Source organism: Klebsiella sp. RCJ4 (assembly GCF_009025755.1).
GTDB classification, from domain to species: domain Bacteria; phylum Pseudomonadota; class Gammaproteobacteria; order Enterobacterales; family Enterobacteriaceae; genus Klebsiella; species Klebsiella michiganensis.
In genome coordinates this window covers 57,093-114,246 of sequence record NZ_WCIN01000004.1, presented here as the reverse complement: position 1 = coordinate 114,246, position 57,154 = coordinate 57,093, and the positions used below count along the sequence as shown (strand labels likewise).

Annotated in this window: 56 protein-coding genes and 1 other annotated feature (2 of these 57 only partly in view); of the genes, 29 read left to right on the top strand and 27 right to left on the bottom strand. The window is 51.0% G+C overall.

The window, feature by feature from the left end; genetic code table 11:
• The 17 genes from F8562_RS01580 to ugd form a co-directional block, all read left to right on the top strand.
• On the top strand, positions 1 to 383 hold the final stretch of the coding sequence (locus F8562_RS01580; protein WP_014838955.1) for a polysaccharide biosynthesis tyrosine autokinase. It extends 1,783 nt beyond the left edge of the window; only the last 383 of its 2,166 coding nucleotides appear in the window; its start codon lies off the left edge, out of view; its stop codon occupies positions 381 to 383.
• A gap of 110 nt (positions 384 to 493) precedes the next feature.
• Positions 494 to 1,921, top strand: a complete 1,428-nt coding sequence (gene wbaP / locus F8562_RS01575) for an undecaprenyl-phosphate galactose phosphotransferase WbaP (RefSeq protein WP_094909408.1) — start codon at positions 494 to 496, stop codon at positions 1,919 to 1,921.
• Between the two features lie 26 nt (positions 1,922 to 1,947).
• Complete coding sequence (locus tag F8562_RS01570) at positions 1,948 to 2,865, top strand: glycosyltransferase family 2 protein (protein WP_014838953.1); 918 nt, start codon at positions 1,948 to 1,950, stop codon at positions 2,863 to 2,865.
• Positions 2,866 to 2,991: 126 nt separating this feature from the next.
• Entirely contained in the window at positions 2,992 to 3,825 is an 834-nt protein-coding gene (locus F8562_RS01565) for a glycosyltransferase family 2 protein (protein WP_042934128.1), read from the top strand.
• Positions 3,822 to 4,700 (top strand): glycosyltransferase family 2 protein, encoded by an 879-nt coding sequence (locus tag F8562_RS01560; protein ID WP_042934127.1) that lies wholly within the window; start codon positions 3,822 to 3,824, stop codon positions 4,698 to 4,700. The genes F8562_RS01565 and F8562_RS01560 overlap by 4 nt, the downstream gene beginning before the upstream one ends.
• Positions 4,697 to 5,839, top strand: a complete 1,143-nt coding sequence (locus tag F8562_RS01555) for a glycosyltransferase (RefSeq protein WP_089046379.1) — start codon at positions 4,697 to 4,699, stop codon at positions 5,837 to 5,839. Before F8562_RS01560 ends, F8562_RS01555 begins: the two co-directional genes overlap by 4 nt.
• 25 nt (positions 5,840 to 5,864) lie before the next feature.
• The gene (locus F8562_RS01550; RefSeq protein WP_094909409.1) at positions 5,865 to 7,025 is read left to right on the top strand and encodes an EpsG family protein; all 1,161 of its coding nucleotides are present in this window, start codon (positions 5,865 to 5,867) and stop codon (positions 7,023 to 7,025) included.
• Positions 7,026 to 7,045: 20 nt separating this feature from the next.
• Positions 7,046 to 8,167, top strand: coding sequence for a glycosyltransferase (locus tag F8562_RS01545; RefSeq protein ID WP_014838950.1), 1,122 nt, complete (start codon positions 7,046 to 7,048; stop codon positions 8,165 to 8,167).
• Positions 8,168 to 8,198: 31 nt separating this feature from the next.
• Positions 8,199 to 9,134, top strand: a complete 936-nt coding sequence (locus F8562_RS01540; protein WP_089046378.1) for a hypothetical protein — start codon at positions 8,199 to 8,201, stop codon at positions 9,132 to 9,134.
• Between the two features lie 14 nt (positions 9,135 to 9,148).
• A complete protein-coding gene (locus tag F8562_RS01535) occupies positions 9,149 to 9,967 on the top strand; it encodes a glycosyl transferase family 2 (protein ID WP_094909410.1) in 819 nt (272 codons plus the stop codon).
• A 21-nt stretch (positions 9,968 to 9,988) separates the two neighbouring features.
• Positions 9,989 to 11,437, top strand: a complete 1,449-nt coding sequence (locus F8562_RS01530; protein ID WP_014838946.1) for an MOP flippase family protein — start codon at positions 9,989 to 9,991, stop codon at positions 11,435 to 11,437.
• Between the two features lie 134 nt (positions 11,438 to 11,571).
• On the top strand, positions 11,572 to 12,978 hold the full coding sequence (gene gndA, locus F8562_RS01525; protein ID WP_014838945.1) for an NADP-dependent phosphogluconate dehydrogenase: 1,407 nt from the start codon (positions 11,572 to 11,574) through the stop codon (positions 12,976 to 12,978).
• 212 nt (positions 12,979 to 13,190) lie between these two features.
• A complete protein-coding gene (gene rfbB / locus F8562_RS01520; protein WP_014838944.1) occupies positions 13,191 to 14,255 on the top strand; it encodes a dTDP-glucose 4,6-dehydratase in 1,065 nt (354 codons plus the stop codon).
• A 13-nt stretch (positions 14,256 to 14,268) separates the two neighbouring features.
• Entirely contained in the window at positions 14,269 to 15,138 is an 870-nt protein-coding gene (rfbA, locus tag F8562_RS01515; protein WP_004122480.1) for a glucose-1-phosphate thymidylyltransferase RfbA, read from the top strand.
• Positions 15,139 to 15,169: 31 nt separating this feature from the next.
• Positions 15,170 to 16,060 (top strand): dTDP-4-dehydrorhamnose reductase, encoded by an 891-nt coding sequence (gene rfbD / locus F8562_RS01510; protein ID WP_014230058.1) that lies wholly within the window; start codon positions 15,170 to 15,172, stop codon positions 16,058 to 16,060.
• Positions 16,061 to 16,075: 15 nt separating this feature from the next.
• The gene (gene rfbC / locus F8562_RS01505; RefSeq protein ID WP_014230057.1) at positions 16,076 to 16,630 is read left to right on the top strand and encodes a dTDP-4-dehydrorhamnose 3,5-epimerase; all 555 of its coding nucleotides are present in this window, start codon (positions 16,076 to 16,078) and stop codon (positions 16,628 to 16,630) included.
• A 173-nt stretch (positions 16,631 to 16,803) separates the two neighbouring features.
• Positions 16,804 to 17,970 (top strand): UDP-glucose 6-dehydrogenase, encoded by a 1,167-nt coding sequence (gene ugd, locus F8562_RS01500; RefSeq protein ID WP_014838943.1) that lies wholly within the window; start codon positions 16,804 to 16,806, stop codon positions 17,968 to 17,970.
• A 580-nt stretch (positions 17,971 to 18,550) separates the two neighbouring features.
• Here the strand turns inward: ugd and F8562_RS01495 are convergent.
• On the bottom strand, positions 18,551 to 18,673 hold the full coding sequence (locus tag F8562_RS01495) for a small membrane protein (RefSeq protein WP_004138729.1): 123 nt from the start codon (positions 18,671 to 18,673) through the stop codon (positions 18,551 to 18,553).
• Between the two features lie 472 nt (positions 18,674 to 19,145).
• Positions 19,146 to 20,150, bottom strand: coding sequence for an NAD-dependent epimerase (locus tag F8562_RS01490; protein ID WP_151891883.1), 1,005 nt, complete (start codon positions 20,148 to 20,150; stop codon positions 19,146 to 19,148).
• 1,305 nt (positions 20,151 to 21,455) lie between these two features.
• Between F8562_RS01490 and F8562_RS01485 the strand changes: the two genes are divergently transcribed.
• The 7 genes from F8562_RS01485 to F8562_RS01455 all read left to right on the top strand — a co-directional run bounded on the left by F8562_RS01485 (position 21,456) and on the right by F8562_RS01455 (position 29,529).
• The gene (locus tag F8562_RS01485) at positions 21,456 to 22,223 is read left to right on the top strand and encodes an ABC transporter permease (RefSeq protein ID WP_004138730.1); all 768 of its coding nucleotides are present in this window, start codon (positions 21,456 to 21,458) and stop codon (positions 22,221 to 22,223) included.
• The gene (locus F8562_RS01480) at positions 22,223 to 22,963 is read left to right on the top strand and encodes an ABC transporter ATP-binding protein (RefSeq protein WP_004852439.1); all 741 of its coding nucleotides are present in this window, start codon (positions 22,223 to 22,225) and stop codon (positions 22,961 to 22,963) included. Before F8562_RS01485 ends, F8562_RS01480 begins: the two co-directional genes overlap by 1 nt.
• Before the next feature lie 13 nt (positions 22,964 to 22,976).
• Positions 22,977 to 24,869: a DUF4422 domain-containing protein gene (locus F8562_RS01475; protein WP_094909411.1), complete on the top strand. Its 1,893-nt coding sequence runs from the start codon at positions 22,977 to 22,979 to the stop codon at positions 24,867 to 24,869.
• 18 nt (positions 24,870 to 24,887) lie between these two features.
• Positions 24,888 to 26,042 (top strand): UDP-galactopyranose mutase, encoded by a 1,155-nt coding sequence (glf, locus tag F8562_RS01470; protein ID WP_004852435.1) that lies wholly within the window; start codon positions 24,888 to 24,890, stop codon positions 26,040 to 26,042.
• Positions 26,039 to 26,932 (top strand): glycosyltransferase, encoded by an 894-nt coding sequence (locus F8562_RS01465; RefSeq protein WP_014838937.1) that lies wholly within the window; start codon positions 26,039 to 26,041, stop codon positions 26,930 to 26,932. Before glf ends, F8562_RS01465 begins: the two co-directional genes overlap by 4 nt.
• Positions 26,933 to 28,078: a glycosyltransferase family 4 protein gene (locus F8562_RS01460; RefSeq protein WP_192938529.1), complete on the top strand. Its 1,146-nt coding sequence runs from the start codon at positions 26,933 to 26,935 to the stop codon at positions 28,076 to 28,078. It abuts the gene before it with no gap.
• Between the two features lie 131 nt (positions 28,079 to 28,209).
• On the top strand, positions 28,210 to 29,529 hold the full coding sequence (locus F8562_RS01455) for a glycosyltransferase (RefSeq protein ID WP_014838935.1): 1,320 nt from the start codon (positions 28,210 to 28,212) through the stop codon (positions 29,527 to 29,529).
• A gap of 83 nt (positions 29,530 to 29,612) precedes the next feature.
• Here the strand turns inward: F8562_RS01455 and hisIE are convergent, their stop codons facing one another.
• From hisIE to hisL, 9 genes are all read right to left on the bottom strand, one after another.
• Entirely contained in the window at positions 29,613 to 30,212 is a 600-nt protein-coding gene (gene hisIE / locus F8562_RS01450) for a bifunctional phosphoribosyl-AMP cyclohydrolase/phosphoribosyl-ATP diphosphatase HisIE (protein ID WP_004122447.1), read from the bottom strand.
• Complete coding sequence (gene hisF / locus F8562_RS01445; protein ID WP_014230048.1) at positions 30,206 to 30,982, bottom strand: imidazole glycerol phosphate synthase subunit HisF; 777 nt, start codon at positions 30,980 to 30,982, stop codon at positions 30,206 to 30,208. The genes hisIE and hisF overlap by 7 nt, the downstream gene beginning before the upstream one ends.
• On the bottom strand, positions 30,964 to 31,701 hold the full coding sequence (hisA, locus tag F8562_RS01440) for a 1-(5-phosphoribosyl)-5-[(5-phosphoribosylamino)methylideneamino]imidazole-4-carboxamide isomerase (protein ID WP_014230047.1): 738 nt from the start codon (positions 31,699 to 31,701) through the stop codon (positions 30,964 to 30,966). The genes hisF and hisA overlap by 19 nt, the downstream gene beginning before the upstream one ends.
• Positions 31,701 to 32,291: an imidazole glycerol phosphate synthase subunit HisH gene (gene hisH, locus F8562_RS01435; RefSeq protein ID WP_014230046.1), complete on the bottom strand. Its 591-nt coding sequence runs from the start codon at positions 32,289 to 32,291 to the stop codon at positions 31,701 to 31,703. Before hisH ends, hisA begins: the two co-directional genes overlap by 1 nt.
• On the bottom strand, positions 32,291 to 33,358 hold the full coding sequence (hisB, locus tag F8562_RS01430; RefSeq protein WP_014838934.1) for a bifunctional histidinol-phosphatase/imidazoleglycerol-phosphate dehydratase HisB: 1,068 nt from the start codon (positions 33,356 to 33,358) through the stop codon (positions 32,291 to 32,293). The genes hisH and hisB overlap by 1 nt, the downstream gene beginning before the upstream one ends.
• Positions 33,355 to 34,416 carry a histidinol-phosphate transaminase gene (gene hisC, locus F8562_RS01425; protein WP_014838933.1) on the bottom strand — a complete coding sequence of 354 codons (1,062 nt, stop codon included), beginning with the start codon at positions 34,414 to 34,416 and terminating at the stop codon, positions 33,355 to 33,357. The genes hisB and hisC overlap by 4 nt, the downstream gene beginning before the upstream one ends.
• A complete protein-coding gene (hisD, locus tag F8562_RS01420) occupies positions 34,413 to 35,717 on the bottom strand; it encodes a histidinol dehydrogenase (RefSeq protein WP_014838932.1) in 1,305 nt (434 codons plus the stop codon). Before hisD ends, hisC begins: the two co-directional genes overlap by 4 nt.
• A gap of 39 nt (positions 35,718 to 35,756) precedes the next feature.
• Positions 35,757 to 36,656 (bottom strand): ATP phosphoribosyltransferase, encoded by a 900-nt coding sequence (hisG, locus tag F8562_RS01415; RefSeq protein WP_014838931.1) that lies wholly within the window; start codon positions 36,654 to 36,656, stop codon positions 35,757 to 35,759.
• 47 nt (positions 36,657 to 36,703) lie between these two features.
• Positions 36,704 to 36,826 (bottom strand) — a sequence feature (His leader region).
• Positions 36,802 to 36,852 (bottom strand): his operon leader peptide, encoded by a 51-nt coding sequence (hisL, locus tag F8562_RS01410; protein ID WP_009654477.1) that lies wholly within the window; start codon positions 36,850 to 36,852, stop codon positions 36,802 to 36,804. It overlaps the preceding feature by 25 nt.
• Positions 36,853 to 37,027: 175 nt before the next feature.
• Here hisL and F8562_RS01405 point away from each other — a divergent pair, with 175 nt between their 5' ends.
• From F8562_RS01405 to F8562_RS01390, 4 genes are all read left to right on the top strand, one after another.
• Positions 37,028 to 37,852, top strand: a complete 825-nt coding sequence (locus F8562_RS01405; protein ID WP_004852412.1) for an SDR family oxidoreductase — start codon at positions 37,028 to 37,030, stop codon at positions 37,850 to 37,852.
• A 38-nt stretch (positions 37,853 to 37,890) separates the two neighbouring features.
• Positions 37,891 to 38,781, top strand: coding sequence for a LysR family transcriptional regulator (locus tag F8562_RS01400; protein ID WP_094909412.1), 891 nt, complete (start codon positions 37,891 to 37,893; stop codon positions 38,779 to 38,781).
• A 235-nt stretch (positions 38,782 to 39,016) separates the two neighbouring features.
• Positions 39,017 to 39,079: a membrane protein YoeI gene (yoeI, locus tag F8562_RS29735; protein ID WP_096335043.1), complete on the top strand. Its 63-nt coding sequence runs from the start codon at positions 39,017 to 39,019 to the stop codon at positions 39,077 to 39,079.
• The gene (locus F8562_RS01390; RefSeq protein ID WP_014838930.1) at positions 39,069 to 40,427 is read left to right on the top strand and encodes an APC family permease; all 1,359 of its coding nucleotides are present in this window, start codon (positions 39,069 to 39,071) and stop codon (positions 40,425 to 40,427) included. Before yoeI ends, F8562_RS01390 begins: the two co-directional genes overlap by 11 nt.
• Positions 40,428 to 40,516: 89 nt before the next feature.
• Here the strand turns inward: F8562_RS01390 and F8562_RS01385 are convergent, their stop codons facing one another.
• The 4 genes from F8562_RS01385 to nifL all read right to left on the bottom strand — a co-directional run bounded on the left by F8562_RS01385 (position 40,517) and on the right by nifL (position 45,649).
• Complete coding sequence (locus F8562_RS01385) at positions 40,517 to 41,020, bottom strand: nitrogen fixation protein NifQ (protein WP_014230039.1); 504 nt, start codon at positions 41,018 to 41,020, stop codon at positions 40,517 to 40,519.
• Positions 41,020 to 42,426 (bottom strand): nitrogenase cofactor biosynthesis protein NifB, encoded by a 1,407-nt coding sequence (nifB, locus tag F8562_RS01380; protein ID WP_014838929.1) that lies wholly within the window; start codon positions 42,424 to 42,426, stop codon positions 41,020 to 41,022. The genes F8562_RS01385 and nifB overlap by 1 nt, the downstream gene beginning before the upstream one ends.
• Positions 42,427 to 42,590: 164 nt before the next feature.
• Positions 42,591 to 44,165, bottom strand: coding sequence for a nif-specific transcriptional activator NifA (nifA, locus tag F8562_RS01375; RefSeq protein ID WP_014838928.1), 1,575 nt, complete (start codon positions 44,163 to 44,165; stop codon positions 42,591 to 42,593).
• Positions 44,162 to 45,649: a nitrogen fixation negative regulator NifL gene (nifL, locus tag F8562_RS01370; protein WP_151891881.1), complete on the bottom strand. Its 1,488-nt coding sequence runs from the start codon at positions 45,647 to 45,649 to the stop codon at positions 44,162 to 44,164. Before nifL ends, nifA begins: the two co-directional genes overlap by 4 nt.
• Positions 45,650 to 45,969: 320 nt before the next feature.
• Here nifL and F8562_RS01365 point away from each other — a divergent pair, with 320 nt between their 5' ends.
• A complete protein-coding gene (locus tag F8562_RS01365; protein WP_014838926.1) occupies positions 45,970 to 46,500 on the top strand; it encodes a flavodoxin in 531 nt (176 codons plus the stop codon).
• A 22-nt stretch (positions 46,501 to 46,522) separates the two neighbouring features.
• On the opposite strand, the gene nifM is transcribed toward F8562_RS01365, so the two are convergent.
• From nifM to nifK, 12 genes are all read right to left on the bottom strand, one after another.
• On the bottom strand, positions 46,523 to 47,323 hold the full coding sequence (nifM, locus tag F8562_RS01360) for a nitrogen fixation protein NifM (protein ID WP_014838925.1): 801 nt from the start codon (positions 47,321 to 47,323) through the stop codon (positions 46,523 to 46,525).
• A complete protein-coding gene (locus F8562_RS01355) occupies positions 47,320 to 47,766 on the bottom strand; it encodes a nitrogen fixation protein NifZ (RefSeq protein ID WP_014838924.1) in 447 nt (148 codons plus the stop codon). The genes nifM and F8562_RS01355 overlap by 4 nt, the downstream gene beginning before the upstream one ends.
• Positions 47,763 to 48,023 (bottom strand): nitrogenase-stabilizing/protective protein NifW, encoded by a 261-nt coding sequence (locus F8562_RS01350; protein ID WP_014838923.1) that lies wholly within the window; start codon positions 48,021 to 48,023, stop codon positions 47,763 to 47,765. Before F8562_RS01350 ends, F8562_RS01355 begins: the two co-directional genes overlap by 4 nt.
• On the bottom strand, positions 48,023 to 49,165 hold the full coding sequence (gene nifV, locus F8562_RS01345; protein WP_032693846.1) for a homocitrate synthase: 1,143 nt from the start codon (positions 49,163 to 49,165) through the stop codon (positions 48,023 to 48,025). Before nifV ends, F8562_RS01350 begins: the two co-directional genes overlap by 1 nt.
• Positions 49,166 to 49,179: 14 nt before the next feature.
• Entirely contained in the window at positions 49,180 to 50,382 is a 1,203-nt protein-coding gene (gene nifS / locus F8562_RS01340; RefSeq protein WP_014838920.1) for a cysteine desulfurase NifS, read from the bottom strand.
• A 30-nt stretch (positions 50,383 to 50,412) separates the two neighbouring features.
• Positions 50,413 to 51,237, bottom strand: coding sequence for a Fe-S cluster assembly protein NifU (gene nifU, locus F8562_RS01335; RefSeq protein ID WP_014838919.1), 825 nt, complete (start codon positions 51,235 to 51,237; stop codon positions 50,413 to 50,415).
• A 194-nt stretch (positions 51,238 to 51,431) separates the two neighbouring features.
• Positions 51,432 to 51,902 carry a NifB/NifX family molybdenum-iron cluster-binding protein gene (locus F8562_RS01330; protein WP_014230028.1) on the bottom strand — a complete coding sequence of 157 codons (471 nt, stop codon included), beginning with the start codon at positions 51,900 to 51,902 and terminating at the stop codon, positions 51,432 to 51,434.
• A complete protein-coding gene (nifN, locus tag F8562_RS01325; RefSeq protein WP_014838918.1) occupies positions 51,889 to 53,274 on the bottom strand; it encodes a nitrogenase iron-molybdenum cofactor biosynthesis protein NifN in 1,386 nt (461 codons plus the stop codon). Before nifN ends, F8562_RS01330 begins: the two co-directional genes overlap by 14 nt.
• Positions 53,275 to 53,284: 10 nt before the next feature.
• On the bottom strand, positions 53,285 to 54,658 hold the full coding sequence (nifE, locus tag F8562_RS01320; protein WP_014838917.1) for a nitrogenase iron-molybdenum cofactor biosynthesis protein NifE: 1,374 nt from the start codon (positions 54,656 to 54,658) through the stop codon (positions 53,285 to 53,287).
• Positions 54,659 to 54,995: 337 nt separating this feature from the next.
• Complete coding sequence (locus F8562_RS01315; protein WP_014838916.1) at positions 54,996 to 55,658, bottom strand: NifB/NifX family molybdenum-iron cluster-binding protein; 663 nt, start codon at positions 55,656 to 55,658, stop codon at positions 54,996 to 54,998.
• A gap of 10 nt (positions 55,659 to 55,668) precedes the next feature.
• Positions 55,669 to 55,887, bottom strand: coding sequence for a putative nitrogen fixation protein NifT (gene nifT, locus F8562_RS01310; protein ID WP_014230024.1), 219 nt, complete (start codon positions 55,885 to 55,887; stop codon positions 55,669 to 55,671).
• A 39-nt stretch (positions 55,888 to 55,926) separates the two neighbouring features.
• Positions 55,927 to 57,154 carry the 3' portion of a nitrogenase molybdenum-iron protein subunit beta gene (nifK, locus tag F8562_RS01305; protein WP_014838915.1) on the bottom strand. It continues 335 nt past the right edge of the window, so 1,228 of the gene's 1,563 nt are visible here — the last part of the coding sequence; the start codon falls outside the window, past its right edge; its stop codon occupies positions 55,927 to 55,929.

Below are 57,154 nucleotides of genomic sequence, written 5' to 3'. Positions count from 1 at the left end.
CAATAAAATCTGTTCCGATAGCGGGCTTTGATTATATATCTCGAGGAATAGTTCCACCTAATCCAGCTGAGTTATTGATGCATCGCCGATTGGGTGAACTGATTACTTGGGCAAGTCAGAATTATGATATTGTTATACTTGATACACCACCGATATTGGCTGTAACAGACGCTGCTATTATTGGCCATTATGCTGGAACGACATTACTGATTGCTAGATTTGAGCAGAACACAACTAAGGAAATTGAAGTTGGCTTCAAACGTTTTGAACAAAGTGGTGTCATGGTAAAAGGTTGTATCTTAAATGGTGTAGTGAAAAAAGCCAGTAGTTATTATGGTTATGGCTATAGCCACTATGGATACTCTTATACAGACGATAAATAAAAATATAAGCCGGATTGTTGGTGATCCGGCTTGATTTTTTTACTATTAAGCTTCTAGCCTTTGTTTGAATTTTACTGCTTATAGAAGATTACATATATTGAGAGGGAATCATGACACTCCTCGGCAGGAATTTTTTAGTTAGTACAACGCTAGCCTTATCTGATTTTATCAGTTTCATTATCCCTATCTATTTAGCCATGGCCATGATACCAATTACAGCCAACCAGTATGAATATACGGCTAATATTGTTCAAAGCGAAGGTTGGATTGCCTTGCATTGGTTATTAGCATTCTGCTGTGTAGGTTGGTATGCAATGCGGTTGCGTCATTACTTCTATCGCAAAACTTTCTGGTTTGAATTAAAAGAAATCCTAAGAACTTTAGTAATATTTGCAGTTATTGAAATAGCCGTTATTGCATTTACAACATGGACATATTCCCGATCTCTTTGGATGCTAACATGGGTATTTGTTATGATCCTTGTTCCTGTTTCGCGTATGGTGACTAAGCGTATTTTGAATACGCTTGGTTACTGGCAACGCGACACGTGGATTATCGGTAGTGGAGAAAATGCACATGAAGCTTATAAAGCGATAAGCAGTGAGCGGAATCTTGGCTTAAATATTGTGGGGTTTATTGCCAGTGAAGGAGGAAGAACTGCTGGTGAGAACATTGATGGTATTAATGTACTACCCAATCATATAAACTGGTTAGCAACGATTGATAAAAAAACACAATTTATTGTTGCTGTTGAATCAAATCAAAGCGAGATGCGTAATACTTGGTTACGTAATTTTATGATTAAAGGCTTTCGTTATGTCTCCGTTATTCCAACATTACGAGGAATGCCGTTAGATAGTACCGATATGTCATTTATATTTAGTCATGAAGTTATGATTTTTCGTGTCCAACAAAATCTTGCAAAGTGGTCTTCACGAATTTTAAAGCGAATATTTGATTTAGCAGGTTCTATCACAATTATTATTGCTTTGTCTCCTATATTACTTTATATCAGTCGAAAAGTTAAAAAAGATGGTGGTCCAGCCATTTACGGGCATGAACGGATCGGTAAAGATGGAAAGCCGTTTAAATGTCTTAAGTTCCGATCAATGGTTATTAATTCAAAAGAAGTCCTTGAAAATTTATTAGCCAACGATGCTGCAGCAAAAAAAGAATGGGATGCTACATTTAAACTGAAGAATGATCCTCGAATAACTAAAATTGGAGGGTTTTTACGTAGGACTAGTTTGGATGAGTTACCTCAACTATTTAATGTATTAAAGGGCGAAATGAGCCTTGTAGGTCCCCGGCCAATTATTACCGCAGAGCTAGAGCGCTATAATGATGAAGTTGATTACTATTTGTTAAGCAAACCAGGTATGACTGGCTTATGGCAAGTTAGCGGTAGGAGTGATGTAGATTACGAAACTCGTGTTTATCTTGATGCATGGTATGTAAAAAATTGGTCTATGTGGAATGATATTGCCATTTTATTTAAAACTGTAGCGGTTGTATTAAAAAAAGATGGTGCATACTAAGGTCTACTTAAAAGAAGATTCAAAACATGAAATTCTATATTGCAATCCCAACATATAATGGCGGGGATATTTGGCGTGAATCGGCTAATAATATAAAAAAGTTTTCTTCAGAAAATACGTTTGTTCAAATAATTGATTCTGGTAGTACTGATGATACAGTGGAAATTGCTAGGGAATCAAATTTTAACGTAATGTGTATTGATAAAAGAGAATTCAATCATGGAGGAACGAGAAATTTAGCTGTTAAAGATAATATTGATAAATATGACATTGTTATATTTCTCACGCAAGATGCTATACCTGAAGAGGGATTTCTCGATAAAATTCTATCGATATTTGAAGATACTTCTGTTGCTTGTGCGTATGGAAGACAGTTACCACATAAAGATGCTAACCCGTTGGCACAGCATGCGAGATATTTTAATTATTCAGAAAAAAGCTACTCTTGCAGTAAAGAAGATATTAATAGGATGGGATTAAAAAGTGTTTTTATGTCTAATTCTTTCTCTGCATATAGATTGTCTATATTTGAAAAATTAGAAGGATTTCCATCAAATACTATACTTTGCGAAGATATGTTTTACACAGCGAAAGCTATTCTTTCAGGGTACAAAGTGGCGTATGTTGCTGATGCTATTGTTAGGCATTCACATAATTATACCCCTCTAGATGAGTTTAAGCGATATTTTGATATTGGCGTTTTTCACAGTGATGAAAAATGGATTCGGGATCAAATAGGAAGTGCAAAGGGAGAAGGGAAAAAGTTTATAATATCTGAACTAAATTTTTTAATGAAAAACTCACCACTATGGATTCCATATGCATTTCTTAATAATTTTATGAAGATTTTCGGTTTTAAATTAGGATTGAATTATAAAAAAATCCCAATAAAAATAATTAAGAAGCTGAGCATGCATAAACGCTTCTGGGATTCCTATAAATAAATGGATAATAGATAATACTCTATCTTAGAGGCTGATATTATTCTAAGTGAAAAAATGACTTTTTTAATATCGAAAGGGCATATATTTTATGAGTACCAGCCTAGCTGCGTGTAGAAGGTATAAAATATGAAAGTTGGTGTGGTTCTTGTAACTTACAATCCAAATATAGATTTGGTAAGCCGCTTCGTAAAACATATTGATAAATATGTTGATCATATTATTGTTGTCGATAATTCAAAAATTAACTACGATTTGGAAAATTTATTAAGTGGGAAAAAAAATACAATAATACTAAATAGAAGTAATAGAGGGATAGCAGAAGCTCAAAACCAAGGCATTAAATATGCCATTGAAATAGGTATGGATAATGTATTTATTTTCGATCAGGATACTAAAATTAACGATGCCTTCGTATCAAAAATGATTCATGCTTTCAATTCAATGAATTTTAAAGAGCGAATTGCATGTGTGGGTCCAAATTATGAAGATATGAATAATAACACGATAGATGCCATTGAAAAGGACTTTATAATAGCATCAGGGTCACTTTATAACGTAAGTATATTTGATAAAGTTGGTTATTTTAAGTCTGAGTGGTTTATAGATTTAATCGATGTTGAATGGTGTCATAGAGCAAAAAAACATGGATATAAAAGTTATCAAATTCAAAATATAAAGATGGAGCATAATATTGATGATAATGATTACCCAACACTATTTGGCAAACAAGTACGAATTGGATCACCGGTGAGACAATACTACCTTATTAGGAACTGGATACTAAGTCTTAAAAGCAATAGTTTTAGTCTAAAATTTAAAATTAAGACAATGTACTACCTATGCCATAAGCCAATAATTTTCTTATTGTGCTCACCTAGGAAAACTAGATTTAAATATATCATTCGGGGTTTTAAAGATGGTTTGTGCAATATTACTGGAGAGTTTAAGGAGCGAGAGTGAATAATGATACTTTAGTTGATATTGTTCTCGCTTCATACAATGGTGAATTGTATATTAAGGAACAAATTAACTCTATATTAGAACAAACCCATAAAAATATTAGGTTGATAGTTTCTGATGATGGTTCTTCTGATAATACTCAGAAGGTTGTAAAAAAAATAATGGAAAAAGATTCAAGGGTTGAATTTTATAAGTCAAATCATCCTGCAGGGGTTATTAATAATTTCAATCACGGTTTAGAGAAAACAACTGCTGACTATATTCTATTTTCTGATCAGGATGATGTATGGTTGAATGATAAAGTGGAGTTACTTTTAAATAAGATACAAAAGGCAGAAAGTAATTGCAACGAGCCGACACCGTGTTTAGTTTTTTCTAATTTGTGCGTTGTTGATGAAAAGTTGAATGTTATTGGGAGTGATTTTTATGTACTAAATAGTTTAAATCCTCTAAATAACCTAGATGAGCGATATTTGATTTGGCGTTCTACGATCTATGGATGCACTACTATCTTCAATAGAGCTTTGTTGTCTAAAGCAGGCTTGGCACCATGCAATATTACTATGCATGACCATTGGTTTGCTTATAATGCTCTTAAGTTCGGTATGTTAATTTATGATGAAAGAAAACATGTCCTATATCGACAGCATTCAGGTAACTTGGTAGGCTCGCATAAAAGAAATATTTTTAGTAAACTTAGCCGATTACGGAAAACAATGTCAGGAATTAATAAAAATATAGCTACTGTTCGCTTTTTGGAACACGATAAAAAAATGGCAGAACATAAATTTACCTTATTTAATAATGTCATTCCATTTATTAGAGAAAGAACATTATATACTGTGCTGTTTATTATACTTTGGAGTATAAAATGAAAAAAATTGTTCTTTCAGGTGTTAACATGACCGAAGGTGGCATTTTAACAATTTATAAAAATGTCATTTCGATCCTGCGCACAGATTGTAAAATCCAAGTCTATTGCTTGGTCCATGATAAAAAATTGTTTGAAGAATTTATTGGTTTAGAAAATTTCCATTTTCTAGAATTTCCATCAATAAAGTCTAGTTGGTTTAAACGAATTTGGTTTGAATTTGTAACTTCAGAAACTATTAGAAAGGAAATTCAACCGGATGTTTGGTTTTGTCTACATGACATAACTGCAAGAGTAAAAGCAACTAAGCAATATGTATATTGTCATAATCCCTCGCCCTTTTATCAGGCGAAGTTAAGTGATTTTTTTATAGACAAAAAATTCTTTTTGTTTACTAAATTTTACAGGTTTTTGTATGCCATCAATATAAAGAAAAATAATGCTGTTGTGGTGCAGCAAAGCTGGATTGCTGATTCGTTTCATTCCTTTTATAAAATTAATAATATAATTGTTTCACGCCCAGTTCATAAAGCACATGAAAAAAACGATTGTCCCGATGATAACGACAAAAAAAATAAGGGTTTTACGCTTATATATCCTGCCATTCCACGTGTCTTTAAGAATATGGAGGTGCTTATAGATGCAATGGATATTTTGAAAAAAGAACATCCCGATATATATAAATCATGCAAGATATTGCTTACCTTTAGTAAGGGGCATAACAAATATGGAGATTATATAATTGACATATGCCAGCGTAAGAGCATTGAAAATATTTCATTCATAGGTTTTAAGTCTCATTCTGAGATAAAAAAAATATTGTCAAATGAATGCGATGGAGTAATCTTTCCTTCAAAACTAGAGACTTGGGGATTGCCACTGACCGAGGCTATGGATGCAGAGCAAAATCTTTTAGCTGCAGATCTACCTTATGCTAAAGAAACTATTGGTACTTATAAGAAAGTTGCTTATTTTTCGCCAGATGATAGCCATGAATTAATGACATTGTTACTTAATTTTGCTTTGGGTATAGCACATTTTAATGGAGCGTCAAAAGAGCAAAACGTTAGTAATACTTCGAATAATAAATGGAAAGTTCTACAAGACTGGAATGAGTTGAAAGAATTGATATTAATGGACTGAACACACATGTCTTGGAGATTGTTAAATGCCTTTATTTTTTCTTGACTCATGGTCACTCCTTGTTTTTCTTATTCAGATTTTGTTTTTATTTGGAGCGAATGTAGCATATTTAAGTAAGAATAAAAGATTGGATTTTGTTTTGTTTTTGATGTTATCTTTTTTTCTATGTTATTTTTACTCTATCAGAAATGCTTCACTACCTGATACACAGATGTACATAAGCGTATTTCGAAATTTGCAATATACAAATGTGTTTCCCTGGGGGGAAGGATTTCATTTGTTAATGAAATCTATAAGTTTATTTTCTTCAAGTGAGTCTGGTTACCTTATAGGGTCATCGATTTTTTTCGTTGCTCTATTATCTCTGAATATTTTTCTTTATTGTAAAAAAGAATATAAAACATTTATTTTATTGTTTTGTTTTTCAAGTATAAGTATACTTGACTTGTCTATTAATGTGTATAGGCAAGGTGTGGCTGTTTTAGTATTAATGATCGGTATACATATTTATATAAAAAATAGCAAACTGCTAGGTCTCTTAGTAATGACTTTATCGCTATTTTTCCACTGGGGAGCGATGCTTATTGTATTGATTTTTTTATTTTCTCAGTTTTTGGCAAGCAAACCAAAACTCATTTACGCATTATCAATCATCACTACCTCATTACTTCTTGTTTCTTATTTTATCAATTTCGATTTTATCAACATGCTCATTGGTAAAATGAGCTTCATTTCATCTCTTGGCGGTGGTATTGGCAATGTTGATATAAATAGTAAATTTGGCGCATACCTTGGTGGCGATGTGGAAGGTGCTTTATTTTACGATGGTAATATTTTTAGGCGTATCTACTCTTCGTTAGAGTTAATATTTTTTTCAGTGATATCGTTCTTTTTTATGTGGGTTTTTCGGAAAAAGAATATAGTACCTTCAGTATCTTTTTACCAGTTATATACTCTACAACTAGGCATCGTACTTTATTCTACTTTGCTAATTTCCATGGTGTGGTTTATTAGGAATTTTTATTGGTGTGCTCTTTTAAATCCAATTGTTTTATATGAAGCAATAGCGAGTTATGATTCCACCGTAAAAAGAAGATACATAGTATCGCTTTTCTACTCTATATTTATATTACTATATTTATCTCTTTGGTTTTGGCGGCATCCCTTGGTTATCGGTTCTTATTAATACTATCTGAAGAATTTAAAATGAAGAAAAAATTATTGTTTGTTACGGCCATTGAAAAAGACGAGTCAGATGGAGTATGGAAGAAAGTATTAGCGATGGCGAATGCCTTCGCTAGACTCAATTATGATGTCGATTTGGTATATAGGGAAAAAGGATATGGCGTTGTTCAAAATATTAATACATGCACTCTAGGTAATATTAGGGAAAAGATAACATTCTTATATTCAAAAATATCTTACTATAATGAGCTTGCAAAGTTAATTAATGGTAAGTATGAGCTCCTGTATATAAGGAAACCTCTTGGTGGAATTTCATCGTTATTATTGGGTAGGGTTGTTAATAAAGTTATTAAAAAGAATGGGAATAGTAAAATATGCATGGAGATACCAACTTTCCCTTACCGGAAAGAAGTTCGTGGATTTCAAGGGTTTGTTTCTGAGATTTGTTTCCATCTTGGATTCTTTTTTTATCGAAGGGAAATTTCCTTAATTCCTTATATGGGTTGTGATGTATCACATATATGGGGAATCCCTGCATGTAAGATTTCAAATGGAATCGATCTTTCCAGCTTAAAGCTTTTGAGATCTTGTAAACCAAAATTTCGCGATACAATTAACTTTGTTGCGGTAGCGAGGTTATCTTTCTGGCATGGACTTGATCGTCTCATACATTCAATTGCAAATTATGAAGGTGATTATGAGGTACAGCTTAAAATTGTTGGTGCAGGGGAACCAGAGTTAAGTCGGCTTCAAAATATTGTTGCAGAATTAAAGTTGGATAACTTAATTTCTTTCACTGGGCCACTTCATGGAGATAAACTTATTCAAATCTATGAAGAAAGTGATATTGCCGTTGACTCATTAGGTCGCCATAGAACAGGAACAAATCAAAATAGTTCTCTTAAATCAAAAGAATATACAGCGTTGGGTTTGCCATTTATTAAAAGTCACGATGATGTCGTTTTCGATAATCAGTTTTTTTCATTAACTGTATCTCCGGATGAAAACGATATTAATATTGAAAATGTTATCAAATGGTATGTTGAATTACCAGTTAATACACCTTTTTTAATGCGTGAGTTTGCTGTGGGAGAATTATCTTGGGAAAAACAATTGTCTTACCTTCTGTCTTTTCTTAAATAACTATATGTTATGTCGTTTTGTTGAGGTGATAATGGTAAAAAAAATTCTTCTTTTATTTATTATTTTATGCATGAATAATGTTTCATTTGCCTCAGTTAAAATCTGGTTTTGTCCAAATGATTCTGGGTTTATTACTGATAAACAACTGGAAAAAAAATGGGCTCATTCAAGAGGAGATATCGATGTTTACAAGTTTTATTATCAGCTGATTTTAAATGATAGTTATGAGGGATTAAAAAAGAAAATTAGCTTTTTACAATCCAATAATATTCAAATTGCTGTCGAATTACCTCCCCTAGTCTGGGAAGAGAATGGCCGTGGATTCAAAATAGAGTCTTTTCAACGCAAAGGGCTTATTGAGTCTGTCATGAAGAAATTAAAGGCCGTAAATGCGAAGCTTGATTATGTTGCACTTGATGAGCCTCTTTATTTTGCTCATTATATGAATGGACCTGCTGCAGTTAATTATAACTTAGATGTATTGGCTTCGAAAATATCGGATTCTTTAAAGATTGTTTATGCTTACTATCCAAACGTAATTGTCGGAGAGATCGAGCCAATAGGTGCATTTAAGCATCTAACAATGACTGAAAAATATAATTTATTTAATAATTGGTTTGTGGCTTTTAATAATAAAAATGACAAGCCTCTAAAATTTCTTCACGACGATGTATCATGGCGCGATGATTGGGAAAATGAAATAACATTGCTACATCAGTTGACGAAAAAAAACAACCTTGAAAATGGTATAATTTTTAATTCAGCATATCAGTGGTACAACTCTGAACTATGGATGAAGAGTGCAAGACTTAATATTGATAAAGTTCTCTCGATAGGTTCCCTCATTCCAAATGTTGCAGTACTACAAAGTTGGAATAAAAGTCCGGAAATAATTGCTGATGACAATAATATTTCAGCACATAGCAGTTTGGTATTATATTTTATTAATAAAAGAGATGCTAATTAAGGTTAAGGGTTTTTATGGTTATTGTGAATTTAACGACAACATCTGAGCGTTTAGAGCTTTGTTCCGCTACCGTTTGGTCCTTGATCCATCAAAGTTGTCTGCCTGATAAAATTTTTTTATGGATATCTAGAGATGCTTATATGGCAGACAAAGGCATATTTGCTATCCCGAGCTGGGTTGATGAGATAAATAGTCTGTATGATATTCTTAATATAAAATACACTGATAATACCGGGCCTTATCGAAAAATATTTCCTATGTTAAAGGAGGCTTCTGATAAAGATGTTCTGGTCTATGCTGATGATGATGTTATTTATTCTTCCAATTGGCTGGAGCTTTTGTTGACTTCTTTTTATGCCTCTGAAGAAAAATATGCAGTAGCATCTAGAATAAGGCTTATGAACAGAAATCTCTTTGGTTACTATCAAAGCTACAATAGATATCCTTTAGCTAATATTTGTAGTGTTTATAGTGATGATTTCATTATTACTGGTGTCGGGGGGTGTGTAATTAAAAAGAAAATGATAAATGATAAGTTTATTAACGATATTTCTTATCTTGAGGTTGCCCCCAAAACAGATGATCTATGGATAAGTAAGATTTTGAGATTGTCGGGTACTGCTGTTAAGAGTTGTCCTCAAGCACTGTGTTGTGTTCAAGAAATCCAGCACTCAAGTTACTCGCTAAATCATGAAAATACGAGTAAATTTTCAGGTGGCATTTTTTTACGTTTAATGTACAAATTCAAGTTGGCTGTTTTTGGATATGTTGGGATTAGTCTTTCGAATAATGATAAGACACAAAAAAACATTGATCGCTATTTTAAAATATAATGATCTTAGCATTGATCTTTAATGGTTGGAAATATCCCAATGAGCTTACTTTATAATGTTAAATGGGTTTCTCTCTCTCAGGTTATACGTGTTTTATGCCAAGTATTAGCAATGGTCTTTTTTTCTCGATATCTTACTCCTATTGAAATTGGCATCATGGCAATGACTGTTATTGTTGTTAATTTTGTTAATGTGTTACGAGATATGGGATCTTCCGCTGCGATTATACAGAAAGATAACGTTACAGATGAGCTAATATGTAGCGTTTTTTATCTGAATTTATTAATGGGGGCTGGTTTATTTTTCTTGGTTTATTTTTGTTCAGGTTTGATTGCTGCTTTCTTCAAGGAGCCTCTTGTTAGCTCAACCTTAAGTCTGGTAGCTATAGCCTTCCCTATAAATAGTGTGACTAGTGTTCATTTGGCATTGCTGGAGAGAGATTCGAAATTTAATAAAATTGCAGCCGTAGAAATCTTTTCATCTCTTCTGTCGTTATCAATAGCTGTGTTATATGCAATGAATGGTGGTGGGGTCTATAGCCTTGTTTTGCAGACACTTTTATATTCGGTATTAAGTTCACTTGGCTTTTGGTTTTATTCAAAATGGTTGCCTAAATTCAAGTTTAGTCTTATTGATATAAAATCAATTTTTTCATTTAGCTCTAATCTAATAGGGTTTAATATAATAAATTATTTTTCTAGGAATAGTGATCAAATTATAATTGGACGTTTTTTCTCTGCTGATCTCTTAGGTCAGTACTCTCTAGCTTATCGCATAATGTTGTTTCCAGTTCAAAATATTACATTTGTTCTGACACGTTCTCTTTATCCTTTACTTAGCAGATTGCAAAATGATCCTAAAGAAGCATATAAGATATATTTAAAAACACTCCGGGCTATTTCATTTATAATACCGCCGTTAATGTTGGGGGTTTGTGCTGTTAGCGATGAGTTTGTTTTATTTGTTTTTGGTAATAAGTGGGTTCAGATTCCAGGTATATTAGTATGGCTTGCTCCTGTTGCGATCATGCAGTCGTTAGTTAGTACAACAGGCGCTGTCTTTATGTCTCATGCAAAAACAAATGTTTTGTTAAGAATTTCAATATATAACGCATTTTTGCAAATTAGCGCTTTCTTGATAGGTGCTTTTTATAGTCTGAAAGTACTTGTTATATTGTATTGTGCTGCAAATGTTTTAATGTTTGTGCCTAATATGTATTTGGCTTTTTCGGTAATAGGTGGACGCTTTGTTGAGTTATTCCAAACTATCTGGAAGCCACTTTTTTCAGCATTTGTAATGTATTCTGTCTTGCGTTATTTTTCTGAGGATTTTGTTTCTCATAATGTTTTGGTTTTATCATTGATAATGAAAATTATAATGGGCATATTGGTTTATTTCTTTTGCGTTTTAGTCCTTGAGCATAAAATGTTATTGAAATTTCTATCGAGACAAAAAAGGCTTTCAAATTAACATCTAGCTTTCTTCATAATATTTATGAGCTAAGAATGATATCGATAGCTATGTGATAGCAGAAAAATAAGTTAAAGTATATGTGATTTTAGCTGCGAGCTTGTCGCAGTGACCACACCTGACAGGAGTATGTAATGTCCAAGCAACAGATCGGGGTTGTCGGTATGGCAGTGATGGGGCGTAACCTTGCGCTCAACATCGAAAGCCGCGGTTATACCGTCTCCGTTTTCAACCGCTCCCGTGAAAAGACCGAAGAAGTGATTGCCGAGAATCCGGGCAAGAAACTGGTCCCACATTATACAGTGCAAGAGTTTGTTGAGTCGCTCGAAACTCCACGCCGTATCCTGTTAATGGTGAAGGCGGGCGCAGGCACTGATAGTGCCATCGACTCTCTGAAGCCTTACCTGGACAAGGGTGACATCATCATCGATGGTGGTAATACCTTCTTCCAGGATACGATTCGTCGTAATCGTGAGCTTTCTGCTGAAGGTTTTAACTTTATCGGAACCGGCGTGTCCGGCGGTGAAGAAGGGGCTCTTAAAGGTCCTTCGATTATGCCTGGCGGGCAGAAAGAAGCTTATGAACTGGTTGCTCCAATTCTCAAGCAGATTGCTGCTGTCGCTGAAGACGGTGAGCCGTGCGTAACCTATATCGGTGCCGATGGCGCTGGTCATTATGTCAAAATGGTTCACAACGGTATTGAATACGGTGATATGCAGCTTATTGCAGAAGCCTACGCTTTACTGAAAGGCGGGCTGGCGCTCTCTAATGAAGAGCTGGCGCAAACCTTTACCGAATGGAATGAAGGTGAGCTTAGCAGCTATCTCATTGACATCACTAAAGACATCTTCACCAAAAAAGATGAAGAGGGTAAATACCTGGTCGACGTGATCCTCGATGAGGCGGCAAACAAAGGTACCGGCAAATGGACCAGCCAGAGCTCTCTTGACCTCGGTGAACCGCTGTCACTTATCACTGAATCTGTATTCGCTCGCTACATCTCTTCTCTGAAAGATCAGCGTGTGGCTGCTTCGAAAGTTCTTACCGGACCCCAGGCGAAGAGTGCAGGCGATAAAGCGGAGTTCGTTGAGAAAGTTCGCCGCGCTCTGTATCTGGGCAAAATCGTCTCTTACGCTCAAGGTTTCTCGCAGCTGCGCGCGGCTTCTGATGAATACCACTGGGATCTGAACTACGGTGAGATCGCGAAAATCTTCCGCGCCGGCTGTATTATTCGTGCTCAGTTCCTGCAAAAGATTACTGATGCCTATGAGCAGAATGCCGGTATTGCCAACCTGCTGCTGGCTCCATACTTTAAGCAGATCGCCGATGATTATCAGCAAGCCCTGCGCGATGTTGTTGCATATGCTGTTCAGAATGGTATTCCGGTTCCGACGTTCTCTGCGGCCATCGCCTACTACGATAGCTATCGCTCTGCAGTCTTGCCTGCTAACCTGATTCAGGCGCAGCGTGACTATTTTGGTGCGCATACCTATAAGCGTACCGATAAAGAAGGTGTGTTCCATACTGAGTGGATGGAATAAAGTTTTCATTGTCATTTGCCCGGGGTATTAACCCGGGCATAAATTTTCCACAAATAGAATTCCTCTCCTGTAATTAGTACTCCCTTATCCTAATTTTTTAAAAACGTAATTTGCGAATGTTTTTCTAAAGGAAATCATTTAATATGATATTGATATCCTGAGGAATATATTTCGAATTTTATTAGGCTCTGGTAATAAAAGGTAAGTTAAATATGAAGATCCTTGTCACTGGTGGTGCAGGTTTTATTGGTTCTGCAGTTGTTCGTCATATCATTGAAAACACCTCCGACGAAGTACGCGTAATAGATTGCCTCACCTACGCCGGTAACCTTGAGTCCCTGGCGCCGGTTGCCGGTAATAAACGTTACTCGTTTTCTCAGACAGATATCACTGATGCCAAATCTGTGGCAGAGCAGTTCAGCGATTTCCGTCCGGATATTGTGATGCACCTGGCCGCAGAGAGTCACGTGGACCGCTCTATCGATGGGCCTGCTGCCTTTATTCAGACCAACCTGATCGGAACTTTCACCCTGCTGGAAGGGGCCCGCCAGTACTGGTCAGCTCTCGATACGGCGCAGAAGCAGACTTTCCGCTTCCACCATATTTCGACCGATGAAGTCTACGGCGACCTGCACGGTACCGATGATCTGTTCACCGAAGAGACTCCGTACGCGCCAAGCAGCCCGTACTCTGCCTCCAAGGCCGGCAGCGACCATCTTGTCCGCGCCTGGAACCGCACCTATGGCCTGCCGGTGGTGGTGACCAACTGCTCCAACAACTACGGCCCGTATCACTTCCCGGAAAAACTTATTCCGCTGACCATCCTCAATGCCCTCGCCGGGAAACCGCTGCCGGTCTACGGCAATGGAGAACAGATCCGCGACTGGCTGTACGTGGAAGATCACGCCCGGGCGCTATACAAAGTGGCGACGGAAGGCCGCAGTGGTGAAACGTACAACATCGGCGGTCATAACGAGCGTAAAAACGTTGATGTCGTGCGAACCATTTGCGCCATTCTCGATAAAGTGGTTGAACAGAAGCCGGGCAATATCAGCCAGTTTGCCGATCTGATTACGTTTGTGAAAGACCGTCCGGGTCATGACCTGCGTTATGCCATTGATGCGGCGAAAATTCAGCGCGATCTGGGCTGGGTGCCCGAAGAGACGTTTGAAAGCGGAATTGAAAAAACGGTCCACTGGTACCTGAACAACACGACCTGGTGGCAGCGCGTGCTGGATGGCTCCTATGCCGGTGAACGTCTTGGCCTGAACAACTAAAAAGGAAAGAAGCATGAAAGGTATTGTACTGGCCGGCGGCTCCGGCACGCGTTTATATCCGATCACCCAGGGTGTTTCCAAGCAGCTACTGCCCATTTATGACAAGCCGATGATTTACTACCCGGTTTCTGTTCTGATGCTGGCGGGAATCAAGGATATCCTGATTATCACCACGCCGGAGGATATGCCCGCATTTCAGCGTCTGCTGGGTGACGGTTCTCAGTTTGGGGTGAATTTCAGCTATGCGATTCAGCCGTCGCCGGACGGTCTGGCGCAGGCCTTTATCATCGGCGAGAAGTTTATCGGTAATGATGCCTGTGCATTAGTCCTGGGCGATAACATCTACTTTGGTCAGAGCTTTGGCCGGAAACTGGATGCGGCGGCCAGCAAAACATCCGGAGCTACGGTATTCGGCTACCAGGTTCTCGATCCGGAACGTTTCGGTGTGGTGGAGTTTGATGAGAACTTTAAAGCGCTGTCGATTGAAGAGAAGCCGCTGAAGCCGAAATCTGACTGGGCGGTGACCGGACTCTATTTTTATGACACCGATGTGGTGGCAATGGCGAAGGAAGTTAAACCCTCCGCGCGCGGGGAGCTTGAGATCACCACGCTGAACCAGATGTATCTGGATCGGGGTGACCTGCAGGTTGAACTGCTGGGCCGTGGTTTTGCCTGGCTGGATACGGGAACCCACGACAGCCTGATTGAGGCCTCTCAGTTTATCCATACCATCGAGAAGCGTCAGGGGATGAAAGTAGCCTGCCTGGAAGAAATTGCTTATCGCAAGCAGTGGCTGAGCGCGGAAGGGGTGGCGGTACAGGCCGAACGGTTGAAGAAAACCGAGTACGGTGCTTACCTGAAACGTCTGCTGAATGAGCATTAATGGCTGCCGGTCATCATTGGGATATTAACGTATGAAAATTTTACTGATTGGCAAAAATGGTCAGGTGGGCTGGGAACTGCAGCGTGCGTTGTCCACGCTGGGCGAAGTGGTTGCCGTGGACTTTTTTGATAAAACGCTGTGCGGTGATCTGACCAATCTGGAAGGGATCGCGCAGACGGTCCGTACGGTAAAACCGGATGTAGTGGTGAACGCGGCTGCCCATACGGCGGTGGACAAAGCGGAAAGCGAGCGCGAGCTTTCCGATCTGCTGAACGACCGGGGCGTGGCGGTGCTGGCAGAAGAGTCAGCGAAGCTGGGGGCGCTGATGGTGCACTACTCAACGGACTATGTGTTTGACGGCCAGGGAAGCCACTATCGTCTGGAAGATGAGGCGACCGGGCCGCTGAACGTGTACGGCGAAACCAAACGAGCCGGAGAAATCGCGCTGGAGCAGGCGAATCCGCGCCATCTTATTTTCCGTACCAGTTGGGTATATGCCACCCGCGGGGCAAACTTCGCTAAAACGATGCTGCGTCTGGCAGGTGAGAAAGAGGCGCTGTCGATTATTAACGATCAGCACGGTGCGCCAACCGGCGCAGAGCTGCTGGCGGACTGTACGGCAATCGCCATTCGTGAAGAACAGCGCAACCGTGCTGTAGCCGGGACCTATCATCTGGTGGCCAGCGGGGAAACCAGCTGGGCGGAGTACGCGGAATTTGTTTTTGAGGTGGCGCGGTCGCACGGCGCAGAGCTGGCAATCAAAGCAGTAAGCGGTATCCCCACCACGGCCTACCCAACGCCGGCAAAACGTCCGCTGAACTCACGGCTGTCGAATGAGAAATTCCAGCGTGTATTTGGCGTGACGCTGCCGGACTGGCGTCAGGGCGTGGCGCGCGTGGTAACAGAAGTTCTGGGCAAGTAAACGGGCAGAAATATTATGAATATTATTAAGACAGATATCCCTGAAGTGCTGATTTTTGAACCTCGTGTCTTCGGCGATGCGCGCGGTTTTTTCTTTGAGAGCTTCAGCAGTAAAGTATTTGATGAAGCAGTGGGGCGGAAAGTGGAGTTTGTGCAGGATAACCACTCTCAGTCGCAGAAGGGCGTGCTGCGCGGGCTGCACTACCAGCTTGACCCGCATGCCCAGGGCAAACTGGTTCGCTGCATTGAAGGCGAGGTGTTTGATGTGGCGGTCGATATCCGCCGTTCATCGCCAACGTTTGGTAAATGGGTGGGTGCGGTACTGAGCGCGGAAAACAAGCGTCAATTGTGGATCCCGGAAGGGTTTGCCCATGGCTTCATGGCGTTGAGCGAAACGGTGCAGTTTGTGTACAAGGCCACGAACTATTATGCGCCGCAGTCTGAGCGGAGCATTATCTGGAACGATCCGGAGATTAATATCCAGTGGCCGGAGATTGCAGACTGTACGCTCTCTTTATCTGATAAGGATTTGCAGGCTCATACCTTAAAGACGGCTGAAGTATATAAATAAGCATAAAATATAGCTTCATTTACTGTATAGGCCCTTTATAGGCCTATACAGTATTTCAGAGAGCTTTGGTGTCTTGCTTGACTTACATTGTTCCTGAGAGTAGAAACATCAACAGTTTTGCTTAATTTGCGGCCATCCGCCGCCGTCCAGTTAACTGATTAAAGTGTGATCGAATGAAAATTACTATTTCCGGTACCGGTTATGTTGGTTTATCGAATGGCATCCTGATTGCGCAAAACCACGAAGTGGTGGCGCTGGATATCATTCAATCCAAAGTTGATATGATTAACCAAAAGATTTCTCCGATTGTCGATAAGGAGATCCAGGAATATCTGGCGGAAAAACCGTTGAATTTTCGCGCGACGACTGACAAGCATGATGCCTATCGTGATGCAGATTATGTCATTATCGCTACGCCCACTGACTACGATCCTAAAACCAACTACTTCAATACTTCGACCGTTGAAGCCGTTATTCGTGATGTCACCGAGATTAACCCAGACGCGGTAATGATTATTAAATCCACCATTCCCGTTGGCTTTACGCGTGATATTAAAGAGCGCCTGGGCATTGATAACGTCATTTTCTCTCCTGAGTTTCTGCGTGAAGGCCGCGCGCTTTACGACAATCTGCACCCGTCTCGTATCGTCATTGGCGAACGTTCAGAACGCGCGGAGCGTTTTGCTAATCTGCTGAAAGAAGGCGCGATTAAGCAGGATATCCCGACGCTGTTTACTGACTCTACCGAAGCTGAGGCGATTAAGTTATTTGCCAATACCTACCTGGCGCTGCGCGTAGCCTACTTTAATGAACTGGATAGCTATGCTGAAAGCCAGGGTCTGAACAGTAAACAGATCATCGAAGGCGTGTGTCTCGATCCGCGAATCGGTAATCACTATAACAATCCATCCTTTGGCTACGGCGGCTACTGCCTGCCGAAAGATACCAAGCAGTTGCTGGCAAACTACGAATCTGTACCGAATAACATCATCGGTGCCATCGTAGATGCTAACCGCACGCGTAAAGATTTTATCGCTGACTCCATCCTGGCGCGCAAGCCTAAGGTCGTTGGTATCTATCGCCTGATCATGAAGAGTGGCTCCGATAACTTCCGCGCTTCCTCAATTCAGGGCATCATGAAGCGTATCAAGGCCAAAGGTATCCCGGTCATTATCTACGAACCGGTTATGCAGGAAGATGAGTTCTTCAATTCCCGCGTGGTTCGCGATTTAGACGCGTTCAAACAAGAAGCTGACGTGATTGTCTCAAACCGAATGGCTGAAGAGCTGTCGGATGTCGCTGACAAAGTGTATACCCGCGATTTGTTCGGTAGTGACTAAATCCCCCCTCTGGCCGGGAGATACGCTGTCGGCCAGAATTTTCCTCTCTCCTGAAGGGGGCAGCTATTCGCCTGGCGAATCGTATTGCTCCTCTTCTCCGGCCCAACTCCCTAAAAAACGTGACCTCGCTTAAATTCTTCAATCGATCATCTTGTCCCAACCATTGAGGTCGGATATGTTAAATTCACCTTGTGAAGAGCTACCGTCACTGTGATGTAGACGCTGGAGATAAGCGCCGGAAGGTAAAACAGAGCCTGCTTGCAGGCTTTTGTTGTTTTTGGATCCCGGGTTCACAGGCCTACTTCTTTGCGGGGAGTTAAAGCGCTGATTGAAATTTACACGAGCGAGGGGCGGGATCTTTCAAGGGAAGGGCGCAGGCATAGCAAACACAAGCCACATTCATGGCCATGTGAATAGCGTGCTGGTACTAAGGGTATAGTATCAGTTTAATATGACATTTTTATTTTAAAAGATATCCAATGCCAGCTGTAAAGACTATGCGTATCCCCACCGCTGGCAATGTTTTATTCTTATATTATTATTTCCTATGCCTGTATTATAATTATATTAAGTTTTCTTTTCACCACTTTCGTTTGTTAAAAGTCAGCTTGGTCTTTTTCTGATCTTTGATATAAGAAATCAGAAAATAGACTGAAACAATCAACAGGATGGCAGCAACTGCTAAGAAAATTATGTTTGCCATAATGCGTACCAGAATGAAAGGAATGTTATAAATCCATTTGCCTGCGAACTAATATCTCTGCAAAAGCATGCCTTTGCCTGCTTAACATAGTCTGAATTTAAGAAAATTCCTATATGGTGTTTGTGGTTTTTTTTTGAGAAAAGTGGAAAAAACTTTTTCATTACCGTTACGTTGAACAATAGCGCTGTGGCCGACTTTGCTGGCAGACTGATGAGCTGGGGATGGTTTGCTTTATAAGGTAATGCTCTTCGGTGAGGGTAAGGGAAGTGGCTTAGATGAGAGTTTGTTGAAGGTTTTGTTTGCTTCGTGTTAAATCTGCGTTTAGGTATTGTGTGGTTTCAGCGGCAGGCCATAAATAAATTACGTATCTCAACTTGCAGCAGGGATAGATAAGTTTATCCAATGACCATTTCCGATATAAAAAAGCCGCAGTAGCGTTCTGCTGCGGCTAAATCCACAATGCCTGATATGACTACGCCTTGTAATAGGCTTTATACCAGTCAACGAAGTTCTTCACCCCCTGGCTAACCGTCGTTTGCGGCCTGAATCCCACCGCATCATACAGCGGCCTGGTATCTGCGCTGGTTTCCAGCACATCGCCGGGCTGTATCGGCATCATATTTTTCTCCGCCACCATCCCCAGAGCCTCTTCCAGAGCAGTGATGTAATCCATGAGCTCAACCGGTGAGCTATTCCCGATGTTATACACCCGGTATGGCGCCGAGCTATCCGCTGGTGAACCCGTTTCAACGGTCCATTCCGGATTAGGCTGCGGGATAATGTCCTGCATCCTTACAACCGCCTCAACGATATCGTCAATGTAGGTGAAGTCGCGCTTCATCTTGCCGTAGTTATAGACATCAATACTCTTACCCTCAAGCATGGCTTTCGTAAACTTGAACAGCGCCATATCCGGACGGCCCCACGGGCCGTAGACGGTGAAGAATCTCAGTCCGGTGGTTGGAATGCCATAAAGATGCGAGTAGGTATGCGCCATCAGTTCATTCGCTTTCTTGGTGGCGGCATACAGCGAAACCGGATGATCAACCGAATCCTCCGTAGAGAACGGCATTTTAGGGTTCAGGCCATAGACCGAACTGGATGAGGCATAGAGCAAATGCTCAACGTTGTTGTGTCTGCAGCCTTCAAGAATGTTCAGATAACCAATCAGGTTAGCGTCAGCATAAGCGAACGGGTTTTCCAGGGAGTAGCGAACTCCTGCCTGCGCGGCGAGATGGATCACTCGGTTAAATTTCTCGTTAGCAAAAAGCCGGGCAATACCTTCCCGATCCGCGAGATCGATTTTGTGAAAACTGAACAGGGGAGATGGCAGTAAATCCAGACGGGCCTGCTTAAGATTGACGTCATAATAGTCGTTCATGTTGTCGAGGCCGACAACCTCATGACCCGCCTCCAGAAGGCGCTTGCAGGTATGAAAGCCGATGAATCCTGCGGCTCCAGTTACTAAAAATTTCATATTCATCCTCTGGGGTGACTGTGTCCCGCTATCTATTCGTTGATTTTACACTGGCTTGCCGCGTGGATCACCTGCTTTACCGTTGCTGATTATGTTCATATGTTCGTTGGGGAAGCGCTGGCGTCCGGATATCAATGGGTTTGTACTGGCGTTCTGTAGTTTGAATGAAATTCATTATCTGTGCTTTATGATTAGCAAGGTAATGATTTCGTATGGTTTGATCGCGTACTCAGGATTCCCTGTTCTGCCCAAACGGTTTATGCCCCGGAGAAATAACGCAGATTAAAATTGATTTTATGTTTGAGTTTACAATTATTTCACATCGAAGGCGGGTTTTTAATCTTTTTCTTTTTAAATCAAATGGTTGTTTTCTTTTCTAAATTTTGTTTAAATTATGTTTACCTGCTGAATCATTTGCAATATGAATTGATTGGCAACGTATTTTCATTTTTATTCCTATAGACCAGCGCTATAATGCTGCTGCTCATTTGCATGACCATTGTGTTGTCAGCTTAATCAGCTATCCTGTGCGCAGCATTAAATATGACACTAAACTGATTGTTGGCGTCATTTCAATCAATATTGGAGCACAGTTTGCGCTGATTCATCAGAAGATGAATGGGCAGATAACGGAGACAGAGCCCTGTGACGCATGAAAAACAGGCTTGTCGGATGAGCGAATTGAGAAATTCCTGATGGATGAGGTGAAAGCAAACAGCGAGAGTGTGCCCCTGCTTGAATCTTTATCGTTTTCAAGCGAGCAACACCCGGTGTCACGGGCGGCCACTTTTTCGACAGCCGCTGTTTAACCTCAGGACGGCGTTGAGCCAGTGCGCTGGGGTTGTGATAACAGGCGCTGGAGGTTTTGACAGACAAGATAGATGAATCATTACGCAGTTTGGTTGCGACAGCCAAGGGCGGTAGCGTGATTTAAAGCTATCTCATAACATTAAGGGGAGGGGGTATCTGACTGTAAAATAGCAGTTTTTACTGTTTGCCATGAAACAGCACATTAACTGGTCATCTCCAGGTCAGCATCTCACTTGTCCCAGTTCGGTATGCAAGATCTACAATGGTCGGCTGCTGCCAATGCATTAAAGCGGAGACAAAACTCGGGAAAATCTTGCTTTAATCTATGTGCTTAGGTTTTCAGCTCGTATGCTCAAGTCACGGTATCTACCGGCAATCTATAAGTTCGGGCGTTAGAGCTATCGCAGCTGACGGGGGTTTAGTCAGCTACAACGCGAAATCTAAAGTGCATAACAAAATGCTTAAAATTTCGTAGAATAATTTATGAGTATAAAAATGAAGTATAATCTAGGGTATTTATTTGACCTGCTTGTTGTTATCACTAATAAAGATCTAAAGGTACGGTATAAAAGTAGCGTGTTTGGTTATTTATGGTCAATTGCCAATCCTTTGCTTTTTGCGATGATCTACTATTTTATTTTCAAACTGATCATGCGTGTTCAGATACCTAATTATACCCTTTTTCTAATAACGGGGCTGTTTCCCTGGCAGTGGTTTGCAAGCTCAGCAACAAATTCACTTTTTTCATTTATTGCTAATGCGCAAATTATTAAAAAAACTGTATTTCCGCGCTCAGTTATCCCGCTCAGTAATGTCATGATGGAAGGGTTACACTTCTTGTGTACCATTCCTGTCATCGTCGCTTTTCTTTTTGTCTACGGTATGCGTCCTTCGCTTTCGTGGCTGTGGGGAATACCGCTCATTGCTATCGGGCAGGTGATATTCACCTTTGGCATATCCATAATCTTTTCAACGTTGAATCTATTTTTTAGAGATCTGGAAAGATTTGTGACTCTCGGTATTATGTTGATGTTCTACTGTACGCCCATTTTATACGCATCCGATATGATTCCGGCAAAATATAGCTGGGTTATTGACTATAACCCTCTGGCGAGTATGATTTTAAGCTGGCGCAACTTATTTATGGATGGGGTTTTAAACTATGAGCATATTTCAGTATTATACTTGACGGGGATAGTGCTGACGGTTATCGGTCTGAGTATTTTTAATAAATTAAAATATCGCTTTGCAGAGATCTTGTGATGGAACCAGTAATTGATTTTAATAATGTGACAAAAGAGTATCCACTTTACCATCATATTGGCTCAGGTATTAAAGATTTAATATTTCATCCCAAAAGAGCATTTCAATTACTGAAGGGCCGCAAATATCTTGCTATTCAGGATGTTTCTTTTACGGTCGGTAAAGGAGAGGCCGTTGCGCTCATCGGGCGAAATGGCGCAGGCAAAAGCACATCTTTGGGGTTGGTTGCCGGCGTGATAAAACCCACAAAAGGATCGGTCACCACGCGTGGGCGAGTCGCTTCAATGCTTGAGCTGGGCGGCGGCTTTCATCCAGAATTGACGGGGCGCGAGAACATTTTTCTTAATGCCACACTTCTTGGGTTACGCCGTAAAGAGGTGCAGCAGCGAATGGAGCGCATCATTGAATTTTCCGAATTAGGAGAATTTATCGATGAGCCGATCCGCGTCTATTCTAGCGGTATGCTAGCGAAGCTTGGTTTTTCTGTTATCAGTCAAGTTGAGCCTGATATTTTGATTATCGATGAAGTGCTTGCCGTCGGCGATATTTCTTTTCAGGCTAAATGTATCAAGACGATTAAAGAGTTCAAAAATCGTGGCGTAACAATATTGTTTGTTAGCCACAACATGAGTGATGTGGAAAAGATATGCGATCGGGTTGTCTGGATCGAAAATCACCGTCTGCGGGAAATCGGTTCTGCTGAAAGAATCATCGAACTTTATAAACAAGCAATGGCCTAAATCTGGTAATTAAATGAATAGTATTAAGATCTATACCTGTCATCATAAGCCGAGCGCATTCCTTAATGCATCGATTATCAAACCATTGCATGTAGGTAAAGCCAACTCCTATAATGATATCGGCTGTATTGGCGATGATACAGATGATAATATTTCGTTTAAAAACCCCTTTTACTGTGAGTTAACAGCACATTATTGGGTTTGGAAAAATGAATCTCTTTCTGATTATGTCGGCTTTATGCATTATCGCCGACATCTGAACTTTTCCTCAGAGCAGAGCTTTCCGGAAGATAATTGGGGCGTCGTTAATTCACCCGTTATTGATGCAGAGTATGAAAAGCAGTTTGGTTTAACCGACACCGCAATCCAGGATTGTATTTCAGGGTTTGACCTGCTGTTACCAAAGAAGTGGTCTGTGACCTCTGCCGGCAGTAAAAATAACCTCGATCATTATGAGAAAGGTGAGTTTTTACATATAAAGGACTATCTGGCTGCCCTGGAGGTTGTCGAAGAGCTTTATCCGGATTATAAAGCGGCTATTCAGCAGTTTAACAATGCCACAGATGGCTATTATACGAACATGTTTGTGATGCACAAAGATATGTTCGTAGATTATTCAGAATGGCTCTTCGCGATTTTGACTAATCTTGAAAGCCGCATCTCTATGAATAATTATAACGCGCAAGAAAAGCGTGTTATTGGACATATCGCTGAGCGTCTTTTTAACATTTATATTATTAAGCAGCAGCAAGACCGGGCCCTGAAAGTTAAAGAACTTCAGCGCACTTTCGTGACGAATGAGACATTCAACGGCAAGCTGGAACCGGTTTTTCCTCACGCTGCGCCGATAGTCATCAGTTTTGATGACAACTATGCCATCAGCGGTGGAGCCTTAATCAACTCCATTGTTCGCCATTCTGATAAAAACACCCATTATGATATTGTTGTGCTGGAAAATAAGGTGAGTAACCTTAACAAGCAGCGCTTAATAAAACTGGTCTCGGCCCATACAAACTTTTCACTTCGATTTTTTGATGTGAATGCCTTTACTGAATTGAATGGCGTACATACCCGCGCGCACTTTAGCGCATCAACCTATGCTCGCTTGTTTATTCCGCAGCTTTTCCGTGAATATGAGAAGGTCATTTTTATCGATTCCGATACTGTGGTGAAGGCCGATCTTGCGACTTTGCTTAATGTCGACCTCGGCACAAACCTTGTTGCCGCCGTTAAAGATATCGTGATGGAAGGCTTCGTCAAGTTTGGTGCGATGTCGGAGTCGGCAGATGGCGTGATGCCCGCCGGCGAGTATCTGCAAAAAACGCTTAAAATGACCAATCCGGATGAGTATTTCCAGGCGGGAATTATCGTTTTTAACGTTGCCCAGATGGTGCAGGAAGATGCCTTCTCCGCGCTGATTAAGACGCTCAAAGAGAAGAAGTACTGGTTCCTCGACCAGGACATCATGAACAAAGTCTTCTATGGCCGGGTTGAGTTTTTACCGCTGGAGTGGAATGTCTATCACGGTAATGGCAATACGGATGACTTTTTCCCCAATCTCCAGTTCGCAACATATATGCGCTTTTTAAAAGCCAGAAAGAACCCGAATATGATTCACTATGCCGGGGAGAATAAACCGTGGAATACGGACAAGGTTGACTTTTATGACGATTTCCTGGAAAACGTCATCAATACGCCATGGGAAAAAGAGACCTATTTCCGTCAGTTATCTCCGGTAAATTCATCAAGTCCTGCGCAAACTGCAGTGCAAACGCCAGTTCTGCTTCAGACTAAGATCAAAAAAGCGTTGATGCCTTTCCTCAATAAATATGCTCCTGTTGGTTCACCGAGGCGAAACACGATAACAAAATACTACTATAAAGTTAGACGCTCAATTCTTGGTTAAGGCTGCTGGAGTTATATTATGAACAGTAAAAATATTCTCATCGTCGGAGCGGGTTTTTCCGGTGTGGTTATCGCACGCCAGCTCGCTGAACAAGGTCATCACATCAGAATTATTGACCAGCGTGACCACATAGGCGGTAACTCCTATGATGCGCGCGATCCGCAAACCGACGTTATGGTTCACGTTTATGGCCCGCATATCTTTCACACCGATAATGAAACAGTGTGGAACTATGTGACTCAGCACGCTGAGATGATGCCGTATGTGAACCGTGTCAAAGCAACCGTGAATGGCCAGGTGTTCTCTCTGCCGATCAACCTGCATACCATCAACCAGTTTTTTGCGAAGACCTGTTCGCCAGATGAGGCCCGGGCGCTTATTGCCGAAAAAGGGGACAGTTCGATCCTGGAACCGAAGACCTTTGAAGAACAGGCTCTGCGTTTTATCGGCAAAGAGCTCTATGAGGCGTTCTTCAAGGGCTATACCATCAAGCAGTGGGGGATGGAGCCTTCGCAGCTTCCCGCGTCGATTCTTAAGCGTCTGCCGGTTCGTTTTAACTACGATGATAATTACTTTAACCACAGATTTCAGGGCATGCCGAAACTGGGTTATACGAAAATGATTGAGTCAATCGCCAATCATGAAAATATTACCATCGAACTTCAGCAATCGTTTAACGCTGAAGAGAGAGAACAGTACGATCACGTGTTCTATAGCGGGCCGCTGGATGCTTTTTATTCCTATCAATATGGTCGCCTGGGCTATCGTACTCTGGATTTTGAAAAATTCACCTGGCAGGGCGATTATCAGGGCTGCGCGGTAATGAATTACTGCTCGCTGGATGTTCCTTATACCCGTATCACTGAACATAAGTACTTTTCGCCCTGGGAATCCCATGAGGGATCGGTCTGTTACAAGGAATACAGCCGCGAATGTGGCGAAAAGGATATCCCTTATTATCCGATTCGTCAGATGGGGGAGATGGCTTTACTCGATAAATATTTGTCCCTCGCGGAAAATGAAAAGAATATGACGTTTGTTGGCCGCCTTGGAACCTATCGATATCTGGATATGGATGTTACTATCGCTGAAGCATTAAATACAGCTGATAAGTACTTGTCCTCCCTTAGCAGTAATGAGTCTATGCCAGTATTTACGGTTTCTGTGCGATGAATTGCTCCGCATTAATAGTCACGTATAATCGTTTAGAGAAGTTAAAGCTGACTATTGCCAACACGGTGAAATTAAATTTTACAGCGATTGTTGTTGTCAATAACGGGTCCACGGATGGAACCCAGGCCTGGTTAGCCACCCTTAGCGACCCGCGAGTGATTGTTCTTAATCTGCCATCCAACAGCGGTGGCGCGGGTGGCTTTAAGGCCGGGAGTCAATATTTATGCGACAACGTCGATAGCGACTGGGTTTTCTTTTACGATGATGACGCCTGGCCCGAGAGCGATGCGTTGGAAAAATTTGCCCAGCTAGAAAAGGCTAACTGTCGGGTGTTCACCGCTTTGGTCAAGGATCTTCAGGGGCAACCCTGTCCGATGAACATGCCTTTTGCCAAAGTTCCGTCATCGTTTATGGACACATTACGCTACATCAGAAATCCTGCGGAGTTTCTTCCGTCGGTTTGCCGGGCGTGTGCGGTACAGACGGTTTCCTTTGTCGGTATGATTATTCAGCGAGATGTGCTGCAAAAGCATCTCCACAGTATTCACGACGAGTTATTTTTATATTTTGACGATCTCTATTTTGGCTATCAGCTGACATTAGATGGCGAAGCTATTCGCTATTCTCCCGAGGTCATCTTTACCCACGATGTGAGTATCCAGGGGAAATGTATTGTTCCCGAATGGAAGGTTTATTATCTTTGTCGAAATCTTATTTTGGCGAAGAGAATTTTTCCGCGAGTTGCCATTTTTAGCCGTCTCTCAATCCTTTTACGGTTGATTAAATATGTATCAATATTGCCATGGCAACGCAATAAATTGTTATATTTTAAATACTTGCGTCGTGGAATTATCCATGGTGTAAAAGGAATCAGCGGTAAGAATCATTAAGTGGATATAGCAATGAAAAAACTGTGTTATTTCATAAACTCGGATTGGTATTTTGATTTGCACTGGATTGATCGTGCGATCGCCGCCCGAGATGCTGGTTATGAGATTCACATCATCAGTCATTTTGTCGACGGTAAAGTGCTGAATAAATTTAAAACATTCGGTTTTAAGTGTCATAATGTCCCACTTGATGCTCAATCATTTAATGCATTAACTTTCTTTCGGGCCTTTTTTGCCTCCCGAAAGCTCATTAAAGAAATTAATCCCGACCTTTTACACTGTATCACTATTAAACCCTGTCTGATCGGTGGGCTCCTGTCCAGGACAAACAACCGTCCAGTCATCGTGAGTTTTGTCGGTCTGGGTCGTGTATTTTCAGGTGATACGGGTTTGCTTAAGCTATTGCGCAATATCACCATCATGGCCTACAAATGTATTGCCAGTAATAAGCGCAGTATATTTATGTTTGAGCACGATAAAGATCGTAAAAAACTGGCGGGTTTTGTCGGGATTGACTATCAGCAGACTATTGTCATCGATGGCGCGGGTATCAATCCGGAGATCTATAAATATTCTCTGGAGCAGGAGCGTGACGTTCCGGTTGTGCTGTTTGCCAGCAGAATGCTCTGGAGTAAAGGGCTCGGGGATTTAATTGAAGCCAAGAAAATCCTCGAAGCAAGAAATATTCATTTTACGCTAAACGTTGCCGGGATACTCGTTGAAAACGATAAGGATGCCATATCCCTTGCGGTGATCCAGCAATGGCATAAAGAAGGTCTGATTAACTGGTTGGGGCACAGCTCTAACGTCTGCGACTTGATCGAGGAGTCGAACATTGTGGCATTACCTTCGATCTATTCCGAAGGCGTGCCGCGTATTCTGCTTGAGGCTACCTCGGTTGGCCGGGCCTGCATTGCCTACGATGTTGGCGGCTGCGATAGCCTGATCGTTAATAACGATAACGGCATTATCGTGAAAAGTAACTCTCCGCAGGAGCTGGCCGATAAGCTTGAATTCTTGTTAGCCAATCCCAAAGCACGAGTAGAGATGGGTATCAAAGGACGGCAACGCGTTCAGGATAAGTTTTCTAGCGGTATGATCATTAGCAAGACCTTAAAGACTTATCATGATGTGGTTCAGGGATGATATAACGCAAGAGATTACAGCTTCATGTAAATCAAACACCTCCGAAGCGGTTGCATTTTACGCTATGTAACTGCTCAGCAAACGCATGATGAGTTTAATGATTGCGTGCCTCTTATTTTGAAGGTGATTGAATGTCTGATGAATCAAGTAACGTTATTGTATCCGTTATTATCCCTGTCCATAACGCCGCGGAGTATATTGCTGAGACGCTTACTACGGTGTTAGCCCAGTCTTTAAAAGAGATTGAGATTATCCTTGTTAACGATAGCTCAACGGATAATACTCTGGATATTGTCACTAAAATAGCCAGTGAAGATTCGCGAGTCCGGGTTATCACCAATCCGAGCAACGTCGGTGGCGGCGAATCGCGAAATATCGGCTTACGAGTAGCGACCGGCGAATACATCATTTTCCTCGACGATGACGATTACGCCGATAAAGAGATGTTAAAGAGAATGTCCGACCGGGCTACGGCCCTGCAAACGGATGTTGTTATCTGCCGGTGCCAGTCAGTCGATTTGCAAACCAATACCCGTTCTCCCATGCCTTTGTCGGCGCGTGAGGATTTACTGCCTGAAAAAGAGGTCTTCTCTTCACGGGAAATTGCTGACGATTTTTTCAGAGCCTTTATATGGTGGCCATGGGATAAGCTCTTCAGACGCGAGGCTATCCTGGCAATGGGCCTGGAGTTTCAACCGCTGAGAACCACAAACGACCTGTACTTTGTGAGTTGTTTCATGCTGTTAGCAAATCGCATCTCTCTGGTTGATGAGATCTTAATCTCTCATACTATCCACCGCGCTGAGTCGCTTTCCTCCACCAGAGAAGATTCGTGGCACTGTGCGCTGGAGGCATTAACTTCGCTACGTTTGTTTATGCAAGATCGTGATTTACTGGCGTCCAGAAGTCGTGATTTTAATAATTACGCCGTTGTTTTTCTTGAGTGGCATCTCAATACGATTTCTGGCAGTACGTTTAACCCGTTGTTTAAGCAAGTAAAGTCGTTCATCTTATCTTTAGAAATCGATCGTGATGACTTTTATGATGACTTTATCAAAGCTGCGTACGGCCGGATCGTTAATCAGACAGCGGAAGAGTATATTTTTTCGCTGAAAGACAGAGCGTTACGCGAGCTTGAACATGCACAAATGATGAACTCAACGCTGCAGGAAGAAATGACTTCTCTTAAACAGTCGACGGTATCTCAGCGAAGTGAAATTGATGTTCTGAAGGCGCAGGTTAGCGATAAAACCACCATTATCCACGAGCTTGAACAGCGGAATGCGCGTTTAGAGGACGAGTATCAAACTCAACAACAGAAATTGCTCAGCATCGAAAATGCGTACCATGAGCTAACTCAGCGCTATACAGATTTGGTTTCATCTTTGTCATGGAAAATGACGAAACCATTGAGGCTAGTTAAAGAAATAACCGCACGAAAAAAGTCATGACGATGATAAACAGGTGATATCAACCAGCGCGCTGGCGATGTTGATATTGCAAGGGAGGCGTCATGCCGCCTCCCTTTGATGACTTACTTATGCCTGCTCCGCAGGTTTTCCACCACATCCGTCAAATTCAGCCCCTGATCCTGCAGCAGCACCAGCAGGTGATACATCAAATCCGACGCTTCATTCTTCAGTTCGAACTGGTCATGCACCGTCGCGGCCAGCGCGGTCTCCACGCCTTCTTCCCCCACCTTCTGCGCAATACGTTTGGTGCCGCTGGCGTACAGCTTCGCGGTATAGGAGCTTTCCGGATCGGCGTGTTTGCGTTCCGCCAGCAGCTGCTCCAGCTGATATAAGAACAGCCACTGATGGCCGGTTTCGCCAAAGCAGCTTGAGGTGCCTTTATGGCAGGTTGGGCCAATCGGATTAACCAGCGCCAGCAGGGTATCGTTATCGCAATCCGGGGTGATGCTCACCACGTTGAGGAAATTGCCCGACGTTTCCCCCTTGGTCCACAGACGCTGTTTGGTCCGCGAATAAAAGGTCACCTTGCCGGTCTCTTCGGTTTTCGCCAGCGCATCCTGATTCATATAGCCCAGCATCAGCACTTCACCAGAAACGGCGTGCTGCACGATGACCGGCATCAGACCGTCGGTTTTTTGCCAATCCAGCTGTTCACTTAACATACCCTAATCTCCACGCCCTGTGCTGCCAGGTACGTTTTCAGTTCACCAATATTAATAATTTGCTTGTGGAACACCGAGGCGGCCAGCGCGCCGTCGACGTTGGCGTCGCGGAAGGCTTCCAGGAAGTGCTCCATGGTGCCCGCGCCGCCGGAAGCAATCAGCGGCACGTGGCACACGGCGCGGACCTTGCTTAACTGCGCCAGATCGTAGCCGTTACGCACGCCGTCCTGGTTCATCATATTGAGGACGATCTCGCCGGCCCCGCGCTTTTGCACTTCCTGCACCCAGTCCAGGGTTTCCCACTGCGTCACCCGCGTCCGGCTCTCATCGCCGGTATACTGGTTGACGTGATACTTACCGCTCGCGGCGTCAAACCAGGTATCGATGCCCACCACAATACACTGCACGCCGAAACGGTCGGCCAGGCGGGTAATCAGCGTCGGATCCGCCAGGGCAGGGGAGTTGATGGAGATTTTATCCGCGCCGAAGGAGAGAATTTGCGCCGCATCGTCCAGCGACTTAATGCCGCCGGCGACGCAGAACGGAATGTCGATCACTTCCGCGACCCGCGACACCCAGCTTTTGTCCACCACGCGGCCGTCGCTGGAGGCGGTGATATCGTAGAACACCAGCTCATCCGCGCCTTCGTCGGCATAGCGTTTTGCCAGCGGGACGATATCACCGATGATTTCGTGATTACGGAACTGCACGCCTTTCACTACCTGGCCGTCGCGAACGTCGAGACAGGGGATTATCCGTTTTGCCAGCATTGAATGGCCTCCGTTACGTTAAATTTACCTTCCAGCAGCGCCCGGCCGACAATCACCCCGCGCACTCCGGTTCCGCGCAGCGCGGCGATATCATGCAGATCGCCAATGCCGCCGGAAGACTGAAACGCGACCTGCGGATAGCGGGCGCAGACTTCTTCATACAGCGAGACGTTAGACCCGGCCAGCGTCCCGTCGCGGGAAATATCGGTGCACAGCACGTGCTGCAGGCCGACGGACTGATAGCTCTCCACCAGCTCCTCCAGGGTTACGCCGGAGTTCTCCTGCCAGCCGCTGACCGCCACCTGCTTGTTGCCTTCCGCGTCGATCCGCACGTCAAGCGCCAGCACCAGATGCTGCGGGCCAAAACGCGTAAACCAGCCTTTCACCACTTCCGGCGACTTCACCGCCGTAGATCCCACCACCACGCGCGCCACGCCTGCATCAAGCAGGGCGGCCACGTCTTCTTCCGTCCGCACGCCGCCGCCAACCTGCACCGGCACGTTCACGCCGGCAACCAGGGTTTTCAGCAGCGGGATCTGGCGCTTCGCCGGATCTTTCGCCCCGGTCAGGTCGACCAGGTGCAGCACTTCGGCCCCCTGGGCGGCATAGGATTGCAGGCGCGGCAGCGGGTCGTTACCGTAGTCGCGCTGCTGACCGTAATCGCCCTGATGGAGACGGACGACCGTGCCGTCAATTAAATCTAAAGCAGGAATGATCATCACATCTCCAGGAAGTTTTTCAGCAGCTGCGCCCCGGCGCTGCCGGAGCGTTCAGGGTGGAACTGGACGCCAAAGAAGTTATCTTTCTGCACCGCCGCGGTGAAGGCCTCGCCGTAGCTGCACTGGGCGATGGTATTGACGTTGACCGGCATCGCGTAGCTGTGGACGAAGTAAAAATACGCCCCGTCTTCAATGCCGCGAAACAGACGATCGCCCGCTTTGGCGTATACCCGGTTCCAGCCCATATGCGGCAGCGGCAGGCCGTGGTCGGTCATTTTCGGCACGTCCTGGTCGATAATGCCCAGCAGGTCAACGCCGTTATTCTCCTCGCTGCGTTTTCCCAGCAGCTGCATGCCGAGGCAAATGCCCAGCACCGGCTGGGTACAGGCTTTAATCAGCTCGATCAAATCGCGCTCGCGCAGCTGGTCCATCGCCGCCTGAGCCGTGCCCACCCCCGGCAGAAACAGTTTATCGGCGCGCAGCACCACATCCGGGTCGCGGCTGACCTGCGGCTCGTAGCCGTGGCGGCTCACCGCGGATTTCACCGAATTGAGGTTGGCGCAGCCGGTATCGAGGATCACCACGTTCATCAGAGTACCCCTTTCGAAGACGGCAGCGTGTCGCCCTGGACGCGAATCGCCTGGCGTAGCGTGCGGCCGAAGGCCTTAAACAGGCTCTCAACGCGGTGGTGGTCGTTTTTGCCCTTGGTTTTCAGGTGCAGAGTGACCGCCATGGTATACGAGAGCGAGCGGAAGAAGTGTTCCACCATCTCGGTGCTCAGATCGCCAACGCGCTGATAGGTAAAGTCGGCTTTGTATTCGAGGTGCGGACGGCCGGAGATATCCAGCGCGCAGCGGGCCAGGCATTCGTCCATCGGCAGCACAAAGCCGAAACGGCCGATACCGCGCTTGTCGCCGAGGGCCAGCTTCAGCGCTTCGCCCAGCGCAAGCCCAGTATCTTCCACGGTGTGGTGATCGTCGATATAAAGATCGCCGCCGACGTTAATCTCCAGGCGGAAGCCGCCGTGGGTGGCGATTTGGTCAAGCATATGATCGAAGAAGCCGACGCCGGTGGAGATTTTGCTGCCGCCTTCGCGGTCCAGCCACACTTTCACATCCACCTGGGTCTCTTTGGTGATGCGCTCAACGTGGGCGTAGCGGTCGCGGCGGGTTAGCTGTTCACAAATGGTTGGCCAGTCCAGCTTTTCGCGGTCATAGCGCAGGCCGGTAATGCCCATGTTATCCGCCAGCTGGATATCGGTCGCGCGGTCGCCAATCACGTAGCTGTTGGCGGTGTCCATCACCCCTTGCTCCAGCCACGGTAGCACCAGTTTGGTTTTCGGCTTGCGGCAGTCGCAGTTATCCGCCGGGAGATGCGGGCAAATCAGCACCTCGTCAAAGTTGACGCCCTGTGAGGAGAAGATCTGCATCATCAGGTTGTGCGGGCCGTCGAACTCGTCCTGCGGCAGGCTGGCGGTTCCCAGCCCGTCCTGATTGGTGATCATCACCAGCTTGTACCCTTCCTGCTGCAGCTTCAGCAGGGCCGGGATCACCTGCGGCTCAAACGCCAGCTTATCGAAGCGGTCTACCTGAAAATCAACCGGTGGCTCGGAAATCAGCGTACCGTCACGGTCAATAAAGAGAAACTTCTGGGTCATACATTCTCCGCAGTCAAAGCGTCAATGACGCGCTGGCTCTCTGCACGGGTACCGATAGTGATACGCAAACAGCCGCTTAATGAAGGTTGTTTATTCTGGTCACGTAAGATAATGCCCTGATCCCACAAAGATTTAAATACCGCGCTGGAGGCGGTGATCCGCGCCAGAACGTAGTTGCTCTCGGAATCGAACACCTCTTCAACGCAGGCAATGCTGCGCAGCTGGCTGACCAGATAATCGCGTTCGGCGAGGATCTGCGCCACGCGCGCCCGCATGGCGGCAATGCCTTCCGCGCTGAGCGCCTGGGCGGCGATGTCGGCGACCGGCGTCGAGAGCGGATAAGGTGCGATAACCTTCATCAACACGTTAATCACCTCGGCGTTGGCGAGGGTAAAGCCGCAGCGCAGTCCGGCCAGGGCGAAGGCCTTGGAGAGGGTACGCAGAATCACCAGGTGCGGATACTCGTTGAGCCAGGTCGCCAGCGTGGCCTGCGGGCAGAACTCAATATAGGCCTCATCCGCGACCACGATGGCTTTACCGCGCGCCATCTCCAGCAGGGTGCGAAAATCTTTCGGGTTGATAATCTGCCCGGTCGGGTTATTCGGGCTGCAGACGAACACCACTTTCACGCCGTCAAGATTGGCCGCGATACCCGGCAGATCCAGCTGCCAGTCGGCGAGGGTGGGCACCGTACGGCAGGTCACGCCGATGGTTTCGGCGCTGACGCTGTACATGCCGTAGGTCGGCGGACAGTAGAGCACCGCGTCCTGACCCGGCTCGCAGAAGGCGCGGATCAGCAGTTCAATGCCTTCATCGGCGCCGCGGCTGACCAGCACCTGCTCCGGCTTGACGTCCGCATACTGCGCGTAGCGTTCAATGACCGCTTTCGGCTGCGGTTCCGGGTAGCGGTTCATGGTCTGCTCGGTCAACTGAAACGCGACCGCGGTCGGAAATTCGTTGGCGTTCAGCCAGACGTCGCCCTTACCGCCCAGACGGCGAGCAGATTGATACGGCGTCAGCGCGCGGACGTTGGCGCGGGCTAAATCTTCGATGCTCATGCTTGCTCCTTAAGGGCTGCGACGCGCAGCGTAACGGCGTTTTTGTGGGCGTCCAGACGCTCGGCGGCGGCCAGAATCTCAATCGTTGAGGCGAGGGCGGCAAACCCGTCGCGCGACAGCTCCTGCACGGTCATGCGTTTCTGAAAATCCGCCAGGCCGAGGCTGGAGCAGGTGGCGGTGTAGCCGTAGGTCGGCAGCACGTGGTTGGTGCCGGAGGCGTAATCGCCGGCGGATTCCGGCGACCAGTCGCCGAGAAATACCGAACCGGCGCTGGTAATGCCGTCGACCAGTTCGCGGGCGTTGCGGGTCTGAATAATCAGGTGCTCGGGACCGTACTGGTTGGAAATCTCCACGCACTGGGCGATATCGCGCGCCACGATGATGCGGCTGGCGGAGAGCGCCCCGCGGGCCGTTTCCGCACGGGACAGCGTGGCCAGCTGGCGCTCAACGGCTTGCGCGACGCGGGTGGCCATCTCGCTATCCGGCGTCAGCAGGATCACCTGCGAATCCGGGCCGTGCTCCGCCTGGGAAAGCAGGTCAGAGGCGACGAAATCCGGGGTGGCACCGCTGTCGGCGATCACCAGCACTTCCGACGGCCCGGCGGGCATATCGATAGCCGCGCCGTCAAGACGCTGGCTGACCTGGCGCTTGGCTTCGGTCACGAAGGCGTTGCCCGGGCCAAAGATTTTATCGACCTTCGCTACCGATTCGGTGCCGAACGCCAGGGCGGCAATCGCCTGCGCGCCGCCGACGTTAAAGATATTGCGCACGCCGCACAGCTGGGCGGCATAGAGGATTTCATCGGCAATCGGCGGCGGCGAACACAGCACCACCTGCTGGCAGCCCGCGATGCGCGCCGGCGTGGCGAGCATCAGCACCGTGGAGAACAGCGGCGCCGAGCCGCCGGGAATATATAAGCCGACGGAGGCGATAGGGCGGGTCACCTGCTGGCAGCGTACGCCCGGCAGGGTTTCCACATCGACGGCCTGCAGCCGCTGCGCGTTGTGGAAGGTTTCGATATTTTTGACCGCCACGGCCATCGCCTGCTTGAGCTCGTCGCTCAGGCGCGCGCCGGCGGCGGCAATCTCTTCATCGCTGACCTTCAGCGCCTTGACGTCGGTTTTATCGAACTTCGCGCCGTATTCGCGCAGGGCCGCATCGCCGTTGTCTTTAACGTTATTCAGGATCTCCGACACCGTCTTGCTGATGCTCTCGGAGGCGGAAATGGCCGGGCGCGTTAAGAGCTGTTGCTGTTGTTCTGCGCTACAGCCGTTCCAGTCGATAATTGTGTTGAAGCTCATGGTTGTTTCCCCTGTTTATCCCGTGACCGACCCGCCGGTTTACTCCATCATCTTCTCAATCGGCAGGACCAGAATGGAGCTGGCGCCCAGCGCTTTCAGTTTTTCCATGGTTTCCCAGAACAGGGTTTCGCTGCTCACCATGTGCATCGCCACGCGCTGCTTGTCACCCGCCAGCGGCAGAATGGTCGGGCGCTCGGCGCCGGGCAGCAGGGCGACCACTTCTTCCAGGCGCTCGGTCGGCGCGTGCATCATGATGTATTTTGATTCGCGGGCCTGAATCACTCCCTGAATACGGGTCAGCAGGCGGTCGATCAGCTGCTGTTTGCTATCGGCCATCTCGCCGTCGCGCTGGATCAGGCAGGCTTTGGAGCGGAACATCACTTCCACTTCGCGCAGGCCGTTTGCTTCGAGAGTCGCGCCGGTTGATACCAGGTCGCAAATCGCGTCGGCCAGACCGGCGCGCGGGGCCACTTCAACCGAGCCGTTCAGCAGGCAGGATTTGAACGAGATGCCTTTCTGGTCAAGGTAGCGCTTCAGCAGGTGCGGGTAGGAGGTGGCGATGCGTTTGCCGTCCAGCGCCGCCGGGCCGTCCCAGGATTCATCCGCCGGGGTCGCCAGCGACAGGCGGCAGCCGCCGAAGTCGAGACGGCGCAGGGTGAAGTAGCGCGGGTCTTCGCCCTGAGCGCGGCGGCTCAGCAGCTCTTCCTCCAGCACGTTTTCGCCGATAATCCCCAAATCGACCACGCCGTCCATGATAAGGCCCGGAATATCGTCATCACGCACGCGCAGAATATCGATGGGCATATTTTCCGCCAGCGCGATCAGGCGCTGGGTGTGCAGATTCACTTTGATGCCGCAGCGGCTGAGTAATTCGCGTGAATCTTCGCTTAAACGCCCTGATTTCTGAATAGCTATGCGTAAACGGCTGTTGTCTAACATTCTTATTTTCCTCTGTAACCCTGTCTGAATCTGTCCGAATTCGGTCCAAAAAAAAGCCCCCGGAAGTGAATCTTCCGGGGGCTCTCTTTGCGTTCATGCACCACTGGAAGATCCAAACGTCTTCCAGCACACATCGCCTGAAAGACTAGTCAGGATGATGGTGATGATGGTGGTTTTTAAATTGAACGCTGTTCATAAAATTCTCTGTGAATGACTATGCATTTGATGCCTTTTAACCTAAACCACTTCACTCGCATAAAGCAAGGGCTTTTTTCTATCATTAATTGATTTCATATTGACCTTAGAAATTGTCAGCTGCCGCCGGCTGGCGTAGCCTTAAGTCAGCACAGCGAAAATTCAGGAGCAAGGGGATGAAAAAGGTCGCAATTGTAGGTTTAGGATGGCTGGGTATGCCGCTTGCGCTGTCGTTGATGTCGCGGGGATGGCAGGTGACCGGCAGTAAGACCACGCAGGATGGCGTCGAGGCGGCGCGGATGTGCGGCATCGACGGTTATCCGCTGCGTCTGGAGCCGCAGCTGGTCTGCGACACCGAAGATCTGGATGCCTTAATGAACGTTGACGCGTTGGTCATTACCTTACCGGCGCGGCGAACCGGACCGGGAGAGGACTTTTATCTTCAGGCGGTACAGGAGATCGTCGATACCGCGCTGGCGCATCACGTGCCGCGCATCATATTCACCAGCTCGACGTCGGTTTACGGCAACGCCAGCGGCACGCTGAAAGAGAACTCGCCCCGCAACCCGCAAACCGCCAGCGGGCGGGTGCTGAAAGAGCTGGAGGACTGGCTGCATAACCTTCCCGGCACCTCGGTGGACATTCTGCGCCTCGCCGGGCTGGTGGGGCCGTCCCGTCACCCGGGGCGCTTTTTTGCCGGAAAATCCGCGCCGGACGGCCAGCACGGCGTCAATCTGGTGCATCTTCAGGATGTGATTGCCGCGATCGAACTGTTACTGCAGGCTCCGAAAGGCGGGCGCATCTATAATATATGTGCGCCTAAGCATCCCGCGCGCGGCGTCTTTTATCCGCAGATGGCCCGCGAGCTTGGGCTTCCCGTCCCCGTATTCTCTGATAACCCGGAGAACGGTAGCGGTAAGATCGTAGATGGCAGCCGTATTTGCAACGAACTGGGGTTTGAGTACCAGTACCCCGACCCGCTGGTCATGCCGATGGAGTAATGCGCCAGCGGTGAATCGCGTACCGTAAGGGGGTAGCGATGAAACCACTGCTGGATGTGCTCGTCATTCTTGATGCCCTCGACAAAGAGGGCAGTTTTGCCGCCGCCTCGGCGAAGCTCTATAAAACGCCGTCGGCGCTGAGCTACACCATTCATAAGCTGGAAAGCGATCTCAATATTCAACTGCTTGACCGCAGCGGCCACCGGGCGCGCTTTACCCGTACCGGGCAGATGCTGCTGGAAAAGGGGCGCGACGTGCTGCACACCGCCCGAGAACTGGAAAAGCAGGCCGTCAGGCTGCAGCAGGGCTGGGAAAATGCGCTGATACTCAACGTCGACGCCACCTTTCCGTTCCCGCTGCTGGCTCCCGCGATCGCGGCGTTTTATCACCAGCATCACGCCACCCGCCTTGAATTCCGCCGCGATACCCCGGGCGCAAACTGGCAGATGCTGATGGAAGGGCGGGCGGATCTTCTGCTCGGCGTGCTGGGCGACCCGCCGGCGCTCAGCGGCTGCGGCTCTGTTCTGCTGGGAGAGGTGGCGCAGGCGTTTGTTGTTGCGCCCCGGCATCCGCTTGCGCAGATTGCCGGCCCGCTGGGCTGGCGGACGTTGCGCCGTCATCGGGCGATTGTGGCCGACGGCGCGTGGCCGCAGATTGACGCTCAGAATAGCCTGGCGGTATTCGATCTTTCCGCCCGGCTGACGCTGCTGTGCGCCGGACTGGGATGGGGCTATTTGCCGCTATTTCAGGTACAGCCTTTCATCGCCCGCGGCGAGCTACAAATATTAAAAACGACGGTGCCTGAACCGGTCAATCGCGCGTGGATAGGCTGGAATGAAGATATTTGCGGGCAGGCGGGCGAGTGGTGGCGAAAGGAGATATTAGCAAATAGTGCTATCCATCAGGTCTATAATACTAAAATCGTATGAATATTAATCTGTTAGAGAATCGCCGTAATTATTAAGCCTTGTAACATCTTGTCATCGTGCCAGTAGTTGTTGCAAAATACGCGTCCTGAAAATCAGAAACTGGCCGACGCTTTTTTAAAGTGTCGGTTATTTTTTTGGTTGAAAGACACATCATTCAATACCAAGAGGCCGGGCTTCGTACCGGATAGATATTTACTAAAAACCGACAGTGGTTGTCGCTGAGGAATACAAAGAAATGGGGCAATTTTTTGCTTACGCGCTGGCGTTCACCGTAAAAGGGGATAACTATGTCGCATAACGCTACTCCAAAAACCTCTCGCGTGGAATTACGTAAAACGCTTACGTTGATTCCGGTTGTCATGATGGGCCTGGCCTATATGCAGCCGATGACGCTGTTCGATACGTTTGGTATCGTCTCTGGATTGACTGATGGTCACGTTGCGACGGCTTACGCCTTCGCGCTGATCGCCATTCTTTTCACGGCGCTGAGCTACGGTAAACTGGTTCGCCGTTTCCCGTCGGCGGGTTCCGCTTATACCTACGCGCAGAAATCCATTAGCCCGGCCGTTGGCTTTATGGTTGGCTGGTCATCGCTGCTGGACTACCTGTTCATGCCGATGATCAACATTCTGCTGGCGAAAATTTACTTTGAAGCGCTGGTGCCTTCTATTCCATCGTGGATCTTCGTTGTCGCGCTGGTGGCCTTTATGACCATCTCCAACCTGCGCAGCATCAAGACCGTGGCGAACTTCAACACCCTGATCGTTATCCTGCAGATGGGCATCGTGGCGGTGATTGTTGGCCTGATTATCTACGGCGTTATGCACGGCGAAGGCGCGGGCACGCTGACCAGCACCCGTCCGTTCTGGTCTGAAGGCGCGCACGTGGTGCCGATGATTACCGGCGCGACCATTCTGTGCTTCTCGTTCCTCGGCTTCGACGGTATCTCTTCGCTGTCTGAAGAGACCAAAGACGCAGAGCGCGTGATCCCGAAGGCTATCTTCCTGACCGCGCTGATTGGCGGCCTGATCTTTATCGGCGCTTCCTACTTCCTGCAGCTGTACTTCCCGGATATCTCGCGCTTTAAGGATCCGGACGCATCGCAGCCTGAAATCATGCTGTACGTGGCGGGCAAAACCTTCCAGTGGGGCGTGCTGATTTTCTCCAGCGTCACCGTACTGGCGTCCGGCATGGCCGCGCACGCGGGCGTTTCCCGTCTGATGTACGTGATGGGCCGCGACGGCGTGTTCCCGACGCGCTTCTTCGGCTACGTGCATCCGAAATGGCGGACTCCGGCGTGGAACGTACTGCTGGTTGGCGCAATTGCGCTGCTGGCGATTAAATTCGACCTCGTCACGGCGACGGCGCTGATTAACTTCGGTGCGCTGGTGGCGTTCACCTTCGTTAACCTGTCGGTGATCTCCCAGTTCTGGATCCGTGAAAAGCGCAACAAAACGCTGAAAGACCACTTCAACTATCTGGTTCTGCCGGTGTGCGGCGCGCTGACCGTTGGCGCACTGTGGATCAATCTGGAAGAGAGCTCCATGATTCTCGGCCTGATCTGGGGCGGTATTGGTCTGGTCTACCTGGCCTGCGTGACCAAAAGCTTCCGCAACCCGGTACCGCAGTACGAAGACGTTGCCTGATCGCGTTTGGTGATGTGAAAAGCCGGAGGGAGACCTCCGGCTTTTTTGTTTCTGGCGTTCCGCAGGCCGGGCAGGAGCCCGGGTAACCGCTACTCAAAACAGGCGCTGCGCTCCCGGCACTCGTCGCAGCTTGGCGACCGGCAGATAACTTCCCCCTGCTGGAGCAAACAGCGCTGACGGTAAAAGAACTTTTTCCAGCGCATATTGTGTTCGTTCATCGCCACCAGCTGCGGAAAGCAGTCGATCATCAGCAGGCGCAGTTCAGCGCGCGACGCAAGGCCCAGATCCTGCCAGAGATGGTTAAACGCCAGCGAAACCTCGGCGATAATCTGCGCCATCGGCCCGGCCTCCTGCTGCATCCAGCCCGCCAGCCACGCGCCCAGCTGCTGGCGCTCCTCCTCGCGGGTAGCGTTGAGTTCGCTCATCAGGCGGCGGCGGGTTAGCGCCTCGCCGTCCAGCGGCGTCTCCGCCTCGCCCAGGCGTCGCCGCAGCGCCTGCCAGTCGCGCGGGCTAAGCCCCATGCGCAGCGGAAAGCTGCCTTTCCCCGCGTGGTACAGCAGCCATAAGCGCCGCAGCCAGTCGAGCGGCGGCATCAGGCGACCCCCTTATGCGGCAGCGCGGCAGGCCAGCTCCCCCGGCGCTGCTGCCACCACGCGGGCAGCACTTCGGAGACCGGCCGCCATGCGCCGTCAACGCACGGTTCAATGCCTTCCTGTTCCAGCATTTGCCACGGCGTATGGCCGATACGCACGCAGAATACGGCTTTAACGTCCGCCAGCAGTTCGAGGATCGCCGCGAACCGGGCCGCGTTATCCTGCGGCTCGCACTCTTCGCGCCCCTGACAATATTTAGGCGTAAACCGTTCGTTGACCAGCACCATGCCGGCGGCCGAGAGGCTGTAGATAGAGAACCGGTCGGTGTGGCCAAAGTGGCAATCAATCACGTCCCCGCGGCTTGACGCCACGGCGACCAGGCAGGCGTCATCGGCTTCAGATTCGCCGCGGGTGGCAATGCTGGCGTGCAGCTGCGCGCGCTGGTGGAGGATCGGCAGCCAGGCCGGGAGGCTCTCCGGGGCCGGAAGCTGGGTAAACTGCTGGCTGCGGTCTTCGCCAAGCATCCCGATGGCGTCGGCGCGGCACTGGTGGCAGTGGGTCATCTGCGGCATCACTTCTCCGCACCGGCTGCGGGTGGCGGCGAGCGTCTCTGCGTCCGGCTCCGGCTGGCCGTTGAGGCCAAACACCGTGCCGTGCTCCGGCCTGGCGATCAGCGGCATAATATTATGGATAAACGCGCCGCTGGCCCGCAGCGCGCGGCTCACGTCGGCCATGCCGCTATCGTTGATGCCGGGGATCAGCACCGAATTTATTTTCACCAGCACGCCCTGGGCGGTCAGCCTGCGCACGCCCTCCAGCTGACGGGCAATCAGAATCTCTCCCGCTTCGCGTCCGCTGTAGCGCTCGCCGTCCAGCCATAGCCAGGCGTAGATTTGCGCGGCAATCTCCGCGTCGAGGGTATTAATGGTGACCGTAACGTGGTCAACCCCGACGTCCAGCAGGCGGTCCACCGCGTCGGGCAGCATCAGCCCGTTGGTCGACAGGCATAACTTCAGGTCCGGCAGCTGTTCGTGGATCAGCTCCAGGGTACGGAAGGTGCGGGCAATATTGGCGAGCGGATCGCCGGGGCCGGCGATGCCGACCACCGAAAGCTGCGGGATCGCCTGTGCGACCTGACGCACTTTGACGACCGCCTGCTCAGGCGTGAGCAGCGTTGACGATACGCCGGGGCGGGACTCATTGCTGCAATCGAATTTGCGATTACAGTAATTGCACTGCAAATTGCAGGCGGGCGCGACGGGCAGATGCATCCGCGCAAAACGGTGATGCCCATTACGAGAGTAGCAGGGGTGCGCGGCAGCTTTATCGGCCACAAGCGGCGTCAGGGCGCTGTCATCCGCCGGGCGGCAGGCTGGGCCGCCAGAAAAAGAGGAGCAGGAAGTCATGGTCATACCTTCGTGGTTGGGCGATACCTTCCTGCTGCAAATGCTATACCAGAGAGGGCTTTTGCAACGCTATGAAAAATAAACGCTTTAACTGACTGCCGGCCAGGTAAAATTGTCGTAATTCCGCCGCGCTGGCGACAATGTCCTGAATCTCACATAACGCTTCACAGTCGCGGCATGGTGATATCCATGATCTGAATGCGATACGCCACCTGACGCGGCGTCATCCCGAGCAGCCGCGCCGCTTTGGCCTGCACCCAGCCCGCTTTCTCCAGGGCGGCGATCAGCCGCTGGCGCTCGTCGAGGCTGTTGTCGAGCCAGCCGTCTTCAGTCTGGCCGCCGTTGGGCAGCGCTTTCGGCGGGTTATCGCGATGGTTGAACAGAATCACGTCCCGGTCGATCAGGCCGCTTTCCGACATCACCGCCGAACGTTCGAGACAGTTTTCCAGTTCGCGGACGTTTCCCGGCCAGCTGTACTCCATCAGCAGGCGAATTGCCCCATCGCTGATGCGCAGCGTTCGCCCCTGGCCGTGGGCGATTTTACGTACCAGAAAATGCGCCAGTTCAGCGATATCCTCCTGGCGCTCGCGCAGCGGCGGCAGCGCGATAGGCATTACGTTCAGGCGGTAGTAAAGGTCTTCGCGGAAATGCCCCAGCCGCACCTCCTCTTCCAGATGGCGGTTGGTCGCCGCGATGATGCGTACGTTGACGCGCAGGGTTTCATCGCCGCCGACGCGCTCCATCTCTCCTTCTTGCAGAATTCGCAGCAGCTTGGCCTGAAACGAGGCGCTGCTTTCACCGATTTCATCCAGGAATAGGGTGCCGCCGTCCGCCAGCTCAAAGCGGCCTTTCCGCTGGCGCACCGCGCCGGTGAACGCGCCTTTCTCATGGCCGAACAGCTCGCTCTCCAGCAGATTGTCCGGCAGCGCCGCGCAGTTAAATTTGACGAATGCGGCGGCGGCGCGCGGGGAATTATGATGAATGGCGTTGGCGATCAGCTCTTTCCCGGTGCCGCTCTCGCCGCGCACCAGTACCGTGGTATCCCAGCGGGAAACCTGACGGATAATGTCCATAATCTGCCGCATCGCCGGGCTTTTGCCGACCATATTCTCCAGGCCGAAACCGCGCGAAGGGGTACAGGCGTGCGTGCGCTCAACTCGGGGGCTCTGCTGCGCCGGCTGCGCGGCGGAGGTCGGCAGAATCATCAGGCGAATCGTCTGGGCCACCAGATTGGCGACGGTTTCGAGAAAGCGCGTGCAGGCGGGTAGCCGCTCTTCCTGACGCGCCATCGGCTGCGCCGCCAGTACGCCGATGGGTCGGGAATGAGGGCCCATCAGCGGAACGGCGATAAACGGCAGATCGTAGTCGTACAGGCTCAGACGATCGAGAAAGCGCTGGTCATCGGCGACGCGCGGCAGCACCAGCGACTGGCCCTGCGCCAGCACGGTACCGACCAGTCCTTCCCCCGGCCGGTAGCGAATTTGCGTACTGCCGGGCAGCGTCTGGTTTTCCGTTTGCTGTAGCGCTTCGATGCTCAGGATCTCCTGCTGGCTGTCGTACAGGCAAATCATCCCGTGCTGCATAAACGCATCGTTATGTAAAACGCTCAGCACCTCCTGCAGGGTTTTGCTCGCTTCGGTAGCGCGGCTCAGCACCACGCTTATCCGCTGCATGGCGGTAAACTGCTGGGAGAGATCGAAGCGCCTGACGGTGGTGTCCGAATCGGATTTATGGATCATTGCTCACCTCCGGTCAGGGTATCAAAGAGCGGGAATCGCAGAACCAGGCTGGTGCCTCCCTGCGGGCGCGAAGCCAGTTCAATCGCGCCGCGGTGGTAGGCGACCAGCGTTTGGATCAGCCGCAGCTCCATCCCTTTGCCGGGAGAGTTTAAGGCATCGGGGGAGTGGGCGTAGCGCACCTGCAGCAGCGGTACATTGTCGTTGAGATACAGCGAGAGCCAGCCCTCGTCCTCTTCGGCATAAAGCTCGATCTCCAGCGGTACGGAGGGCAGTTCAGCGGCGAGGGCCAGCGTCCGATCGAGCCATAAACTTAAGCAGGCCAGCATCTGGGTACGCTGGCCGAAGCCGACCAGATGCGGCGATGCCATGTCAACCCGCAGCCGCGCGCGGTCGTCAAAGCGGGTGCGGTAGAGGGCGTACAGGTCGTCAAAGAAGGGCTGAAGCGGCCAGACGGCGCTGCTTTCCAGCTCGAGAGAAGGGCGGCAGCGCTGCAGTCGCGCCATGGCCTCTTCGCCTTCGCGCCACGCCGCGTCCAGCGCCACGTTGCCGCTGCCTTCGCCGTTCAGCCGACGGGCCGCCGCCAGCATATTGATCGGGCAATTAAGCTGAATCAGCGCCGCGTCCAGCGACTCGCGAATGGCGGCCAGCAGCTTTCCGGCGGTCATCTGCTGCTTCAGACGGTCGAGACGGCCCTGCTCCTGCTGCTGGCGCTGCTGGGTACAGTCGGCGATCACCACCAGCGTGCGCGCCGGGGCGCTGTCGACAAAATAGCGGCTGGCCTCTTCGCTTACGCCGGGCAGCCCCCAGCAGGTCACCGACAGCCAGCGCACCGCGCCACGAACCACCACCGGCAGGATTTGCTCCGCGCCGGGCCCCATTTTGTGCGGTGAAATCTGGAGCTCGACCAGCAGCTCTTTTCCACCGCAGTCCGCGCAGTACGTTTTGTAGGCGAGATTATCCATCACCACCCGATCCTGCTCATCCACCACGACCACGGCGGCGGGGATGTTGTTGAGCACCGCCTCCATCAGCGTCATATGATTGCGCAGCCGCTGTTCCAGGGTATAGCTGACGCTGATGTCCCGCTGCATCGCCAGATAATGCTCCAGCTCGCCCTGGGGATTCAGCACCGGCGTGATGTCGATATCCACCAGATACAGGCCGCCGTCGCGGCGCTGATTAATTAGCTGGCCGCGCCACGGCTGGCGCTGAAGCAGGGTTTGCCACATCTGCTGGTAGATTTCTCGCGGCGTCTGGCTGCTGGCCAGCAGGCGCGGGTTTTGATTGAGCAATTGCGCCAGCGAATATCCGCTCTGGCGGCAAAACGCCGGGTTGGCGTAGATAATATTCGCCCGGGCGTCGGTGAGGGAAATGGCTACCGATGCCTGTTCGACCATCGTAAAAAATAGCCCCGGATGTTGTTGAGTCAGCGCACCGGCAATCGCCTCGGGTACGGCGTTATCGAGCATCATATTCAGGGTCATCGCAAACTCCTGTGTCGCAGTTATGACAATTTGTCCGACACCGTGACGAGAACGCCGCGGCGTTTGTCGAATTTCGATAACCATGCAAAGCGTGCGCCCTTATCGGCGTGATAAGCAGAAACATTGATCCGGTAGGGGAAAAACCAGCGCTTTTTTCATTTTAAGCGGCCCGCCGGCCCCGCTGCGGGCGGCGGGAGGGCGCGGAAGCGATCGTTTTGGGGCAGGGGTGAGCCGCGATAGTGCAAAGAAACCTGGCACAGCCTTCGCAATACCTCTGCGAGAACGCGTATTTTCAACCCCCTTTCCGACAGGAGCGCAATATGGCGAACATTGGTATTTTCTTTGGCACCGATACCGGTAAAACCCGCAAAATCGCGAAAATGATCCACAAACAGCTGGGCGAGCTGGCGGATGCCCCGGTCAACATTAACCGCACGACGCTGGACGACTTTATGGCCTATCCGGTGCTGCTGCTGGGCACGCCGACGCTCGGCGACGGCCAGCTGCCGGGGCTTGAGGCCGGATGCGAAGGCGAATCATGGAGCGAATTCATCAGCGGCCTCGACGACGCCAGCCTGAGCGGGAAAACCGTGGCGCTGTTCGGCCTCGGCGACCAGAAAGGCTACCCGGACAACTTCGTTAGCGGGATGCGTCCGCTGTACGACGCTCTGCGCGCGCGCGGCGCGCAGATAATCGGCAGCTGGCCAAATGAGGGCTATGAATTCAGCGCCTCTGCGGCGCTGGAAGGCGAACGCTTTATTGGGCTGGTACTGGATCAGGATAACCAGTTCGACCAGACCGAAGCGCGTCTGGCGAGCTGGCTTGAGGAGATTAAACGTACGGTGCTGTAGGCGTTAACGGGTAGCCGCGAGGCTACCCGCACAGGCCCGGCTGACGGGAGATCGTTTGTTCCAGCCACTGGCGCTGATGGCGCTGCTGGCTCTGCTGCCAAAGATAATCGCGCGCGCTCTCCAGCGCCTGCTGCGGCTCCATGGGCGCGGCGGGACGAATTGCTTCACACCATAAAAGATGCCACCCCAGCTCGCTGGCGACGGGGAGGCTCAGGGCGTTTTCCGCCAGTGAAAACAGCGCGGTCTCGAGCTGGGGATAGAGCAGCCCGCGGCTAATCCAGCCCAGACGGCCCTCTTCCAGGGCGCTTGGGCAGTGGGAGTGGCGGCGAGCCAGCGGAGCAAACGCGTCCCGGGAGGCGTTGATTTGCCGATGCAGGCCGAGGATCCGCTGGTGTACGGCTTCGCGGTCGCCATCGACCGTCAGCAGCAGGTGGCGGGTCAGACGCTGCTCCGGGCGCATAAACTGCGTCTGGTGGCGCAGATACCAGGCCTGCACCGTGGAGAGATCCGGCTGCGGCGCCTGGCGGGCGATATCGGTAAAGCCGACCTCCAGTCGGGCGTGATGCAGCACGATGGCTGCGCGCTCCGGCGGCGTAAATTCCCCCTCGTCGAGCCAGACGGCAAGGGAGGCGGCGATATTCTCCAGCAGCGCCGCCGGAATATCGCTTTCCGGGACCCGCGCGACGATCGCCTGCTCCATATGGCACTGACGTTGCCAGGCCTGTTCAAAAGCCTGCGTATCGGCCGGCTCCAGGGCCGTCGGGTCGCTATTCCAGCGGCTGCGCGCCAGCCGCTGCCGGGCAAAACGTTGCCATGGGTTCATTCTTCTCTCTCCTCTATAAGGGTGATGGCCCGCGCCGGAACCCTGAACCAGCGGCCGCTAAAGTCCACGGTGTAGCTGTCGCCGGTCTCTCCGCGATCGGTCGCCTCGATGCGTCCCCGCTGGCCGACGGCCACGACGACTTCGCCGTTGACAGCGAGCGCCATCTGGCAGGTCACGCTATCCCCATATTGCAAGTTTCCGGCCAGCCACGGCTGGGTGATGGGGATCAGCTCCTGTTCGCGGCAGCCGATGATCCGATCGCTCTCCGGAAAGTGGATCTGGTAGATAATTTGATCCTGCAAAAAAACGCCCCAGTCGCGCACAAAGCCGGTGCTGCCGCGCCTGACCAGCAGCGCGCCGGGGGAGAAGCCCGCCACGGTGCCGTCGTTACGAATCGCGCGTACGACGCGGACCTCTTCGCTAAAGGTGAATTTCGGTCTCATGTTCCGCTCTCCTGAAACTGTTGCTGATAGCTCTCCGCGAGCAGTCGTCGCGCCAGCAGCCAGGGCGCGCGGGCGTTTTCCTCCAGCCGGTTTTGCAGCGGCACCTCGGCGCGCAGTTTGCGGTGAAAGGTTGCCAGCACCGGCAGGCTGCAGCGGCCAAGCAGCTCGGGCTGGTAGGGGACGGCGAAAAACTGGAAAAAGGATTCGGCGGAGCGAAGTTCGTCCACGCCGGGAATTTGATAAAACCACTCCATCATTACCCCCTCGCCCGCAGGGCGGATTCACCGCACAGCTCGTCGTAGATAGCCACCAGCTCATAATCTTTCGGGCTGCGCTTCCAGTTCTCGGCGAAGCGGCGGATGGCGGGCAGCAGCTGGTTAATTTGCGCGGCGTTAAGGTGATAGCCCATCTGGTCAAATACGCCGTTGACCGCCTGACGCCCGGAGTGTTTACCCAGCACCAGCCGGTAGCTGCGGCCCATCAGGGAAGGGGCGATCGACTGATAGCTCTCGCTGTCGCGCAGCAGCGCCGCCACGTGGACCCCTGATTCATGGGTAAACACCAGCTCGCCGACCAGCGGCTGCTGCGGGTCGATGGCGCGCTGGGCGGCTTCGGCGACCCTCTGACAGAGCGCGGGCAGCGCCGGAAAATGCACGCCGGTCTTCACGCCGAGGCAGCGCTCCAGGCCCAGCGCGACGGTTTCCAGCGCCGCGTTGCCCGCCCGCTCGCCGAGGCCGAGGATCGTCGTATTCACGCTGGTGGCCCCGGCGCTTACCGCCGCCAGCGTATTGGCGGTGGCCATACCCAGGTCGTTGTGGGCGTGCATTTCGATTTCTCCGGACCAGACTTCGCGCAGGGCCGAGATTTGCGCCGCGGTGGTGAGGGGGTCGAGCAGGCCGACCGTGTCGGCATAGCGCAGGCGGGCGGCGCCGCACTGCTGCGCGACCTCGGCGATAGCGCGCAGGGCCTGGACGCCAGCGCGCGAGGCGTCCTCGCAGCCGATGCATACCCGCAGACCGAGCGTATGCGCAAGGCGGATAAACATCGCCAGCCGCTCCAGCAGCACCGTCAGCGGCTCGCGCAGTTTGTACTGCCGCAGCTTATCTGAAGCCGGAATCGAAATATCCACCCAGTCAACGCCCAGATCGGCGCTCTGGCGGATTTCCAGCGCGTTCATCCGGCACCAGGTCATCAGCGTCGCGTCGGGCAGCTGGCGACGCACCAGCTGGATCCGCGCGATCTCCTCGTCCCCCATCGCCGGGGTGCCGACCTCCATCGCCGTAATCCCTGCGGCATAAAGCGCCTCGGCAATGGCGACCTTTTCGCTGGTGCGAAAGGCGACGCCGGGGCTCTGTTCGCCGTCGCGCAGGGTGGTATCGTTAATCAGCACGCGTCCCATCAGCCACCTCCGCCTTAGCCGTAAACCGGCGTGAAGACGGCGTCCGCCGGGCGCGGCTTGCCGTTGTGCCAGTAGGGCGACAGCGCGCGCAGCCGGTCGATAATCGGCGGCAGCGCGGTGACGACGTAATCGATCTCTTTCTCCCGGGTGTAGCGCGAGAGGGAAAAGCGGATGGTGCCGTGGGCGGCGGTATAGGGGATATTCATCGCCCGCATCACGTGGGAGGGTTCCAGCGAGCCTGACGTGCAGGCGCTGCCGCTGGAGGCGGCGATCCCGGCCTGGTTGAGCAGCAGCAGAATGGCCTCACCCTCAATAAACTCAAAGGCCAGATTCGCCGTGCCGGGCACCCGCGGCTGGCTACCGCCCATCACCATGACCGACGGCACGCTGGCCAGCAGGCGATGCTCCAGCCTGTCGCGCAGCTGGCCGATATGCGCCATTCCCGGCAGATGAATATTCGCCAGCTCGCAGGCCGCGCCCATGCCGACGATTCCGCAGATATTTTCCGTCCCGGCGCGCCGACCGTACTCCTGATGACCGCCGCGCAGCAGCGGGCGAAAGCGCGTTCCCCGGCGCAGATAGAGGCAGCCGACGCCTTTTGGTCCGTGAAACTTATGCGCCGAGCAGGAGAGCATGTCGATGCGGGTCTCGCCCACGGCAATCGGCATTTTGCCCACCACCTGTACCGCATCGCAGTGAAACAGCGCCCCTTGTTCATGGGCCAGCTCCGCCATTTCGGCGATCGGGAAAAGCACCCCGGTTTCGTTATTCGCCCACATCACGCTGACCAGCGCGACGCGCGGGCTGAGCGCGGCGCGGAACTGCGCCATGTCCAGCGCCCCCTCGCTATCCACCGCGACGCGATGAATCAGGTAGCCCTGGCGCTCCAGGTGCTCGCAGGCCGCCAGCGTCGCCGGATGTTCAACCGCGCTGGTGATAATTTCGCGCCGCTCCGGCAGCAGGGCGATGGCCGAGGCGATGGCGGTGGCGGTAGCTTCGGTGGCGCAGGAGGTAAAGATGATCTCGCTGGGATACTCCGCGCCCAGCAGCGCCGCGATCTGTTGATGCGCGCGCTCCAGAGCCGCCTGGGCCGGTAGGCCAAAATCGTGTATCGACGAGGGGTTGCCGTAAAAGTCGGTCAAAAAGGGCATCATCGCTTCCAGAACCATTGGGTCCAGACGGGTGGTGGCGTTGTTATCGAGATAAACCTGTTTCATCTTGTCCCCCTAGGGTCAGTTAACCGCGGCTCAGGCCGCCACCACTTCCATATAACAGCCGGTACGTTCCATCAGTTTTTGCTGCAGCCAGGCCAGGGTCATATCGGTCATCATGCAGCCGCTACAGCTGCCGGAGAGGCTGACGGTCACCTGGTGGTTGGCGACGCTGAGCAGCGACATATCGCCGCCGTCGGCCTGAATATGCGGGCGCAGTTCAGCGATGGTCTCGACGACGCTCTGCCAGTGCGGATCTTTGACGCTGGCCGCAGCGGGCGGCGTCTGCGGCGGCTGCGCGAGGATCTCCGCCAGCGCCAGCTCGATTTTTTCGTGGCAGGCGGTGCAGCCGCCGCCCGCTTTGGTGTAGTTGATCACCTCTTCAAGGGTGGTCAGGCCGTTGTTCTGCACCGCGCGGCGAATGTGTCCTTCATCGACGCCGAAGCATTTGCAGATCAGCTTGCCCTCCTCATGCTCCTCCTCCAGGCTTTCGCCGCGAAAGTTGGCGATAGCCGCGCGCAGGGCCTCCTGGCCCATCACCGAGCAGTGCATTTTCTCCGGTGGTAGCCCGTCGAGATAATCGGCAATCTGCTGATTGGTTATCTGCCCGGCTTCGGCCAGGGTATGGCCGATAATCAGCTCCGTCAGCGCGGAGGAGGAGGCGATGGCGCTGCCGCAGCCGAAGGTCTGGAAGCCCGCTTCCTGGATAATTTCGCTTTGCGGGTCAACGCGCAGCATCAGGCGCAGCGCGTCGCCGCAGCTTAATGACCCCACATCGCCTACCGCGTTGGCGTTGTCCACCACGCGCGCGTTGCGGGGATTAAAAAAATGGTCTTTCACTTTCTCGGAGTAATTCCACATGCTGTCAGCTCCAGGGATGATGACGGAAAACGCCGGGGCGCGGTTCACCGCAGGAGTGCGGTGGCGTTAACGAACTAGCAAATGCGATACCAGAGAATAAAATTCAATATTTTCAATTTGTTATATTTTACCCTGACAAGACGCGCCCGACAGTGTCGGGATGTTTTGTGGGCTTTGTCACACAAACGACACGGCTAGCGGCGCGGGTCCGGTTCCTCATGCCACTCCTGTTCCTGCAGCAGACGGGTAAAGCGCTCCGGGTCGCGCTGGCGCGCATTTTTGCGCTGCCCTTTGTCGTACCAGTAAAGCTGGATCTCCTGCAGTAAGCCGACGATGGTGGTATCGGCGGGAACGCGTTCGGCGCGGACGCCGACCTGCAACAGCTGACGAAAAACCGCGTCGCCAATCGCCACGCAGAACAGCGTGACGCAATCCTCAAGGGCGTGGATCCGCCTGGCGATCTTCTCCGTCTGGTGGCCGTTCTCAACGGAGAAATCAACCACCCGGATCAGGGTGACCCGATCCGCCTTGACGCCGTATACCACCAGCCGCGGCGTGGCGCCAAAATGCTGATCGACATGACGATAGTCGGAACTGGCGAAGGCGACCTTCATAGACCACTCATCGGAGTGGACCATATCAAACTGACGGTTAATCGGCGGCATAGGCGCCTCCTGTGGAGAGTGAAGATTCGGTGTTCTGGCGAAGCGGCGATCGGTAGCGGGCGAGGTGGTGATGGCGCTCGCGCATCAGGTTTGCCAGCTCGAACAGCGTATCGCGCATTCCGCTGTACCCCTGACGCACCCGGCGGAATTCACCGAGCTTGTCAAAGATCGGAAAACCCGCGCGCACCAGCGGCAGCGCAAACTGCTCCGCCAGGTCGCAGGCGTGGGAGTTGGCCACCAGCAGGTCGGCGGGTTGGGCGCACAGCAGCGTTTGCAGATCCTCCAGATCTCCCGGCACCACGCGTTCCACCGGCAGCTGGCGCAGGCTGGGATGGCCGGTAGGAGCCACCAGCGGGCCGGGCTGCATCCCCTGGCTGTTGGCGAAATCACACCACGCCGCCAGCAGATCGCCTTCCGCCGCTATCGCCATGCGCTGGCCCTGAAGCCACATATGACAGTCGATCATCGCATCCTGCAGCTGACCGCGCTGGCGCTCCAGCCACGGGGGAACGGCGCGTCCGGAAATTTTCGCCAGTTGATGAATAAAGGCGTCGCAGCGATCGAGGGTCATCAGGTGCGGCAGGGCGATAACCTCGCCCCGGCAGCGCGGGGCCAGCAGCGATGACGCGCGGTGGAGGGAGACGCCAATGGCGAAGCTGCACAGGCTTTGTCCCATCTGTTCTATCTGGCGCAGCGGCGTCCCGCCCTGGGTCAGCGGCGAGAAATCGCCCTGCGCCAGGTGCCCATCCATCGATTGCGCCAGGTCCGGCAGGATTATCGGCTGCAGACCAAAGGCTTCGACGCATCGGCGCAGCCACTCAATATCGCCCGGCGAGCAGAGGTGGCTGACCAGCAGGTTGACCCGGCGATTGCGCTGAGCCGGGCGCGGCGTCGGCGCAACCCACTGCTCAATGACGCTCTCGAGCACCGCGCTGAAGCCGTTTTCCATGGAACCATAAAAATCCGGCGTGTTAACGGTTAATATCGCCACGCCCTTGTGCCGGGGATACTCTTCGCGAAACTGGCGAACCACGCGGGAAATGTCGCTGCCCTGAGCCTCAGACAGCCCGGTGCTGAGCAGCACGATAGCCTGCGGCGCGTTGCGCTGGCAGAGGGTGTCCAGGGCGGTGAAAATATTGCCGTCCGCGCCCATAATCGTCGAGGTGGGGTCCATCGCCGTCGACTGCAGGGGAACCGGGTCGTGGAAGTGTTGAATAAAAAAGACTTTGGCGAAGGCGCTGCATCCCTGCGCGCCGTGGACCAGAGGGATGCTGTGTTCAATCCCGAGGCTGGCGAGGATTGCGCCGAGCGGCTGGCCGGTCTTGATCGGGCTGACCGCCAGCGGTTTATCGGTGCGGAAAATGTCTGCCATGGTGTACTCCTTAGTGCCACGGGGCGCGGGCATGGGTTTGCGGCCAGATGGGACTGTCGATGGTCTGACACAGCTGGCGGGCGAGGGTGACGATCCCCTTGTAGCCGGCGAAGGCGTGTTCGCGCTCCTGATTGATATCGAGAAACGGCAGCCTGGCTTTATAGGCGGTGTACATATTGCGTCCGCCGGCAATCATCAGGTCGGCCTGATAGCGATAGACCACATCCAGCAGCGTGCGGGCGTTGCCTTCTTCCAGCATTACCGCCTCTTCGCCCATCAGCTCGCGGATCCGCTGTTTATCCTCTTCGGTGGATTTACGCGTGCCGGTTGCCACCACGGTCATGCCCAAATCCTGAAGCGCCGATACCACCGACCAGGATTTCACCCCGCCGGTATAGAGCAGCGCTTTGCGACCGCGCAGCCGTTCGCGCCACGGTTGTAGCGCCAGTTCCGCCGCCTGTTCCTCCCGCGCAATCAGCGCTTCGGTGCGCTGGCTAAGGTCGTCATCGTCCAGCAGCGCCGCCAGCTGGCGCAGGGCGTCGGAGGTGGCGCGGATCCCGTAGAAGCTGCCTTCGAACCACGGCGTGCCGTAGCGCTGCTCCAGGGCTCTGGCGACGTTAATTAGCGCCCGCGAGCAGACCAGCATATTGGCCTGCGCCCGATGCATGGTCTGGATCTCGGCGAAACGGCCATCGCCGGAGAGGCTGCCGAGCACGCGGATCCCCAGCTCGTCGAGCAGCGGCTGAATATGCCAGAACTCGCCGGCAATATTGAATTCGCCAATCAGGCCAATATCGTGACGCTGCTCCGGGGCAAAGGGCGTGCTCTCCGGCCAGGGCGCGGGCTCGCGCTGACCGATTACCCGTTTCACCATGACCTCGCCGGCCAGCCGGTTACCGAGATTTTTACTGCCGTAAAAACCGGCGGCGTCAATGGCGATAACCGGTACGCCGGTGGCGGTCTGCGCGGCCTGGCATACCGCTTCCAGGTCATCGCCCTCCATGGCCGGTACGCAGGTGTTGTAGATAAAGACCGCCGCCGGGTGATAGCGGGCGACGATATGGCGAACGGCGTGAAACAGGCGACGTTCGCCGCGGCCCATAATCACGTCCTGTTCGTTGAGATCGGTGGTGAACCCGAGCCGATTCAGGGTGGGGCCGGAGCTGGCGCTGCCGCGGTTATCCCAGGAGCTTCCGGCGCAGCCGATGGGGCCATGGACCAGATGCGCCACGTCGGCAATGGGCAGCAGGGTTATCTGCGCGCCGTCGAACGCGCAGCCGCCGGCGGTGGCGCCGGGTTTGGGCGCGCTGCAGCCGGATTTTTGTTTATGGTTGTGTTCACAGGCCGGTTCATCCAGCAGCGCCAGAATTTCATTTCCCTTCATAGTGACCTCGTTGACGGTGGGGGATGAGGGGGAAGATGCAATTCGCGCTCCATAAGCGGCGCCTTGATATTTAAAGAAAAAGGGTTGTTGGCTTTGCGACAAAGCCAACAATCGGACAAGGGATGGCGGTAAGTGATGCTTTATGTCCTATCGCACTGGCATGGCTATTTGTTGCTGGAAGGCTGGCAGCGAGGGGGTTAGGCGCATCAAGAAGCCCGGAACAACCGTGAACGGAATATTCCCCTGAACGGAATAATGCCTGATCCTCACGCGGGAAGAGCGTCCATACGCAAAAAAAAGCCCGCGGGGTCAGCGGGCAACAAGCACAAAACAGGGATTAAAAAACGCGCGCCTCCAGAGGGTTCTCCCGGTTAAGCCGCTTCGCCAGCCACGGCGGCAAACGGCCGGCCAGCAGCGTATTGATCGCCTTGCACTGGGCATGAATCGTCGTCCCGGGCTGCGCTTTCATCGGGTGGATCCGGTGGCGGATCAGCCGGGCGGCGGCGGGCCCGCCGATCTCCTGACAAAACAGCAGTTGGCAGTCTTCAATCAGCCGGGCGCGCACTTCGCTGGCTTCCTGCTGGGTGGGCGCGGAGGGATAGCGGCGCAGATCGTGCAGCCAGCCGCCTTGCTCATCGAACGCGTAGATAAAAAACAGCCGCCCCTGGCCGAAATGGCCGTTAATCATCAGGCCATCCTGGGAGCAAAACGCCGCCAGCAGCTGCGGCGTTCGCTGGGCAGGGTGAACGATGCGTAAATGGATGGGCAGCGCGCCCTGCAGGCTTGCCATCACCCGCGACCAGCGAGCGGGGGACATCACCGCCGTCGCGGAGGGGAAGCTGGCGGCCAGCTGCGGCTGGGCCAGGGTCGCCAGCCGCGCCGGGGTCAGCGTCTCGCCGCACTCCTGCGCCAGCCAGTCGACAATTTGCGCCGGCTGCAGGTCCGGCAGGGACTGAAACAGCGCCAGCATGCGCCAGAAAAGGGTATCGTTGTCGGACATCTCCAGCTCCTTATATCAACGCGCCGCGCGTCGCGCGCAGGCTTATCGGAAAGGCGGGGCGCCCCGGCTGCGGATTGACGTAGTAGCGGCGTCCCCCTTCCAGCGAAATCGCGCCGCCCCAGCGTTCAGCGTCGTTATGCTCAATCTGCAGCACTCGCGCCTCCAGATCCTGTTTCGCGATATAGGCGTACAGGTCCGCGCCGCGTTCACGGAAAATCACGATGGGCATACTCCCTCCTGGCCCCGCATGACGCGGGGCGCCTGATGGTTAACGGACGAGATCGAAACTGTAATCGGTTTTGCCCAGCTGGCTGGTATCGCTATCCAGTTTCTCCAGCACGGCGTTTACCAGCGTCGTCACAATGTTCATCGCCCCTTCATAACCCCAGGTTGTCTGGCGGTGCAGATGGTGGCGGTCGAACAGCGGAAAGCCGAGGCGGATAAGCGGTACTTCAAAGGCTTTGCCCTTCGCCAGGGTATCGCGCTGGATAAACTTGCCGTAGGAGTTGCCGATCATAAAGTCCGGCTGACGGGTGAACATCAGCGAACGGAAGTGCCACAAATCGCAGTTGATAAACACTTCGCTGTCGCGCCCGTACGGCGAGGCATCAAGCATTTTCTTCATCGCTTTTTGCCAGCGTTTGTTGGCGTTATGGCTCAGGATCACCGTCGGCTCGCAGCCCAGCTCCAGCAGGAAGCGGGTGAGGCCCATCACGAAGTCCGGGTCGCCGTACAGGCCAAATTTCTTGCCGTGCAGCCAGGTGTGGGAATCGAGCATCATGTCAACCAGCCGGCCGCGCTCAAGGGTGAGGGCGTCGGCGATCGGCTTGCCGCTAAGCTGGCTGACGGTCATCAGCAGTTCATCGGTAGCGGCCAGCCCCAGCGGAATCGCGACCTCGGTGGCGGGCTGGTTCCACATCTCCTGCACCACTTTTTTGCTCTTCAGCAGCTGCCACGGCTGCAGAAGCAGCGTATCGATGGCGTCAGGGGCCTCTTTCATCTCCTGCTGCGTGGTGCCGCCGGAATACATCCGATAATGGCCGTCGGCGGGCGTGTCGAGAACTTCTGACGGATCGGAGAGCAGGCTGCACGGCACCGCCATCTGTTTCATCATCCGCTTTAATACGCGGAAGTTGCCGAGATAGGTTTCAAAGCCGGTCACCAGATTGAGCTTCTGCAGTTTGCCCGGCTGCCCCTGGTAGTCCGCGGTGAAGGTTTTGGCGAAGCCTTCAAACATGTTGTCCCAGCCGGTGACGTGGCTGCCGATAAAGCTTGGCGTATGGGCATGGGGCACGGCGATGCTGCTATCGACGAAGCCATCTTTTTTGGCGTTGGCGATAAACGCCTGCAGGTCATCGCCGATGACTTCCGCCATGCAGGTGGTGGAAACCGCGATGATCTCCGGCTTGTACAGCGCGCTGGCGTTTTGCAGACCCAGATTCATGTTGTTGTTGCCGCCGAAGACCGCCGCGTCTTCGGTCATCGAGTCGGAGACA

What these genes read in the sequence shown, in the direction of transcription:
- hisC (WP_014838933.1), bottom strand. Translation starts at nt 34,416, where the DNA reads ATGAGCATCGAAGATTTAGCCCGCGCCAACGTCCGCGCGCTGACGCCG.
- nifN (WP_014838918.1), bottom strand. Translation starts at nt 53,274, where the DNA reads ATGGCAGACATTTTCCGCACCGATAAACCGCTGGCGGTCAGCCCGATC.
- nifE (WP_014838917.1), bottom strand. Translation starts at nt 54,658, where the DNA reads ATGAAGGGAAATGAAATTCTGGCGCTGCTGGATGAACCGGCCTGTGAA.
- hisA (WP_014230047.1), bottom strand. Translation starts at nt 31,701, where the DNA reads ATGATCATTCCTGCTTTAGATTTAATTGACGGCACGGTCGTCCGTCTC.
- rfbC (WP_014230057.1), top strand. Translation starts at nt 16,076, where the DNA reads ATGAATATTATTAAGACAGATATCCCTGAAGTGCTGATTTTTGAACCT.
- F8562_RS01555 (WP_089046379.1), top strand. Translation starts at nt 4,697, where the DNA reads ATGAAAAAAATTGTTCTTTCAGGTGTTAACATGACCGAAGGTGGCATT.
- F8562_RS01350 (WP_014838923.1), bottom strand. Translation starts at nt 48,023, where the DNA reads ATGATGGAGTGGTTTTATCAAATTCCCGGCGTGGACGAACTTCGCTCC.
- hisG (WP_014838931.1), bottom strand. Translation starts at nt 36,656, where the DNA reads ATGTTAGACAACAGCCGTTTACGCATAGCTATTCAGAAATCAGGGCGT.
- F8562_RS01385 (WP_014230039.1), bottom strand. Translation starts at nt 41,020, where the DNA reads ATGCCGCCGCTCGACTGGCTGCGGCGCTTATGGCTGCTGTACCACGCG.
- nifV (WP_032693846.1), bottom strand. Translation starts at nt 49,165, where the DNA reads ATGGGACGCGTGCTGATTAACGATACCACCCTGCGCGACGGCGAACAG.
- glf (WP_004852435.1), top strand. Translation starts at nt 24,888, where the DNA reads ATGAACAGTAAAAATATTCTCATCGTCGGAGCGGGTTTTTCCGGTGTG.
- F8562_RS01535 (WP_094909410.1), top strand. Translation starts at nt 9,149, where the DNA reads ATGGTTATTGTGAATTTAACGACAACATCTGAGCGTTTAGAGCTTTGT.
- nifT (WP_014230024.1), bottom strand. Translation starts at nt 55,887, where the DNA reads ATGCCCATCGTGATTTTCCGTGAACGCGGCGCGGACCTGTACGCCTAT.
- F8562_RS01570 (WP_014838953.1), top strand. Translation starts at nt 1,948, where the DNA reads ATGAAATTCTATATTGCAATCCCAACATATAATGGCGGGGATATTTGG.
- F8562_RS01480 (WP_004852439.1), top strand. Translation starts at nt 22,223, where the DNA reads ATGGAACCAGTAATTGATTTTAATAATGTGACAAAAGAGTATCCACTT.
- F8562_RS01400 (WP_094909412.1), top strand. Translation starts at nt 37,891, where the DNA reads ATGAAACCACTGCTGGATGTGCTCGTCATTCTTGATGCCCTCGACAAA.
- hisIE (WP_004122447.1), bottom strand. Translation starts at nt 30,212, where the DNA reads ATGTTAAGTGAACAGCTGGATTGGCAAAAAACCGACGGTCTGATGCCG.
- F8562_RS01565 (WP_042934128.1), top strand. Translation starts at nt 2,992, where the DNA reads ATGAAAGTTGGTGTGGTTCTTGTAACTTACAATCCAAATATAGATTTG.
- F8562_RS01405 (WP_004852412.1), top strand. Translation starts at nt 37,028, where the DNA reads ATGAAAAAGGTCGCAATTGTAGGTTTAGGATGGCTGGGTATGCCGCTT.
- nifU (WP_014838919.1), bottom strand. Translation starts at nt 51,237, where the DNA reads ATGTGGAATTACTCCGAGAAAGTGAAAGACCATTTTTTTAATCCCCGC.
- hisB (WP_014838934.1), bottom strand. Translation starts at nt 33,358, where the DNA reads ATGACCCAGAAGTTTCTCTTTATTGACCGTGACGGTACGCTGATTTCC.
- F8562_RS01485 (WP_004138730.1), top strand. Translation starts at nt 21,456, where the DNA reads ATGAAGTATAATCTAGGGTATTTATTTGACCTGCTTGTTGTTATCACT.
- hisD (WP_014838932.1), bottom strand. Translation starts at nt 35,717, where the DNA reads ATGAGCTTCAACACAATTATCGACTGGAACGGCTGTAGCGCAGAACAA.
- F8562_RS01540 (WP_089046378.1), top strand. Translation starts at nt 8,199, where the DNA reads ATGGTAAAAAAAATTCTTCTTTTATTTATTATTTTATGCATGAATAAT.
- F8562_RS01490 (WP_151891883.1), bottom strand. Translation starts at nt 20,150, where the DNA reads ATGAAATTTTTAGTAACTGGAGCCGCAGGATTCATCGGCTTTCATACC.
- F8562_RS01530 (WP_014838946.1), top strand. Translation starts at nt 9,989, where the DNA reads ATGGTTGGAAATATCCCAATGAGCTTACTTTATAATGTTAAATGGGTT.
- rfbA (WP_004122480.1), top strand. Translation starts at nt 14,269, where the DNA reads ATGAAAGGTATTGTACTGGCCGGCGGCTCCGGCACGCGTTTATATCCG.
- F8562_RS01475 (WP_094909411.1), top strand. Translation starts at nt 22,977, where the DNA reads ATGAATAGTATTAAGATCTATACCTGTCATCATAAGCCGAGCGCATTC.
- nifA (WP_014838928.1), bottom strand. Translation starts at nt 44,165, where the DNA reads ATGATCCATAAATCCGATTCGGACACCACCGTCAGGCGCTTCGATCTC.
- rfbB (WP_014838944.1), top strand. Translation starts at nt 13,191, where the DNA reads ATGAAGATCCTTGTCACTGGTGGTGCAGGTTTTATTGGTTCTGCAGTT.
- F8562_RS01545 (WP_014838950.1), top strand. Translation starts at nt 7,046, where the DNA reads ATGAAGAAAAAATTATTGTTTGTTACGGCCATTGAAAAAGACGAGTCA.
- gndA (WP_014838945.1), top strand. Translation starts at nt 11,572, where the DNA reads ATGTCCAAGCAACAGATCGGGGTTGTCGGTATGGCAGTGATGGGGCGT.
- F8562_RS01495 (WP_004138729.1), bottom strand. Translation starts at nt 18,673, where the DNA reads ATGGCAAACATAATTTTCTTAGCAGTTGCTGCCATCCTGTTGATTGTT.
- nifM (WP_014838925.1), bottom strand. Translation starts at nt 47,323, where the DNA reads ATGAACCCATGGCAACGTTTTGCCCGGCAGCGGCTGGCGCGCAGCCGC.
- F8562_RS01550 (WP_094909409.1), top strand. Translation starts at nt 5,865, where the DNA reads ATGCCTTTATTTTTTCTTGACTCATGGTCACTCCTTGTTTTTCTTATT.
- ugd (WP_014838943.1), top strand. Translation starts at nt 16,804, where the DNA reads ATGAAAATTACTATTTCCGGTACCGGTTATGTTGGTTTATCGAATGGC.
- hisH (WP_014230046.1), bottom strand. Translation starts at nt 32,291, where the DNA reads ATGAACGTGGTGATCCTCGATACCGGCTGCGCCAACCTCAATTCGGTG.
- F8562_RS01390 (WP_014838930.1), top strand. Translation starts at nt 39,069, where the DNA reads ATGTCGCATAACGCTACTCCAAAAACCTCTCGCGTGGAATTACGTAAA.
- F8562_RS01465 (WP_014838937.1), top strand. Translation starts at nt 26,039, where the DNA reads ATGAATTGCTCCGCATTAATAGTCACGTATAATCGTTTAGAGAAGTTA.
- nifS (WP_014838920.1), bottom strand. Translation starts at nt 50,382, where the DNA reads ATGAAACAGGTTTATCTCGATAACAACGCCACCACCCGTCTGGACCCA.
- F8562_RS01455 (WP_014838935.1), top strand. Translation starts at nt 28,210, where the DNA reads ATGTCTGATGAATCAAGTAACGTTATTGTATCCGTTATTATCCCTGTC.
- F8562_RS01365 (WP_014838926.1), top strand. Translation starts at nt 45,970, where the DNA reads ATGGCGAACATTGGTATTTTCTTTGGCACCGATACCGGTAAAACCCGC.
- F8562_RS01355 (WP_014838924.1), bottom strand. Translation starts at nt 47,766, where the DNA reads ATGAGACCGAAATTCACCTTTAGCGAAGAGGTCCGCGTCGTACGCGCG.
- nifB (WP_014838929.1), bottom strand. Translation starts at nt 42,426, where the DNA reads ATGACTTCCTGCTCCTCTTTTTCTGGCGGCCCAGCCTGCCGCCCGGCG.
- wbaP (WP_094909408.1), top strand. Translation starts at nt 494, where the DNA reads ATGACACTCCTCGGCAGGAATTTTTTAGTTAGTACAACGCTAGCCTTA.
- hisF (WP_014230048.1), bottom strand. Translation starts at nt 30,982, where the DNA reads ATGCTGGCAAAACGGATAATCCCCTGTCTCGACGTTCGCGACGGCCAG.
- F8562_RS01315 (WP_014838916.1), bottom strand. Translation starts at nt 55,658, where the DNA reads ATGTCCGACAACGATACCCTTTTCTGGCGCATGCTGGCGCTGTTTCAG.
- F8562_RS01330 (WP_014230028.1), bottom strand. Translation starts at nt 51,902, where the DNA reads ATGCCGCCGATTAACCGTCAGTTTGATATGGTCCACTCCGATGAGTGG.
- nifL (WP_151891881.1), bottom strand. Translation starts at nt 45,649, where the DNA reads ATGACCCTGAATATGATGCTCGATAACGCCGTACCCGAGGCGATTGCC.
- rfbD (WP_014230058.1), top strand. Translation starts at nt 15,170, where the DNA reads ATGAAAATTTTACTGATTGGCAAAAATGGTCAGGTGGGCTGGGAACTG.